Annotated in this window: 49 protein-coding genes and 3 pseudogenes (1 of these 52 running past the window's edge); 28 read left to right on the top strand and 24 right to left on the bottom strand. The window is 40.9% G+C overall.

Translation table 11 applies throughout. The features are described 5' to 3' along the window. The 5 genes from surE to proS all read left to right on the top strand — a co-directional run. Positions 1–661: the 3' portion of a 5'/3'-nucleotidase SurE gene (gene surE, locus HMPREF2732_RS09230; protein WP_049364714.1), read on the top strand. The gene continues 80 nt to the left of window position 1, outside the view; only the last 661 of its 741 coding nucleotides appear in the window; its start codon lies off the left edge, out of view; the stop codon is at positions 659–661. Positions 662–712: 51 nt separating this feature from the next. Then, the gene (locus tag HMPREF2732_RS09225) at positions 713–1,288 is read left to right on the top strand and encodes a YqaA family protein (protein ID WP_070592694.1); all 576 of its coding nucleotides are present in this window, start codon (positions 713–715) and stop codon (positions 1,286–1,288) included. Between the two features lie 16 nt (positions 1,289–1,304). Then, complete coding sequence (locus tag HMPREF2732_RS09220) at positions 1,305–1,493, top strand: hypothetical protein (protein ID WP_049363974.1); 189 nt, start codon at positions 1,305–1,307, stop codon at positions 1,491–1,493. A gap of 23 nt (positions 1,494–1,516) precedes the next feature. After that, positions 1,517–2,749 (top strand): murein hydrolase activator NlpD, encoded by a 1,233-nt coding sequence (gene nlpD, locus HMPREF2732_RS09215; protein WP_070592693.1) that lies wholly within the window; start codon positions 1,517–1,519, stop codon positions 2,747–2,749. A 95-nt stretch (positions 2,750–2,844) separates the two neighbouring features. Further along, the gene (proS, locus tag HMPREF2732_RS09210) at positions 2,845–4,560 is read left to right on the top strand and encodes a proline--tRNA ligase (RefSeq protein WP_070592691.1); all 1,716 of its coding nucleotides are present in this window, start codon (positions 2,845–2,847) and stop codon (positions 4,558–4,560) included. A 64-nt stretch (positions 4,561–4,624) separates the two neighbouring features. Here proS and deoC read toward each other — a convergent pair whose 3' ends face one another. Together deoC and deoR are read right to left on the bottom strand one after the other, a co-directional pair. Continuing rightward, positions 4,625–5,299 carry a deoxyribose-phosphate aldolase gene (gene deoC / locus HMPREF2732_RS09205; RefSeq protein WP_070592689.1) on the bottom strand — a complete coding sequence of 225 codons (675 nt, stop codon included), beginning with the start codon at positions 5,297–5,299 and terminating at the stop codon, positions 4,625–4,627. Positions 5,300–5,329: 30 nt separating this feature from the next. Continuing rightward, positions 5,330–6,073, bottom strand: coding sequence for a DNA-binding transcriptional repressor DeoR (deoR, locus tag HMPREF2732_RS09200; RefSeq protein WP_070592688.1), 744 nt, complete (start codon positions 6,071–6,073; stop codon positions 5,330–5,332). 151 nt (positions 6,074–6,224) lie between these two features. Here deoR and rbsK point away from each other — a divergent pair, with 151 nt between their 5' ends. From rbsK to hslO, 10 genes are all read left to right on the top strand, one after another. Beyond that, positions 6,225–7,142 (top strand): ribokinase, encoded by a 918-nt coding sequence (rbsK, locus tag HMPREF2732_RS09195; protein WP_070592684.1) that lies wholly within the window; start codon positions 6,225–6,227, stop codon positions 7,140–7,142. 10 nt (positions 7,143–7,152) lie between these two features. Next, positions 7,153–8,448 carry an L-fucose:H+ symporter permease gene (gene fucP / locus HMPREF2732_RS09190; RefSeq protein ID WP_070592681.1) on the top strand — a complete coding sequence of 432 codons (1,296 nt, stop codon included), beginning with the start codon at positions 7,153–7,155 and terminating at the stop codon, positions 8,446–8,448. Then, a complete protein-coding gene (locus HMPREF2732_RS09185; RefSeq protein WP_070592679.1) occupies positions 8,448–9,467 on the top strand; it encodes an aldose 1-epimerase family protein in 1,020 nt (339 codons plus the stop codon). The genes fucP and HMPREF2732_RS09185 overlap by 1 nt, the downstream gene beginning before the upstream one ends. 149 nt (positions 9,468–9,616) lie before the next feature. Next, on the top strand, positions 9,617–10,120 hold the full coding sequence (locus HMPREF2732_RS09180; protein ID WP_070592676.1) for a protein disulfide oxidoreductase: 504 nt from the start codon (positions 9,617–9,619) through the stop codon (positions 10,118–10,120). A 52-nt stretch (positions 10,121–10,172) separates the two neighbouring features. Then, positions 10,173–11,096, top strand: coding sequence for an ADP-glyceromanno-heptose 6-epimerase (rfaD, locus tag HMPREF2732_RS09175; RefSeq protein ID WP_070592673.1), 924 nt, complete (start codon positions 10,173–10,175; stop codon positions 11,094–11,096). Positions 11,097–11,194: 98 nt separating this feature from the next. Beyond that, the gene (waaF, locus tag HMPREF2732_RS09170; protein ID WP_070592669.1) at positions 11,195–12,238 is read left to right on the top strand and encodes a lipopolysaccharide heptosyltransferase II; all 1,044 of its coding nucleotides are present in this window, start codon (positions 11,195–11,197) and stop codon (positions 12,236–12,238) included. Further along, a complete protein-coding gene (locus HMPREF2732_RS09165) occupies positions 12,235–13,140 on the top strand; it encodes a DMT family transporter (protein WP_070592666.1) in 906 nt (301 codons plus the stop codon). The genes waaF and HMPREF2732_RS09165 overlap by 4 nt, the downstream gene beginning before the upstream one ends. Then, positions 13,137–14,090, top strand: a complete 954-nt coding sequence (gene rfaC, locus HMPREF2732_RS09160) for a lipopolysaccharide heptosyltransferase RfaC (RefSeq protein ID WP_049368101.1) — start codon at positions 13,137–13,139, stop codon at positions 14,088–14,090. The genes HMPREF2732_RS09165 and rfaC overlap by 4 nt, the downstream gene beginning before the upstream one ends. A 165-nt stretch (positions 14,091–14,255) precedes the next feature. Beyond that, a complete protein-coding gene (locus tag HMPREF2732_RS09155) occupies positions 14,256–15,380 on the top strand; it encodes a porin (RefSeq protein WP_049368102.1) in 1,125 nt (374 codons plus the stop codon). A gap of 198 nt (positions 15,381–15,578) precedes the next feature. After that, positions 15,579–16,445 carry an Hsp33 family molecular chaperone HslO gene (hslO, locus tag HMPREF2732_RS09150; protein ID WP_049368103.1) on the top strand — a complete coding sequence of 289 codons (867 nt, stop codon included), beginning with the start codon at positions 15,579–15,581 and terminating at the stop codon, positions 16,443–16,445. Positions 16,446–16,487: 42 nt separating this feature from the next. Here the strand turns inward: hslO and HMPREF2732_RS09145 are convergent, their stop codons facing one another. Further along, a complete protein-coding gene (locus HMPREF2732_RS09145) occupies positions 16,488–17,312 on the bottom strand; it encodes an alpha/beta hydrolase (RefSeq protein WP_049368169.1) in 825 nt (274 codons plus the stop codon). A gap of 257 nt (positions 17,313–17,569) precedes the next feature. Between HMPREF2732_RS09145 and pckA the strand changes: the two genes are divergently transcribed. Then, the gene (gene pckA, locus HMPREF2732_RS09140) at positions 17,570–19,186 is read left to right on the top strand and encodes a phosphoenolpyruvate carboxykinase (ATP) (RefSeq protein WP_049368104.1); all 1,617 of its coding nucleotides are present in this window, start codon (positions 17,570–17,572) and stop codon (positions 19,184–19,186) included. 95 nt (positions 19,187–19,281) lie between these two features. Here pckA and HMPREF2732_RS09135 read toward each other — a convergent pair whose 3' ends face one another. From HMPREF2732_RS09135 to HMPREF2732_RS09095, 9 genes are all read right to left on the bottom strand, one after another. Next, a complete protein-coding gene (locus HMPREF2732_RS09135; RefSeq protein WP_065420546.1) occupies positions 19,282–19,557 on the bottom strand; it encodes an HmsD in 276 nt (91 codons plus the stop codon). A 3-nt stretch (positions 19,558–19,560) separates the two neighbouring features. Continuing rightward, positions 19,561–20,802: a poly-beta-1,6-N-acetyl-D-glucosamine synthase gene (gene pgaC / locus HMPREF2732_RS09130; protein ID WP_070592664.1), complete on the bottom strand. Its 1,242-nt coding sequence runs from the start codon at positions 20,800–20,802 to the stop codon at positions 19,561–19,563. A gap of 9 nt (positions 20,803–20,811) precedes the next feature. Further along, on the bottom strand, positions 20,812–22,728 hold the full coding sequence (pgaB, locus tag HMPREF2732_RS09125) for a poly-beta-1,6-N-acetyl-D-glucosamine N-deacetylase PgaB (protein WP_070592662.1): 1,917 nt from the start codon (positions 22,726–22,728) through the stop codon (positions 20,812–20,814). Positions 22,729–22,749: 21 nt separating this feature from the next. Continuing rightward, positions 22,750–25,167 (bottom strand): poly-beta-1,6 N-acetyl-D-glucosamine export porin PgaA, encoded by a 2,418-nt coding sequence (gene pgaA / locus HMPREF2732_RS09120; protein WP_070592659.1) that lies wholly within the window; start codon positions 25,165–25,167, stop codon positions 22,750–22,752. Positions 25,168–25,381: 214 nt separating this feature from the next. Continuing rightward, positions 25,382–26,149 (bottom strand): Fe(3+) dicitrate ABC transporter ATP-binding protein FecE, encoded by a 768-nt coding sequence (fecE, locus tag HMPREF2732_RS09115; protein ID WP_049371815.1) that lies wholly within the window; start codon positions 26,147–26,149, stop codon positions 25,382–25,384. Continuing rightward, positions 26,149–27,132, bottom strand: coding sequence for a Fe(3+) dicitrate ABC transporter permease subunit FecD (gene fecD, locus HMPREF2732_RS09110; protein ID WP_070592657.1), 984 nt, complete (start codon positions 27,130–27,132; stop codon positions 26,149–26,151). Before fecD ends, fecE begins: the two co-directional genes overlap by 1 nt. Then, positions 27,132–28,121, bottom strand: coding sequence for an iron-dicitrate ABC transporter permease FecC (fecC, locus tag HMPREF2732_RS09105; protein ID WP_070592655.1), 990 nt, complete (start codon positions 28,119–28,121; stop codon positions 27,132–27,134). The genes fecD and fecC overlap by 1 nt, the downstream gene beginning before the upstream one ends. Next, positions 28,121–29,011: a Fe(3+) dicitrate ABC transporter substrate-binding protein gene (locus HMPREF2732_RS09100; protein ID WP_070592650.1), complete on the bottom strand. Its 891-nt coding sequence runs from the start codon at positions 29,009–29,011 to the stop codon at positions 28,121–28,123. Before HMPREF2732_RS09100 ends, fecC begins: the two co-directional genes overlap by 1 nt. Before the next feature lie 91 nt (positions 29,012–29,102). Then, entirely contained in the window at positions 29,103–29,969 is an 867-nt protein-coding gene (locus tag HMPREF2732_RS09095) for a DMT family transporter (protein ID WP_070592649.1), read from the bottom strand. Between the two features lie 112 nt (positions 29,970–30,081). Here HMPREF2732_RS09095 and msrAB point away from each other — a divergent pair, with 112 nt between their 5' ends. Both msrAB and HMPREF2732_RS09085 read left to right on the top strand, forming a co-directional pair. Beyond that, positions 30,082–31,143, top strand: coding sequence for a bifunctional peptide-methionine (S)-S-oxide reductase MsrA/peptide-methionine (R)-S-oxide reductase MsrB (gene msrAB / locus HMPREF2732_RS09090; protein ID WP_070592645.1), 1,062 nt, complete (start codon positions 30,082–30,084; stop codon positions 31,141–31,143). A 9-nt stretch (positions 31,144–31,152) separates the two neighbouring features. Then, complete coding sequence (locus HMPREF2732_RS09085) at positions 31,153–31,629, top strand: redoxin family protein (RefSeq protein WP_070592643.1); 477 nt, start codon at positions 31,153–31,155, stop codon at positions 31,627–31,629. A gap of 43 nt (positions 31,630–31,672) precedes the next feature. On the opposite strand, the gene HMPREF2732_RS09080 is transcribed toward HMPREF2732_RS09085, so the two are convergent. From HMPREF2732_RS09080 to HMPREF2732_RS09060, 5 genes and pseudogenes are all read right to left on the bottom strand, one after another. After that, positions 31,673–32,218 carry a carboxymuconolactone decarboxylase family protein gene (locus HMPREF2732_RS09080; protein WP_005695174.1) on the bottom strand — a complete coding sequence of 182 codons (546 nt, stop codon included), beginning with the start codon at positions 32,216–32,218 and terminating at the stop codon, positions 31,673–31,675. 121 nt (positions 32,219–32,339) lie between these two features. Then, a pseudogene (locus HMPREF2732_RS09075) lies at positions 32,340–32,708 on the bottom strand (hypothetical protein); the annotation flags it as partial. A gap of 70 nt (positions 32,709–32,778) precedes the next feature. Further along, a complete protein-coding gene (gene manZ, locus HMPREF2732_RS09070; protein WP_049364739.1) occupies positions 32,779–33,612 on the bottom strand; it encodes a PTS mannose transporter subunit IID in 834 nt (277 codons plus the stop codon). A gap of 10 nt (positions 33,613–33,622) precedes the next feature. After that, positions 33,623–34,420, bottom strand: a complete 798-nt coding sequence (locus tag HMPREF2732_RS09065; RefSeq protein ID WP_005695178.1) for a PTS mannose/fructose/sorbose transporter subunit IIC — start codon at positions 34,418–34,420, stop codon at positions 33,623–33,625. Between the two features lie 18 nt (positions 34,421–34,438). Further along, the gene (locus tag HMPREF2732_RS09060; protein ID WP_065420069.1) at positions 34,439–35,407 is read right to left on the bottom strand and encodes a mannose/fructose/sorbose PTS transporter subunit IIB; all 969 of its coding nucleotides are present in this window, start codon (positions 35,405–35,407) and stop codon (positions 34,439–34,441) included. A 300-nt stretch (positions 35,408–35,707) separates the two neighbouring features. Between HMPREF2732_RS09060 and HMPREF2732_RS09055 the strand changes: the two genes are divergently transcribed. The 4 genes from HMPREF2732_RS09055 to HMPREF2732_RS09040 all read left to right on the top strand — a co-directional run bounded on the left by HMPREF2732_RS09055 (position 35,708) and on the right by HMPREF2732_RS09040 (position 39,753). Continuing rightward, a complete protein-coding gene (locus tag HMPREF2732_RS09055; protein WP_070592640.1) occupies positions 35,708–36,184 on the top strand; it encodes a DMT family transporter in 477 nt (158 codons plus the stop codon). 48 nt (positions 36,185–36,232) lie between these two features. Continuing rightward, positions 36,233–38,980: a YdbH family protein gene (locus HMPREF2732_RS09050; RefSeq protein ID WP_070592638.1), complete on the top strand. Its 2,748-nt coding sequence runs from the start codon at positions 36,233–36,235 to the stop codon at positions 38,978–38,980. Then, the gene (locus HMPREF2732_RS09045) at positions 38,964–39,170 is read left to right on the top strand and encodes a YnbE family lipoprotein (RefSeq protein ID WP_070592635.1); all 207 of its coding nucleotides are present in this window, start codon (positions 38,964–38,966) and stop codon (positions 39,168–39,170) included. Before HMPREF2732_RS09050 ends, HMPREF2732_RS09045 begins: the two co-directional genes overlap by 17 nt. Before the next feature lie 214 nt (positions 39,171–39,384). Further along, positions 39,385–39,753 carry a rhodanese-like domain-containing protein gene (locus tag HMPREF2732_RS09040; protein ID WP_014064271.1) on the top strand — a complete coding sequence of 123 codons (369 nt, stop codon included), beginning with the start codon at positions 39,385–39,387 and terminating at the stop codon, positions 39,751–39,753. Between the two features lie 152 nt (positions 39,754–39,905). On the opposite strand, the gene HMPREF2732_RS09035 is transcribed toward HMPREF2732_RS09040, so the two are convergent. Together HMPREF2732_RS09035 and HMPREF2732_RS09030 are read right to left on the bottom strand one after the other, a co-directional pair. Continuing rightward, entirely contained in the window at positions 39,906–40,979 is a 1,074-nt protein-coding gene (locus tag HMPREF2732_RS09035) for a T6SS immunity protein Tli4 family protein (RefSeq protein ID WP_070592633.1), read from the bottom strand. 239 nt (positions 40,980–41,218) lie between these two features. Beyond that, on the bottom strand, positions 41,219–42,013 hold the full coding sequence (locus HMPREF2732_RS09030) for a formate/nitrite transporter family protein (RefSeq protein ID WP_070592631.1): 795 nt from the start codon (positions 42,011–42,013) through the stop codon (positions 41,219–41,221). An 822-nt stretch (positions 42,014–42,835) separates the two neighbouring features. Between HMPREF2732_RS09030 and HMPREF2732_RS09025 the strand changes: the two are divergent. Then, positions 42,836–43,438, top strand: a pseudogene (locus tag HMPREF2732_RS09025) (transposase); the annotation flags it as partial. Positions 43,439–43,492: 54 nt separating this feature from the next. Here HMPREF2732_RS09025 and HMPREF2732_RS09020 read toward each other — a convergent pair. Further along, positions 43,493–44,836, bottom strand: coding sequence for an FAD-dependent oxidoreductase (locus HMPREF2732_RS09020; RefSeq protein WP_070592627.1), 1,344 nt, complete (start codon positions 44,834–44,836; stop codon positions 43,493–43,495). Between the two features lie 128 nt (positions 44,837–44,964). Here HMPREF2732_RS09020 and HMPREF2732_RS09905 point away from each other — a divergent pair. The 3 genes and pseudogenes from HMPREF2732_RS09905 to HMPREF2732_RS09820 all read left to right on the top strand — a co-directional run. Beyond that, a pseudogene (locus HMPREF2732_RS09905) lies at positions 44,965–45,249 on the top strand (transposase); the annotation flags it as partial. A gap of 308 nt (positions 45,250–45,557) precedes the next feature. Beyond that, on the top strand, positions 45,558–47,321 hold the full coding sequence (locus HMPREF2732_RS09010) for a monovalent cation:proton antiporter-2 (CPA2) family protein (RefSeq protein ID WP_070592623.1): 1,764 nt from the start codon (positions 45,558–45,560) through the stop codon (positions 47,319–47,321). A gap of 29 nt (positions 47,322–47,350) precedes the next feature. After that, entirely contained in the window at positions 47,351–47,572 is a 222-nt protein-coding gene (locus tag HMPREF2732_RS09820; RefSeq protein ID WP_148129053.1) for a hypothetical protein, read from the top strand. Positions 47,573–48,002: 430 nt separating this feature from the next. Here HMPREF2732_RS09820 and HMPREF2732_RS09000 read toward each other — a convergent pair whose 3' ends face one another. Beyond that, complete coding sequence (locus HMPREF2732_RS09000; protein ID WP_070592618.1) at positions 48,003–48,593, bottom strand: hypothetical protein; 591 nt, start codon at positions 48,591–48,593, stop codon at positions 48,003–48,005. Between the two features lie 297 nt (positions 48,594–48,890). Then, positions 48,891–49,358 carry a single-stranded DNA-binding protein gene (locus HMPREF2732_RS08995; protein WP_070592615.1) on the bottom strand — a complete coding sequence of 156 codons (468 nt, stop codon included), beginning with the start codon at positions 49,356–49,358 and terminating at the stop codon, positions 48,891–48,893. 162 nt (positions 49,359–49,520) lie between these two features. Between HMPREF2732_RS08995 and uvrA the strand changes: the two genes are divergently transcribed. Continuing rightward, complete coding sequence (gene uvrA / locus HMPREF2732_RS08990; RefSeq protein WP_070592612.1) at positions 49,521–52,352, top strand: excinuclease ABC subunit UvrA; 2,832 nt, start codon at positions 49,521–49,523, stop codon at positions 52,350–52,352. Between the two features lie 55 nt (positions 52,353–52,407). On the opposite strand, the gene HMPREF2732_RS08985 is transcribed toward uvrA, so the two are convergent. Both HMPREF2732_RS08985 and HMPREF2732_RS08980 read right to left on the bottom strand, forming a co-directional pair. After that, positions 52,408–53,934: a DHA2 family efflux MFS transporter permease subunit gene (locus HMPREF2732_RS08985; RefSeq protein ID WP_070592610.1), complete on the bottom strand. Its 1,527-nt coding sequence runs from the start codon at positions 53,932–53,934 to the stop codon at positions 52,408–52,410. 8 nt (positions 53,935–53,942) lie between these two features. Beyond that, complete coding sequence (locus HMPREF2732_RS08980) at positions 53,943–55,112, bottom strand: EmrA/EmrK family multidrug efflux transporter periplasmic adaptor subunit (protein WP_070592607.1); 1,170 nt, start codon at positions 55,110–55,112, stop codon at positions 53,943–53,945. Positions 55,113–55,518: 406 nt separating this feature from the next. On the opposite strand from HMPREF2732_RS08980, the gene HMPREF2732_RS08975 reads away from it, so the two are divergent. Beyond that, positions 55,519–57,671, top strand: a 2,153-nt coding sequence (locus HMPREF2732_RS08975; protein ID WP_148129052.1) for an ESPR-type extended signal peptide-containing protein, incomplete at its 3' end; no start/stop codon positions are given.

Below are 57,671 nucleotides of genomic sequence, written 5' to 3'. Positions count from 1 at the left end.
CGATGTGGTGATCGTTGCGCCCGATCGTAATCGTAGCGCGGCATCAAGCTCATTAACGCTTGTTGAGCCACTTCGCCCGCGTCATTTAGACAGTGGTGATTATTGCGTGAATGGCACACCGGCTGATTGTGTGCATTTGGCACTAAACGGTTTTTTATCTGGACAAGTGGATCTTGTCGTATCAGGCATTAACGCGGGTTGCAATATGGGGGATGATACGATTTATTCAGGTACTTTGGCTGCAGCATTGGAAGGCCGACATTTAGGGTTGCCAGCTATTGCGGTATCTTTAGATGGTCGTTTGCATTATGAAACAGCGGCTCGTGTAGTGTGTGATTTAATTCCGAAATTACATCCTCAATTATTGAATAAACGCGAAGTGATCAATATCAATGTGCCAGATTTGCCTTACGAAGAGCTTAAAGGCATCAAAGTCTGTCATTTAGGTTATCGCTCATCCGCTGCAGAAGTGATTAAACAAGAAGATCCTCGTGGCGAAAATATTTATTGGATTGGCCCGTCAGGCTTGCCAGAATATGATGGTGAAGGTACAGATTTCCATGCGGTAAAAAATGGTTATGTCGCCATTACGCCAATTCAAGCCGATCTTACGGCTCATCAGTCAATTGCTGCTTTACAAGATTGGCTGGAAAGTGAATAATGTGCCGTTTTGAAACGAAATTTCCCTATTGAAGCAATAAAGGATAAGTGAATGAATATTTTTGGTGCGATGTATGATAAAACAATGCAATGGTCAAAACATCGCTTTGCCGTGTTTTGGCTATCCTTTGTGAGTTTTATTGAGGCCATTTTCTTTCCAATTCCACCCGATGTGATGTTGATTCCAATGTCAATGTCAAAACCGAAAAGTGCGTTTCGTTTTGCGCTTTATACAGCGGTCGCTTCTGTAGTGGGGGGAATGATTGGTTATGCTATCGGCTATTATGCCTTTGATTGGGTTCAAGGTTATATTCAACAATGGGGCTACCAAGCTGCTTGGGAACAGGCTATGGCGTGGTTTAAAGAATGGGGCATTTTAGTGGTATTTGTCGCTGGTTTTAGCCCGATTCCTTACAAAGTTTTCACCATTTGCGCGGGCGTGATGCAAATGGCGTTTATCCCCTTTGTGATTACTGCATTTGTGTCGCGTTTTGCTCGTTTTATTTTAGTGGCAAAACTCGCTGCATGGGGCGGAGAAAAATTCGCCGCGAAATTACGTAAATCCATTGAAATCATTGGTTGGAGTGTGGTTGCTCTGGCTGTGATTGCTTATCTTATTTTAAAATAACAGGATGACCTTTTTTATGAATAAATTACTCTTAATTATTTCGAGTGCATTGCTGATCTCAGCTTGTACAGGAGAACCACAAAAACAAGATCCCGATGCATTACCTAATGGTATTATGCAACCCGTAGAAGGAACGGGAGCGGTTGCCGGTGGTAGCTTTATGCCGGAAATTGAAAAAAATTCGATGCCAAATCAAATGAAATAAATTTAATGTTAAAGGAAGAATAAATGAAAAAATCGTTTTTATTGCTCCCTGTGAGTATCGCTATTTTAACGGCTTGTAGTTCAAATAGCCCTGCGCCAATTGAAAATGTAGATGGCACACTTTCTCCGGGGGTAATGCAACCTGTTGATAATAATTCGAGCGGTACATGGCAGCCAGAAATCCAACAAAATACGATGCCAAATACCATGGGCAATAGCGTGCCAACGGGAACTCAAACACCACAACCAAGTTTCCAACCGACTTATCAACCGGTTCAACAACCTGCTGCAGCACAACCTAAACCAACGCCTGCTCCGGCACCAGTTCAACCGCAAACTAAAACGGTAACTAAAACGGTTTCTGATTGCACCAGCTCTGGCGCAATCAACGTGCCGCGTAATCCAAATACTAATGCACCGGATTACAGCCAAATTCAAAAAGGTTCATACAAAGGAAATACCTATAAAGTAAACAAAGGCGATACCATGTTCCTAATCGCTTACTTGACGGGTATGGACGTGAAAGATTTGGCAAGCATGAATAATATGAAAGAGCCTTATAGCTTAAGTGTGGGCCAAACGTTAAAAATTTCAAATTGTTCAACTAAAACGGTTACCACGACTGTACCAGTGAAAACTACAGCACCAGCTGCACCGGCAGTCCCTGCTGAACCAGAAGTGACTTATACACCAGGTGCAAACGGTACTCAAATTGGTTCTGATGGTACGGTAATTGGTCCAATTAGATCAGGTGTTGCAACAGGTGGCGCATCAACACCAGCGTTTACCAACAATACACCTAGCACACCGGTGACAACGACAACTCAAGTGGAAACCACAAACAATACTCCAGTTAATGCAAACGTTGTAGCACCAGTGGCATCGAATGTGGCATGGCAATGGCCAACACAAGGCAACGTGATCCAAGGTTTCTCTAACTCGGATGGTGGTAACAAAGGGATTGATATCAGTGGTTCTCGTGGACAAGCGGTTAAAGCTGCAGCGAGCGGTCGTGTTGTGTATGCGGGTAACGCATTACGTGGCTACGGAAACTTAATCATCATCAAACATAATGATGATTTCTTAAGTGCTTATGCACACAACGACAAAATCCTTGTGAGCGATCAACAAGAAGTGAAAGCGGGTCAAGAAATTGCGAAAATGGGTAGCACAGGAACCAATGCTGTGAAACTTCACTTCGAGATCCGTTATAAAGGTAAATCTGTCGATCCAGTTAGATACTTACCGAGAAGATAATCTTTTCTCTGAAAAAAGTGCGGTTAAAAATGACCGCACTTTTTGTTATACTCTCACCAATTTTTTCTCAATGCTTAGAATCTAAGGTTAATTCAATGCGTACAAGTCAATATTTATTCTCAACATTAAAAGAAACCCCAGCTGAAGCGGCCATTGTGAGCCATCAATTAATGCTTCGTGCGGGGATGATTCGTCCTCTTGCTTCAGGTCTTTATAACTGGATGCCAACTGGCTGGCGTGTGCTTCGTAAAGTAGAAAAAATCATTCGTGAAGAAATGGATAAAAGTGGCGCACTTGAAATCAAAATGCCAGTCGTGCAACCAGCAGAATTATGGGAAGAGTCAGGTCGTTGGGAACAATATGGCCCAGAATTACTACGTTTTGTGGATCGCGGAAACCGTAACTTTGTATTAGGTCCAACACATGAAGAAGTGATTACGGATTTAGTTCGTCGTGAAGTGTCATCATACAAACAACTTCCGATTAACTTATACCAAATTCAAACCAAATTCCGTGATGAAGTGCGTCCTCGTTTCGGTGTCATGCGTTCGCGTGAATTTATCATGAAAGATGCGTATTCTTTCCATGCGGATCATGCGAGCTTGCAACAAACGTATGATGTGATGTACCAAACTTATAGCAATATTTTCAATCGCTTAGGTTTAGATTTCCGTGCCGTACAAGCGGACACTGGTTCTATCGGTGGTAGTGCGTCACATGAATTCCAAGTGCTAGCAAACAGTGGCGAAGATGATGTGATTTTCTCTACGAAATCTGATTACGCTGCAAATATTGAATTAGCGGAAGCGGTGGCAATTGGTGAGCGCGCCGCACCAACGAAAGCCATGGAATTAGTTGATACGCCAAATGCAAAAACGATTGCTGAGTTGGTGGAACAATTCAATTTGCCAATTGAGAAAACGGTTAAAACCTTAATTGTAAAAGGGGCAAGCGAAGAGCAACCGTTGGTGGCATTAGTCATTCGTGGTGACCATGAATTAAATGAAATCAAAGCGGAAAAATTACCAGAAGTAGCTTCACCATTTGAGTTTGCAGACGAAGCGGTTATCAAAGCTAAAATCGGGGCAGGTGTGGGTTCATTAGGTCCTGTTAATCTCAATATTCCAGTGATTATTGACCGTTCAGTGGCGTTAGTGTCTGATTTCAGCGCGGGTGCAAACATTGATGGTAAACATTACTTCAATATCAACTGGGAACGTGATGTAGCCTTACCAAAAGTGGCGGATATTCGTAACGTGGTTGAAGGTGATCCAAGCCCGGATGGTAAAGGTACCTTATTGATCAAACGTGGTATCGAAGTCGGCCATATCTTCCAATTAGGTAAAAAATACTCAGAAGCGATGAACGCGACTGTTCAAGGTGAAGATGGTCGTCCAATGGTCGTAACCATGGGATGTTACGGTATTGGTGTAACGCGTGTGGTCGCTGCGGCGATTGAACAACATTTTGATGATCGCGGTATTGTGTGGCCAACAGATGAAATTGCGCCATTCACCGTAGCTGTCGTTCCAATGAATATGCATAAATCTGAAAGCGTTCAAGAATATGCCGAAGAATTGTACCGCACTTTACAAGCACAAGGCGTTGAGGTGATCTTTGATGACCGTAAAGAGCGTCCAGGTGTCATGTTTGCAGATATGGAACTTATCGGCGTGCCACACATGGTAGTGATTGGTGAGAAAAATCTCGCAAATGGCGAAATCGAATACAAAAATCGCCGCACTGGTGAAAAACAAATGATTGCAAAAGATCAGTTGTTAGATTTCTTGAAAGGACAAATTAAAGCTTAATTGAGTCTTTGATGATGAAAAAAGGAGATTGAAGTGGATGCCTCAATCTCCTTTTTATTATCGATTAGTAATTGCTTGAGGCATTACCAGAAACACCCGTTACGATCGCAATGCCTGCACTTGCACCAATTCGAGTAGCTCCCGCTTCAATCATCGCTAGTGCGGTTTGAGTATCACGAATACCGCCAGAGGCTTTCACGCCAATGTTGCCTACCGTTTTCTTCATTAATGCCACATCTTCTACGGTTGCGCCGCCTTTATTGAAACCCGTTGAGGTTTTAACGAATGCCACACCCAACGCTTTACAGATTTCACAAGCTTTTACGATTTCTTCTTTGGTGAGTAAGCATGTTTCCAAAATCACTTTAAGCGGTACACCATGACAAGCGGTTAATACAGCTTGAATGTCGTCTTTTACGGCATCCCATTTATTTGCTTTTATCAAGCCAACATTAATTACCATATCAATTTCACCCGCACCCGCTTTGATGGCTTCTTGGGTTTCAAACGCTTTGACTGAGGATAAGTTGGCTCCAAGTGGGAAACCAACAACCGTACAAATTTTGACGTTTGAGCCAGCGAGTTTTTCTTTGGCTAAAGGAATATAACCTGAATTAATGCAGACGGAATAAAAGCCGTATTGAATGGCTTCATCGCAGAGCTTAAGAATATCCTGTTCTGTTTTTTCAGCAGTAAGGGCAGTGTGATCAATATATTGTGCTAATTGTTTACTATCCATATTTTTTCTCCTTAACTTAGTCATCGGTTATTATTGATGATTATTCTTTATTATGAAATTTTTAGGTAATTCTTGATCACATATTAATAAGTCGAATTGATTTAAATCATTAATATATGCTTTTCTTACTAGTCCTATTTTCATATGATCAAATACCAATATATTCTTTTTACTTTTTTTCATTGCCATTTTTTTTACTTTTGCTTCATTATAATCAAAGCAGCTAACACCATATTCATCGCTCACACCTGCCGCAGAAATAAAGGCTTTAGTTGTAAGTATTGATTCTATTTCTGAGTTATTAATTGGAGTGAAAAAGGAGTTATGACTAGAGTATGATCCACCTGCTAGTATTACTTCACAATTACTTTTTTCTTGCAAAATTGTAAATGTATTTAGAGAACAACAAAGTGCAGTGAATTTTATATCTGATTTTATTTGTGATGCAATAAAAGGGATTGTTGAACCACAATCAAAAAAAATAACATCCCCATTTTCAACAAGTTCTGCTGCCGCTTTACCTATAGTCATTTTCTCCTTTAAATTCTTATTTTCTTGTTCAAAAATCAGATAGTTAGCCTCATGATGGTTTTGAGGGGCTTTGACTATGTGACCACCTAGTAGAATTAAAGGGCATCCTTCAGTACTTAAATCTCTTCTTAAAGTCATTTCAGATACACTTAGTATATTGGCGGCATCTCTTAATTTTATAGAGCTCATTGTTCTGAGTATAAATTCTAAGCTTTTTATTCTTGAATTGTTTTTTCTGTCCATGGTGATATGTGGTTATAGTTTTATTGCTTCTAATAATATCATAAAAATTTTTTCTAGAACTGTGATCTTTGTCACTTTTTTAACATTTTTTGAGGATTATACTGTGTTTTAAATAAAATGTTACTTTATTAACAATTGAAATGGAGGTCGTATGGATATTGCAGTTATTGGTTCAAATATGGTTGATCTGATTACATATATAGATCGGATGCCTAAGTTGGGTGAGACAATCGAAGCTCCTAGCTTCAAGATAGGATGTGGAGGTAAAGGTGCTAATCAAGCAGTAGCTGCTGCTAAGTTAGGATCGGATGTGATGATGTTAACAAAAGTTGGAGATGACTTGTTCGCTGAGAACACACTAAAAAACTTTCATCTGAATGCTATAAATACTGATTATGTAACAGTAGCAAAAGGTGTTTCCAGTGGTGTCGCACCGATATTTGTAGATAAGTCATCCCAAAATAGCATTCTTATTATTAAAGGTGCAAATAGTCACTTATCAACAAAAGATATAGATGACGCAGAAAATGAACTTAAAAAATGTAAGCTTATTATTTTGCAATTAGAAGTTCCATTATCTGTTGTTTATTACTCAATTGATTTTGCAGTTAAAAATAATATACCTGTAATATTAAATCCAGCTCCTGCTGATCCAAATTTAGATATTAATTATGTGTGTAAGTGTGATTTTTTTATGCCTAATGAGACTGAATTAGAAATTCTTACAGGGTTACCAGTTTCTAATATTGATGAGATTCTGATAGCAGCTAATTTATTGATTTCAAAAGGATTGAAAAATCTTGTTGTTACTTTGGGGGAAAAAGGTGCGATATGGCTAGATGGAAATGTAATTCATCATATTGCTCCTCATAAGGTTAATGCTATTGATACTAGTGGAGCTGGAGATGCATTTATAGGATGTTTTGCACACTATCTTGTTAAAACGCATGATATTTTAGCATCTTTGAACATGGCCTCTGCATTTTCAGCTTATAGTGTGACTGGTCAAGGAACTCAAATATCATATCCAGATAAAAAAGAATTTGAGTGTTTTTTGGGTAAATTATAAGGAGTATGTTATGAAAGGAATACAGCAAATGCCTGATGGATATTTGAATCGAACACCTATATTTCAGTTCATATTATTATCTTGCCTATTTCCATTGTGGGGGGCTGCCGCGAGCTTAAACGATATTCTTATTACTCAATTTAAGAGTGTATTCACATTAAGTGACTTTGCAAGTGCATTAGTTCAAAGTGCCTTTTATGGTGGATATTTCTTAATTGCAATTCCAGCTTCTCTAGTAATAAAGAAAACAAGTTATAAAGTTGCTATTTTGATTGGTTTAACCTTGTATATTATAGGCTGTTCAATGTTTTATCCAGCTTCTCACATGGCTACTTATACTATGTTTTTAGCTGCTATATTTTCTATTGCTATCGGTTTAAGTTTCCTTGAAACATCAGCAAATACTTATAGTTCTATGCTCGGCCATCGAGATTATGCGACATTAAGACTGAATATTAGTCAAACATTTTATCCGATTGGTGCTATTTCTGGCATTTTACTGGGTAAATATTTAATCTTCCAAGAAGGTGCTAGCTTGAAAGAACAATTGCTTACGATGTCCCCAGATCAAGCTCATGAATTTAAATTATCATTGCTTGAGCATACATTACAACCTTATAAATATCTTATTTTTGTATTAATTGCTGTTACTTTGTTGTTCTTATTGACAAAATTCCCTAGATGCAAAGCTGAAAATGAAGTTTTAGCTACTAATGTGAAATTCATTGATACATTGAAATATTTATCAAAGAATAAACAATTTAAGAAAGGAATTATTGCTCAATTTTTATATGTGGGCATGCAGGTTGCAGTATGGTCATTTACAATACGTTTAGCTTTAAATTTAAGTAATATTAATGAGAGGGATGCTTCAAATTTCATGATATATAGTTTTATTGGTTTTTTCATCGGAAAATTTGTAGCAAATTTTTTAATGACTAAGTTTAAATCAGATGCAGTATTGTTTGTGTATTCTATTCTTGGTGTATTTACTCTCTCTTATACTTCTTTTGTTCATGACTTTTCAGCTGTTTATGCTGCAATTTTTGCAAGTGTATTGTTTGGACCATGTTGGGCTACAATTTATACATCTGTATTAGGAACTGTTAAACAAGAACATCGGGAAGTAGCCGGAGCTGTTGTAGTAATGTCAATTATTGGAGCTGCGGTTGTTCCTGCTATTCATGGATATGTTTCTGATACTTTAGGATCTTTACAATTGGCCTTTGTTGTACCAACGCTTTGCTTTATCTATGTTGGATATTACTTCTGGGATAAAATGAAATTAGAAAAAGGAGAGGAATAATGGAAACGAAGTTATTTTTATTCAAAGAGTTATTTTCTAGAGATAAAAAAGTATTGCTTAGTAATAATGATTTTACAGTGTTTGGCTTTAAGTATGAATCAGGAATTGAAGCAATAAAAATTTGTAATAAAAAAGGATTTATTATTGTATTGCCTTTTTATGGTCAAATTATTTGGGATGCTGAATTTGGTAAACATTCATTAAAAATGAAGAATATGTTTTCTGAGCCGAAATTTGGTAATAGTATTGTTGATACTTACGGATGTTTTGCTTTTCATTCGGGGTTAATCAGAAATGGCTGTCCAAGCCCTGAAGATGATCATGTTTTACATGGAGAGATGCCCTGTTCAATTATTAATAATGCCTGGTTAATCATTGATAATAATTCAATAACCCTTACGGGAGAAGTTGAATATGTGAAAGGGTTTGGAAATCATTATTCAGCAAGACCAGCTGTAACACTTTATTCAAATAGTACTTTATTTGATATTCAAATGAGTGTAACTAATTTATCTAGTGTTGATATGCCATTGCAATATATGTGCCACATGAATTATTGTTATGAGCATGGAGCGGAGTTAACTCAGAATATTCCTGATGAGGCTATTGTTTTGAGAGAAACTATACCAGCTCACGTTAGCCCAACAGAAAAGTGGCTTGAGTTTAATGATAAAATTAAAAAAGGGGAATACCATCTTGATAAATTAGATAATGATGTGATGTATGATCCTGAAATAGTATTCTTTATGGATAATCTCAGTAAATATCAAGAGAATTTAGAATATAAAATGAAATCACCTAGTGGGCATAGTTATATAACAAAATTCTCATCTAAAGACTTTAATTATGCAACACGATGGATTTTGTTTAATGAGGATCAACAAGTAGGTGCATTTGTATTACCAGCAACTTGTAGGCCAGAAGGTTTTTTAGCAGCTAAAAAAGCAGGAAGTTTAATTATGCTAAAACCTAAAGAAACGAAAGCATTTAGTGTAACTACAGGAATTGAAAATTTATAGTTATTAAATAATGCTCCTATTTTTATAATAGGAGCATTTTTTATGTGATGCCAAGTTTAGATAATGTATTTATAACAAAATCTCTGCAATTTTGACCGCACTTTTCTGATCGATTACAATCCATTTATCCTAGATCATGAAATTTTATTGTGAAACTTAAAACATTATTAAAAAATGCGATTTCGCTCCTGCTGACGTTGATTATTGTAAGCAGTATTCTCGATTTTATTCGTAAACCTAATATTCCACCTGAAATCAATGCGACGGCACTTTATGATTTACAGGGGAATGCCTTCTTTTTACCCCAATTAGATCAAGCTAAGCCTACGATCATTTATTTCTGGGGAAGTTGGTGCGGTTATTGTCGTTATACTTCGCCAGCAGTTAATTCACTTTCAGAAGAAGGCTATCCTGTAGTGTCTGTCGCGCTACGTTCGGGGACAAATAAGGACGTGGAGGATTATTTACAAACGCATCACTATCAGTTTACAACGGTGAATGATCCTCAAGGTAAGATTGCTGATCAATGGCAGGTGAATGTAACACCGACGATTATTATTTTAAATAAAGGAAAAATGGATTTGGCCACAACGGGCTGGACAAGTTACTGGGGCTTAAAAGTGCGGTTGTTTTTCACAGAGTTTTTTGGCTAAGCGGTACAAAATCTATTACAATACACAGACTTATTTTAAAGAGGACAGAATTATGATTATCGTAACAGGTGGTGCCGGTTTTATCGGCAGTAATATCGTTAAAGCGTTAAACGATATGGGACGCAAAGATATTTTAGTGGTGGATAACTTAAAAGATGGGACTAAATTCATTAACTTAGTGGATCTTGATATTGCAGATTACTGTGACAAAGAAGACTTTATCGCGTCAATTATTGCTGGTGATGATTTAGGTGATATCGATGCCGTATTCCATGAAGGGGCTTGCTCGGCGACCACTGAATGGGACGGTAAATACATCATGCACAATAACTACGAGTATTCAAAAGAGTTATTGCATTACTGCTTAGATCGTCAAATTTCGTTCTTGTATGCATCAAGTGCGGCTACTTATGGCGACAAAACTGAATTCCGTGAAGAGCGTGAATTTGAAGGCCCGTTGAATGTGTACGGTTATTCTAAATTCTTATTCGACCAATATGTGCGTGCAATTTTACCTGAAGCGCAATCACCAGTATGTGGTTTCCGTTATTTCAACGTGTATGGTCCGCGTGAAGGTCACAAAGGTTCAATGGCAAGCGTGGCATTCCACTTAAATAACCAAATCCTGAAAGGTGAAAATCCAAAATTATTTGCTGGCAGTGAGCACTTCCGTCGTGATTTCGTTTATGTAGGCGATGTAGCACAAGTCAACATTTGGTGCTGGCAAAATGGTATTTCAGGTATCTTCAACTGCGGTACTGGCAATGCAGAGTCTTTTGCAGAAGTAGCAAAAGCAGTGATTAAATTCCATGGTAAAGGTGCAGTGGAAACTATTCCATTCCCAGAGCATTTGAAATCTCGCTATCAAGAATATACGCAAGCTAACCTTGAGAAACTTCGTGCTACTGGCTACGACAAACCATTTAAAACCGTAGCGGAAGGTGTGGCCGAGTACATGGCGTGGTTAAATAAATAAAAATATTGAACAAATAATGTCGTTCAATACTAGAAAATGAATAAAGTGCGGTTAAAATTAGTCTTATTTTTAGCCGCACTTTTGTTATAAGGTCAAGCATGAATATTTTAATTATCGGCCCGTCTTGGGTCGGCGATATGATGATGTCGCACAGTTTGTATCAACAACTCAAAATACAATATCCCCATTGCCAAATTGATGTGATGGCACCGAATTGGTGTAAACCGCTTTTAGCCCGCATGCCAGAAGTGCGTCATGCCATTGAAATGCCGCTTGGTCATGGTAAGTTTGCCTTGTGTGAACGTTATCGTTTAGGTAAAGCATTACGTAATCAATATGATATGGCGATTGTGTTACCAAATTCCTTGAAGTCAGCCTTTATTCCCGCCTTTGCAAAAATTACTGTGCGTCGTGGTTGGAAAGGGGAAAGCCGTTATTTCTTGCTTAACGATTTACGTAATAACAAACGTGAGTACCCCATGATGGTGCAGCGTTATGTGGCGTTAGCCTTTGAGCAAAATGCGGTACCGAAAGCGGCTGATATTCCTGTTCTAAAACCTTATTTAACCATTGATCCCACTCAACAAGCGGAAACCTTAAAAAACTTTGAAAAACAGACCGCACTTTTAGGCGAACGTCCGATTATTGGATTTTGTCCGGGGGCGGAATTTGGCCCGGCAAAACGTTGGCCGCATTATCATTATGCTAAATTGGCTGAAATGCTAATTGAAAAAGGCTATGCGGTAGAATTATTTGGTTCACCAAAAGATGTGGAGGCAGGAGAGCAAATCCGCAATGCGTTGCCAGCCGAGCTACAACCGTTTTGTTTGAATTTGGCAGGGCAAACGAATCTTAATCAAGCTGTGGATCTAATCGCTAACTGCACAGCAGTGGTGAGCAATGATAGCGGCTTAATGCATATTGCCGCTGCAACAGATCGTCCATTGGTCGCGCTTTACGGCCCAACGAGCCCAACTTATACGCCACCATTATCTGATAAAGCGGTGATTATTCGTTTAATTGAAGGTGATTTAATTAAAGTGCGTAAAAGTACAGATAGCTCGGAAGGTTATCATCAAAGTTTGATTGATATTACACCAGAAATGGCATTAGAAAAATTAGAGGCATTATTAGCAAAATGAACCCTCTCCGCATACACTTACAATTAATCGGAATGGCGATTTTATGGGGGGCATCTTGGCCTTGGGGGCGAGTGGTTGCCCAAGCTATGCCGACGTTTGTTGCCTCCAGTTTGCGATTTTTCTTTGCGATTATTCCGCTCATGATTTGGTTATATGCGGCAAATCGCTTTAAATATGCGAAACAACTAAGAGCAAACCAATGGATAGGTTTGTTTGTGACTGCCTTTTTCGGTGTTTTTGCCTATTCCACGTTTTTTATCTGGGGACTGAAATATCTTCCTGCGGGGCAAGCAGCCGTGATTGTAGCAACAAACCCTGTTTTCACGACGCTTTTGGCAATTTTTTTATTTAAAGAAAAATGGAATCGATGGGTAATACTCGGAATGATTATTGCCATGAGTGGATCGCTATTGGCTCTCACAAAAGGGAACTTTTTACAGATGATGGATTCCTTTGGCTTTGGGCAAATATTATTAATTGGGGCGCTAATTTGTTGGGTGGTTTACACCTTATTAGCAAGAAAAGTACTCGCGGGAATTGATTCGCTCACCGCAACCACCTTATCTTCTATTTTTGGTTTTTTATTGTTATTTATGAGCGCGTTATGCGTGGAAAGTGCAGACGATTGGCTTACGGTACTGAATTTATCTCAAGACGAATGGATCAGTTTGCTTGGACTCGCATTTGGTGCCACAGTATTAGCCTATGCCTGGTATTTTGATGGGGTGAAATACTTAGGGGCAGGTAATGCCTCAGCTTATATTATTCTTGTGCCGATTTTAGGAATTTTATTCTCAGCGGTTTGGTTGAATGAACAAGTGGATTCATCCTTAATTATTGGGGGTATTTTAGCGGTGTCAGGTCTCGGTATTATGCACTGGGGAAGAAGGTTAATTAAATGAAAGTATGCGTGATCAAAACGTCTTCTATGGGCGATGTAATCCATACTTTGCCGGCATTGACTGATGCGCAGCGTGCTATTCCTAATCTCTCCATTGATTGGGTGGTAGAAGAGAATTTTGCCGAAATTCCACATTGGCATTCTGCAGTGAAGCAAATCATTCCAATTGCCTTAAGACGTTGGCGAAAATCGCCTTTTTCGATTCAGACCAAAAACGAGTGGAAATCTTACCGCACTTTATTGCAAGCCAATCAATATGATGCCGTGATTGATGCACAAGGTCTTTTTAAAAGTGCCTTTTTTGCAACACGCTTAGCTAATGGCATTAAACATGGCTATGATCGCAAAAGTATCCGTGAGCCGATTGCCTCATTTTTCTACGATAAAAAATACACTATTTCCTATCAACAACATGCGGTAGAACGTATTCGTCAACTTTTTGCGCAAGCCTTATCTTATCCATTACCGAAAGAAAAAGGGGATTATGACATTGCTCGACATTTCATTTCCGAAGATTCTATCGAACCTTATGTGATCTTTTTTCATTCTACGACAAGAGATGAGAAGCATTGGCCAGAACGAGAATGGCGAAATTTAATCGAAAAACTGACCGCACTTTCTGTTCAAGTCCATTTACCTTGGGGAAATGAAAAAGAAAAGGCAAGAGCAGAGCGATTAGCCGCAGGTTTATCTCATGTAGTCGTTTTGCCTAAGCTTTCATTGAATGAATTGGCTGGACAAATTGCCAATGCGAAAGCCGTGGTATCGGTAGATACAGGGCTTGCCCATTTGACAGCCGCACTGGATAAACCGAATATAACGCTTTATGGTGCAACTGATCCGACCTTAATTGGCTGTTATGGTCAAAATCAGCATTATTTAACGGCGAATACAATGGAAAATATTACTTCAAGCCAAGTGTTTTCTACGCTAAATTTATTAATTAAATAGGCGATAAAATAATCAAATATGTATTTATCTGGATTGATTTTCGTCAAAATATTGCCTATTTTCTGATAGTTAGCAAAATTTAAGGTTGACCATTTAGGTTGTAGTGTATAAACTGCAAAAAGTTCAATTTTTTAATAAACTTCATTAAATAATAGGGAAAGCGTTATGAAAAAAACACTTCTTGCTTTATCTGTGGCTGCATTAGCAGCAGGTTCTGCACAAGCTTATAATTTCCACATTGACCAAACTGGTACTGATGTTGATTTTTACGGTTCTTTACGTGTTAAATGGGAAAGCACTTCTAACAAAACTAACTATGTAAATGGTGATGTAACTAAAGAACACATCAACCACGCAGTAGATAACAATGGTTCACGTTTTGGTATTAAATTAAAACAAAGCTTAGGTGGGGATTTCTACGCTTTAGGCCGTGCGGAATGGCGTATGCGTGGTGATGCGCCTTCACAACATGATTTTGACCATGTTTATACTCGCCAACTTTATGCTGGTTTTGGCCACAAACAATTCGGTGAGTTAACTTACGGTAATATGACAACTATTACTGATGAAGTAACACAAAGTGATTTAGCAAATACTTATAGCTTGACTGATGGTTTATTAGAGACTTCAGCTCGTCGTGTAACACAATATGTTTATAATGGTGACTATGGTTCAAATAAAGTGAAATTTGGTGCGTACTACGGCGGTTCAAGCAAACGTAACATCAAAAACGTAGATTTAAAAAATAACCGTAAAAACACTTGGGGTACAGGTCTTATCTTTGATCATGAAATTGATAGTATCCAAAATGTAACTGTCGCAGCAGGTTTCACTCGTGAAATCTCTGAAAATGCTAACAAAACAGCATATTACAGCAATGCTTACGCTTTAGGCTTAGCATATAACTTTGTTCACACTACTTATGGTTTAGACTTTGCTCACAAAGATACTAAAAATAAAGATGGTGCAGGTAACAAAGTAAAAAATAATGAAGTGACCGCAGTAATTCGCCAAGGTTTAAATGAAGACTGGAATGTATATGCAATGTATTCTTACAAAACTGAGAAAACTTTACCTGTAGGTTCTGCATATTCAAAATCAACAGATCGCCAATTCTTAGTGGGTACTGAATACTATGTGTATAATCAAGGTTCATTAAAAGTGAAACCATTCTTAGAATGGCAAGCTACTCGTACTAAATACGAGAATACCTTCGATAAAGACTCAGGTAAACAGCTTGATCGTAGCCGTGACTTCAAAACTGTTATCGGTTTACGTGCATACTGGTAATTTATCAGTTTAATCTTATAAAACGAGCGGATAGTGAAAGCTATCCGCTTTTCTTTTTGGCTTGTAATTTTGATTTTCACCCCCATAATACTGCACAGGCACGAAGTGCGGTAACAAAACGACATCTTTTTTGAACGTTTTAGATTTATTCACAAAATTGACCGCACTTTTTACTCAAAGAATAAATAGGAACAAATAATGAATTATACTCAAGATAATGACAAACTTTACCGTTACCTTTTTCAAAACCGTGCAGTGCGTGGTGAATGGGTGCGATTAAACCAAACTTTTACTGATACCTTGAATACCCATCATTATCCAAAAGCAGTACAAAACTTATTGGGTGAGATGATGGTAGCGACTAATTTGTTGACCGCAACATTAAAATTTAACGGTAATATTACTGTTCAAATTCAAGGTGATGGCCCATTAAAATTAGCTTTAGTAAATGGTAATGACCAACAACAGATCCGTGCATTAGCACGTGTACAAGGTGATATTCAAGATGGTATGAGCCTTCATGATATGATCGGTAAAGGTGTGTTAGTGATTACGATTGCTCCAACTGAAGGTGAACGTTATCAAGGCGTTATCGGTTTAGATAAACCAACGATTACGGAATGTTTAGAAGACTATTTTGTCCGTTCAGAACAATTACAAACCCAACTTATTATTCGCACAGGTGAATATGAAGGCAAACCAGTTGCTGCAGGGATGTTGTTGCAAATCATGCCAGATGGTCAAGGTACACCAGAAGATTTTGAGCATTTAACTACTTTAGTTGCAACCGTAAAAGATGATGAGTTATTTGGATTGCCCGCAGAAGAATTGCTTTATCGTTTATATCATGAAGAAGTAGTGGAAGTTTTTGAACCGCAAACTGTTTCTTTCTTCTGCGGTTGCTCACCTGAGCGTTCAGGGGCAGCATTATTACTGATTCCAGAAGCTGAAATTGAGGAAATCTTAGAGGAGCATAAAGGCAGCATTGATATGCAGTGTGAATGTTGTGGCACGCATTACTTCTTCAATAAAGAAGCGATTGATAAACTCAAACAAGCCCAATAAGAAAAATCCCCGTTCATGATAACGGGGATTTTTTTATGGCCTTTATTGTTGAACTTGTTCTAAACAATGTTTGATGGCATCCGGAATCGAGCCACCATGATTTTTATTGGGAATGGAAATAAACTCTACGGAATTACCTTGTTTTTCCAATATTTCCGCCAATTGATGCGCATTGATTGTTCGCATTTGTTTCCGTTGATTAATTCGTTGTAATTGTTCTTCAGTCATATTCGGATCCTCTTCAGGATGCTCTTCATAATAGCCTAATGTAATCAGAATATGTGATGGTTTTTGGCTAATCCATGGTTCATTTTGAGGTAGAAATGAGCCATTTCCCCACCAAAGAGAAGGGCTTGCCAACGTGTAATGTTGAAATAAATCCGGTTGATGGAAGAGTACATACAATCCAAATAATCCACCAAAAGAATGACCGAAGAAATATTGTTTTTCCTTATTGATATCGAAATGCTGTTCAATATAAGGCTTTACGTCTTGTTGAATAAAACGTAGAAAATCAGTAGCTTTTCCGCCTTTGGCGAATTCGGCACCTTCTGCAGGAAAAGTGTAGTCTCTAGTGCGTTCTTCAATGACGTAGGCTTTATCTGATATATAACCGATACCGACAATAAGCGGGAGCGGTTTATTGGGATTGACAGCATTCACCGCTAGTGGAAATTGAGCATTGCCATCTAACGTATAAAGTGCGGTCAGTTTTTGTGATGTTTTTGGCGGTACCGCAATAAACAAACGATAATGTTTGTTTTCAAAGGTAAAATCTTTTTGTTGAATTTGATACATTTTTTTCATGCTTTCTTGAATAGGAGGAATCTTAAAGTCAGGTTCTGCTTGAGTACTTTGTGTAAACATCAGCAGGAAAAATAAAAAGGGTAAACGCAGAAATGAGAACATGGTTATTCGGTCTTAATTTGAGAATGGTTATCACTATATAGTAAAAGTAAAGGTGAAATCAACTGCACTTCATCTTGGCTCCCCAAAACACCCTAAAAATAGGTAGGAATTTTCAATGAATGTTCAAAAATTTGATCTAGTTAACATTTTTTTTCTGGCAATTCCCCTACAATAACCATAGGAAAAATTTTTAAACTTTAATCAAGAGGTGAACTATGACTGACATTAAAAATGTAATTAAAGAACTTGAAGCCATTGGTATTCATGACGTAAAAGAAGTGGTTTATAACCCAAGCTATGAACAACTTTTTGAAGAAGAAACAAAACCAGGCTTAGAAGGCTTTGAAAAAGGTACACTTACCACAACTGGTGCGGTGGCTGTTGATACAGGGATCTTTACCGGTCGTTCACCGAAAGACAAATACATCGTTTTAGATGATACCACAAAAGATACTGTGTGGTGGACTTCTGATGTGGCGAAAAACGATAACAAACCAATGACTCAAGAAACTTGGTCAAGCTTGAAAGGCCTTGTGACTAAACAACTTTCTGGCAAACGTTTGTTCGTGGTTGATGGTTTCTGTGGCGCAAGTGAACAAGACCGTATCGCAGTGCGTATTGTGACTGAAGTAGCATGGCAAGCACACTTTGTGAAAAATATGTTCATTCGTCCGACAGAAGAACAATTAAAAACCTTTAAACCTGATTTCGTGGTAATGAATGGTTCTAAATGCACCAACCCGAACTGGAAAGAACAAGGTTTGAACTCTGAAAACTTCGTTGCATTCAACTTAACTGAGCGTATCCAATTAATCGGTGGTACTTGGTACGGTGGCGAAATGAAGAAAGGTATGTTCTCAATGATGAACTACTTCCTACCACTTAAAGGTGTAGGTGCAATGCACTGTTCTGCTAACGTAGGTAAAGATGGTGATGTAGCAATCTTCTTCGGTTTATCTGGTACAGGTAAAACCACCCTTTCCACCGATCCAAAACGTGAATTAATCGGTGACGATGAGCACGGTTGGGATGATGTAGGTATCTTCAACTTTGAAGGTGGTTGCTACGCGAAAACTATCCATCTTTCTGAAGAAAATGAGCCGGATATCTATCGCGCAATCCGTCGTGATGCGTTATTAGAAAACGTCGTGGTTCGTGCAGATGGTTCAGTTGATTTCGATGATGGTTCTAAAACTGAAAATACTCGTGTGTCTTACCCAATTTATCACATTGATAATATTGTTAAACCAGTCTCTCGTGCTGGTCACGCAACGAAAGTTATTTTCTTAACTGCGGACGCATTCGGTGTGTTACCTCCTGTGTCTAAATTGACACCAGAGCAAACCAAATACTACTTCTTATCTGGTTTTACTGCTAAATTAGCAGGTACAGAGCGTGGTATTACTGAGCCAACGCCAACTTTCTCAGCATGTTTCGGTGCAGCGTTCTTAACTCTCCACCCAACACAATATGCTCAAGTGTTAGTTAAACGTATGCAAGCTGCTGGTGCAGAAGCTTACTTAGTTAATACTGGTTGGAACGGTACAGGTAAACGTATCTCAATCAAAGATACTCGTGGTATTATCGATGCCATCTTAGATGGTTCTATCGAAAAAGCAGAAATGGGCGAGTTACCAATCTTTGATTTAGCGATTCCAAAAGCATTACCAGGTGTAGATCCTGCGATCTTAGACCCTCGTGATACTTATGCAGATAAAGCACAATGGGAAGCGAAAGCGAAAGACCTTGCTGGACGTTTCGTGAAAAACTTCGAAAAATATGCGACTAATGCAGAAGGTAAAGCGCTTATCGCAGCAGGTCCAAAAGCTTAATTAGAGAATATCGTATCTAATTAAACATTTCTAAAAATAACCGCACTTTGATTTACAAATCAAAGTGCGGTTTTTTTATATTAAGTTTTTGCGAGTTATTCTTTTGCTACGGTAAGAATAGACCAAATATAAGCCAATATGACCAGTACCGCAGAGACAGAAAACATGATGCTGACCACATCAACAAAAAAGAAACTTTCCAGAATCGGTTTAGTGAAGATGCGTTCCGCATATCTCGCGACAAAAGTGATGATATAAGCCCATAAAGCCCAGGTAACTAGATCTAGTACAAAGCTTTTGGCTTTAATCAGCAAGGGAAGGCTGCTACCTTTATTAATAACCATCAATTGTTGTAAAGTGGCGGTTGCCATTATTTAAACTCCTCTGTCAGGGCTTGTCCAGACAGCTAGCTTGGACTTGTTTCTAAAAATCGCTTTTGGAATCCCAATGAGTAACGTTACCGTATTGAGTAACCAATAAACGTAGGGATACCAAATGCAGGAAATTCCATATTGGATTAATCCTTTTTCATAACGTGAGTCAATGTATAAGCTTAAGAGGCACTGTAAGAAGAAGGAAAAAAACATGATCGAGATATTTGTTTCAAACAGTTCCATGTTTTGAATGCCTACACCTAAAACAATCTTGCGGTATATTGAAAGAGCAACGAGCGCAACTAATAGGGTTGCCCAAGTTGCGGTAACGAAATATTCTGCATACATTGGCCATAGGCGGCGGTTTTTCCAGCGCCAGACCTGTGGGAAATATTTGATGATGGTTTCGGCGCCACCTTGTGCCCAGCGTAAACGCTGTTTGTATAAACCATAAAGACGTTCAGGCATTAATACCCAACATAAAGCACGGGGTTCATACATGATGTTGTAACCGGCCGTTTGAATTTTCCAACTGACATCAATGTCTTCGGTGATCATATTGGTGCTCCAGCCACCAATTTCTTCCATTACATCTTTTCTAAATAGGCAGCATACTCCAGATACCGTGAAAATGGTTCCCATCAGGCTTTGAGCGCGTTTGATTAAACCGATAATGGAGCTAAATTCAGACACTTGTAAACGTCCCAAGATAGTACTGCGGTTACGTACGCGTGGGTTGCCAGTAACAGCACCATAAGCACGGTTTAATTCGAGGGATTGCACCATGTAGTCGATCGCATCGAAATCTAATACGGCATCACCATCAATACAGGCTACATATTCACCTTTAGCAACTAACAAACCATGATTTAATGCGCTGGCTTTACCTTGGTTTTCTTGGTGAAGCGCCACGATGTGCTCATCAGCTTTTGCCCAACGATCAATAATTTCACCCGTGTTATCTTTACTGCCATCATTGATAAAGATCAGCTCATAGTTTGGGTATCGAAGTTGAAGCAAGTAAGGAATAGCTTCATCTAAGTTGTCCCCTTCGTTGTAGCAAGGCACCATAATGCTGACCATTGGCACGCGTTCTTTGGGCATTTGTTGGAAAGTTGGTTGCCCAAGTTTTCCTTCCATAAAAAGGTAATAACACAAACTTGCCGTCACCCAATATATTGCCATTCCAGCAGGATACATGAATACGAAAATACTCACTGCTTCTAAGAATTGTTGGTTCATGATCAATCCTTATTTTTTTCCTGCATTCGTATTTACAGAAAAATACGGTTTCATTTTGTTCAGATCCGGCTGATTAGTTAAAAAGTTATCTGGATAGTAGCCATAGCTATAAATATGATTTTTTTGTAATAGCATCATCCAATCAATCAATTCGGATTCAGGAATTGGCTTTTGAGTTCGCCAATTCACCGCTTGGAATTCAAATAAGACTTTATCTAATGGTGCTTGGGCTTTCACATTTTCAATGAGAGAGGCAAACCATTGATAGGCTTCTTCTTGTGAAATCGGCTGCTCATTTTCCATGTATGGCATCGCCATAATGGCCGTCGTGTCGTAATTGTCAGTGAGCGTTTTTAAGTTTTGTGCCAACCATTCTTCTGCATTGGGATTGGTGATCACTGATGCATAAAGATTACGAGCCGTTTTAAGAGAATATGAACCACGCAAGAAATAAGGTTTTAACGCATCAGTGAGTTGATGGGTTAATTGGATTAAATCTTGTGTTTTTTGTTTTGCTTGTGGGCTAACTATGCCTTCAGCGTGATTGCCTTCTGCGCCTTCAAAATCGGTTAGGAACGCATCATCATGGAATAAAATGCCATTAAATTTGGCGTAGAATGACAAATCGTTATAAATGGATTTAATGATTTCAACATTCTGTTTGTTATAAGGTGAAAGGCGTAAATAAGCCTTTGTTGAAGGCTTGCCCGTGCGGCTATCAATGACATATTCTGCCTCTTTTACGCTTTTGCGTAAATCAAAGGCGAGTACAGGCATCCAGGCGTAGACTTTTACGCCTGCGCGTGTTTGTAATTGCCAAGCAATTCGGCCAAAAATATCATCTCGTACAGGAAGATATTTATTGGGGAAATACAAGGCATCGGCTACACCATCCCCATCAGGATCGGAGAAAGCTTGAAGATAAACTGTCGTCACACCATAGCGATAGATGCGGTCGATTAACTTATCAAGGTTTTTGGCTTGCTGAGCTTTATCCGCATCATAGACATAATCTAAATCAACATGCAGTACTCGTTGAATTTGTTTGCTTTCATCAATGCCATCAAGATAGTTTTTAACGGTATTTAGATCGGTTTCTGCATTAAGTAATAAGCGTCCAATATGTTTATCGCCAACTTTATTGATGATTTTTTCACCTAATGAGAAATAGTGTGGCATTCCTGCTTGTCGTGCAAGTTGCACAGCAACATCATTAAATTGTCCATAAGGCCACACCATTACACGTGGTTTCTTACCGATATGATTGACTAACGTTTGAACAGAACGAGCAAAATCAGATTTCAATCTGTTTTTGTAGGCATCTTCTGTTTCATATTTTCCATTTTTATATTCAGGCGCAATCACTGAGGGTAATTGGCCACCAGATGGGTTAGCATTAATACCGTTATGAAGATTATGAGTATGTGAGGCTACTTCAACGAGCCCACTTTGTTCCATTTCTTTGACTTGCGACCAAGTGGCAAAAACAGAACGATCTAGCATTTTATCGGCATAAGTGATTTTTTGATTTGCCGGTGTATCCAACCAGCCTGTCACTGGCGCAAAAACAGCAGGGTAGTGATAGGCCTTTAATAGAGGAAAGACCACGTTATACATGGTTTCATAGCCATCATCGAAGCTTAGCAATACCGCATTATCAGGTAATGTGCCTTTACCATTTTCAGCATCGATAACTTGCTGCCAACTGATCACGTTGTATCCGTTTTCTTTTAGCCAATTAAAATGTTTAATTAACATTTGGGCAGAAATCGTTTGAGGAAAATACTGTTTTTGATTTTCAGCCGCACTTTCATCTACCACAGAGTGATAAGCTAATACGCCATAACGATCTTGCGCAAAGGTAAAAGCCGAAAAAAGGGAAAGCGTGCAAATAATTATTCTTGCAAAATGTTTTAGAGATCTCATAAGGTTATACCGCTTAAATATTTAATAATAAATAGAAAAGTTTAAATTTCCAAAATTGTTGAATTCAGCACTGCCGTCGTAAATATTCTTTTTACGCCCGATTTCATAAGACACGCCAAATTTTTTACCAATACGCCATTGGTGTCCGTAACTAATCGACCACATTTTTTCTCGACTGAGTTCTGCCTGTTTATAGGCGCCCACACTGGCTTTCAAATGGTGATTTAAGACTAAGCCATAATTAAGTGGTTGGTAGTAACTTAAATCCGCACCGAATTCCAAGCTTGTCGCTTTTGATGGGTTGTAATATTCAGCAGAATCAATGGTTTTATTTTTGCTGTAATCGATTCTGAAATTGTTGGTTAGCGCCCAACGGTCATGTTTGAATGTATTGAGATTCAACCAGAAATTGGCTTCTTTTCTTAAGTTGCCATCATCAAATTTCATGACGCCACCACCTAGCCCAGCTTGGAAAATATCGGAATAGGAATACGTGGTAGAGAAACCAATATCTTTGGTATACACACCCTTATTGATGGCTTTAACTGGAGTGCCACTACCATTAATATTGGCGTCTAAATTAAATGACCAATGCTGGTTGAGGGTATAATTTGCCTCTGTAGAGAAATAGGCTTTATCATTAAGCTTAATGCCTTTCCCGCCTTCCATTTTCACTTGGAGTGGATAGAAATTGAGCTCTGTTCCCACGCCAATTCGACGCGAAATAAGACTTTCTTTGTTATAAGGGGAGCGAGTTTCTAAGTAATGAACGTAGAGATCGTGACCATTTGCTGTTTTCGGTGTGTAAATCGCATAATCTTGGCTACTTTCATTGCTATAACTTATTGGTGAGGTGCGATGCTGTAAGCTGACACTCCCTACAATTTTGCCAGAACGCGCTTGTTCATAATGCTTAATAAGGGATTGCGCTGACTGACGTTGTTCTTCATTCATTGCATCAATTGTTTTTGAAACTGTTGGTAAATCATTTTGACTTAAGGCAGTTTCAGCCAGGTTATTACGAGCTTCTTGCTGATCATTTTTACTCAAAAAATAACCGGCTTTTTCCGCCCATAATTTGGCATCATCATAATTGCCACGATTTCGCTCAAGTTCTGCTTTTTGCAACATCACCCATGGATCACCAGGCGTTTTGTTAAATAGACGATCATCAATAAGTTGCTGAGCTAATTTGCTGTTACCGCGCCATAACGCTAAACGAGCCAAACCAAAATAGCGAGAATCGTAGCCTGGATTCAGAATTTTTGATGTTCGGGTATAGTCATTGATATAAAGATTTGAATTCATACGCTCTAAATATTGTTGCGCCAATTCAAATTTGCCCGCATCGCTTGCGGTCAGAGAGAGTTTATGAAGTAAACCGTCGCTCACAGCGAGTTTATTGGTTAAGGTTTGTTGTTCAATTGCTTGGTAAATCGCTAATGCTTTGTGTGGTGAGCCTTTTGCTGCCCAATAATCCCCAAAGGCTTCTTCTAAATACGCAGGCACATTAGATTGAGCCTGTAATGTATTGAAGTCGTCTTTTATTTCATCAAATTTATTCAAGCGAACACCCATCACAAAACGATCTTGCAATGCTTGTTGATACAAGGGATGTTCAGGGTTAATTTTACTCAAAAGTGCGGTCAATTCTTCAAATGATTTTTCTTGCTGCGTAGGCGTTGTCGCATTTTTTGAGGAAGTAATCGTCTTACCATGCTCAAACCACATCATGTCTTTTTGATTGAATTGATCAGGATAGGCTTTTTGTAGTTTCTCTTGTAATGGTTGAAGGTTGTATTTTGATGCTAAACGATACAACTCTCTCATTAAGGTGATATTTTTCGGGTTTTGTTCTAACTGACGTTGCCAACGGCCAAGTTTAGCCATGTCGGGTTCGGTGAAATCAAGTAAATAACTTTCTGCATCAAGATAAGCATTATCTTGTCCAAAACGTTTTTTATAAACGTTCAGTGCATTTTTTGCCGCAGTGTAGTTTTTGGTTTCAGTAGAGGCTAATGCGCCACCAAGCCATCCATTTGGATTATCAGGGAATTGCTTTTGCAATTGGGAATAGAATGTAACGGCACGGTCGTATTGTTTTTCATTTCGAGCGGCTTTGCCTAAATTTTCCAGTTCATTTTGGGAAAATTGCGCTGGTGCGCAGCTTTCGCAAAGTGAAAGTGCTTTAGCGGATTGATTCGTCCTCAGATAGAGTGTCATTAAATCATCTCGCACTTTCACATCGTGCGTCCTCTTAAATAAGGCCTCAAGTTTTGGAATGGCTTGATTTAATTGGGCCTCTCCTTGACGAGAGAAAATGATGATATTTTCTCGTTCGGTATCAATAGAGGAATTTTGGGCATAGGCAACCTGTACTACTGAGGTACTGACACCTACTAATAGCACAGCCTTAAAGACATGGGATAGAGACTTCATATTAACTTCTTGTTTAATTATAATTATTTATTGTGGACTCCATATCTATGACAATGTAAAGACGTGTAAGTTTTGTAAAGTGGTCCGACCTTTAATTGAGCTATAAAAAGCATTATTTATGTATAACTATGTATAACAGCGGGGATTTTAGGTAAAAAAATAGGCGTTTTAGTAAAATAAAACGCCTATTTGATATTAGAGAAGTGATTGAAAGTTATTTCAAAATAAACATCGGTGTGTTACTGATAGGATCACGATGAATGATGACATCCAAATCAAACACATCCTTAAGTAACTCTTCGGTCATGACCTCATCAGGTGTGCCTTGTGCCATTAAGGCACCTTTTTTCATGACGATTAAGTAATCGCAATAGCGGCAGGCTTGGTTGAGATCATGCAACACCGTAATCACGGTTTTACCGTTTTGTTGCATTTGTCGCATCATGCCCATGAGTTCTGCTTGGCGGTTTAAATCCAGATAAGTGGTAGGCTCATCGAGTAGCACTAATTCGGCATCTTGCGCAAGAGTCATGGCTAAAAATACCCGTTGTTGCTGGCCACCGGATAAATCGGAAACTAACTGCTCGGCGAGTTCGGTAGTTTGTGTTTGCGCCATCGCCCAATTAACCAATTCTTCATCTTTTTGGCTGAGTTTGCCCCAGAGATTTAAGTAAGGCGAACGCCCGTAGGCGATCAATTCCCGCACTTTAATCCCTTCGGGTACCAGGTGTTGCTGCGGGAGAAAAGCCAATTCTTGGGCATATTCTTTAGGGCTTTTTTGCCAAATATCCTGACCTTTATGGGTGATTGAACCTTGCTTTGGCTTAAGCAAGCGAGCTACCGCTTTTAATGTGGTGGATTTACCGCAACCATTTGGGCCGATTAATGCAATCACTTTATTTCTCGGGAATTTTAGCGACAGATTTTTAACCACGAGTTTATCTTGATAACCTAAAGATAAATTATTGATTTCAATGCTCATTATTTAGTTCTCATCAATAAGTAGAAGAAATATGGCGCACCGATAATCGCGGTCAGAATACCCGCTGGTAGTTCAGTTGGTGGGTCAATCACCCGCGCCAAAATATCCGAAAGTTGTAATAAGAGGGCGCCAATAATCAAGGCTGCCGGTAATAGGGTGCGATGTCTGCCACCGACTAAACGACGGGCAAGATGCGGAGCAACCAAGCCTAAAAAGGCAATCGGACCACAAATTGCCACAGCTGTAGTGGAAAGAGCTACCGCTAACACTAAAACGCTAATTTGCACTTTATTTACGGTTACGCCCAGGGTGGAGGCTTTGTTTTCACCTAAACCAAGGGTATCGAGATCGCGACAGAAAATAAATGGTAAGGGCAGCAATACCACTAACCATGGCAATACCACATTCAAATAAGACCAGCTGCGCCCCCACAGGCTTCCTGTGAGCCATAACATAGCCGTGTTGATCTCGACCGGATTGGTAAGCATCAGATAATGACTAATGGCTGCCCATAATGCGGAAAGTGCGACCCCAATGATTGCCATTTTGATAGGGCGGAAGTTAAAACCGCACACGATCCATAAAATGACAAAAGAGAGCACGCCGCCTAAAAAGGCAAAAATTGGCATCCAGTAAAATGCTAAGTTTGGCAAGAACATCAATACCGAAACAGCAACCAACCCAGCCGCGTTGTTAATCCCTAAAATGTCGGGAGAGGCAAGTGGATTGCGCACCACGCTTTGCACTAACACACCAGAAATTGCTAAGGCTCCGCCTAATAAAATCGCTAACACTGCACGGGGGAGACGATATTCCATCAAGGTAAAATAGTTTTTATCATCAGGCTGAAAGGCCGCCCAAATTTCCTCAAAAGAAAGCGTATAAGTGCCAAGGCGAATACTCAATCCAAAGAGTAGTACCATCATACTGAGCGTGATGACATAAAAGCCGATAGCGCGAAAAGATACATGAGAGGTTCGCATTAGTGTCTTCCTCTGGCAAATAATACAAAGACTGGGGCACCGATTAAGGCAAGCACCGCACCAGCAGGCACTTCGCTAGGGAAGTTCACCGCACGGGCAATGGTATCTGCAGCGAGCATTAAAATTGCACCGAGTAACATCGCCATAGGGAGCGATTTTCGCAAGTCATAACCAATCCAATAGCGGGCAAGGTGGGGCACGAGTAAGCCAATAAAGGCCACGGGACCAGCAACACTTACGCTTGAACCCACAATTAATAATGCCATGATGTTAGCGTACCAACGTAAACGGAAGAGATTGATGCCTAGGGAACGAGCGGATTCATCGCTTAAATTGAGTAAATTCAAACGACTGGCAAAAAGCAAGCAGAAAAGTGCGGTCAAAATAAAGAACGGAAATAACGTCAATAATTCATTCCAACGAGCATGTGCAATGCCGCCAGCTAGCCAACTCATAATACCGAAGGCATGATCTTCCGCGATAATGAGCACCAATTTCGTAAGGGCTGCACAAAGTAGTGATACGGCAATCCCCGCTAAAATCACTCGGCTACGATCCCCACTGTTGTCTTTCCAACCATTGCTGATCAGCATCACAACAAACCAACTTATACCACCACCGATACTGGCCACTAAGGCAATGCTATAACCAGAAAGAATCAAGGGGCTAAACGCACTGGTGGTTACCATCGCAAGACTGGCTCCCGAGTTTACGCTGAGTAGCGTAGGCGAGGCTAGTGGATTACGCGTAATGGTTTGTAACAACGCCCCCGCCACCGCAAGATTGGCACCTAAAATCATGCCAACTAATGCGCGCGGTAGGCGTAAATCGGTTACCGTAATTTTGGCAATTTCATCGCCATCGGGGAGGAACGCTTGTAACGCTGCAAGCGGTCGAATTTCGATGGGATAATACAAAAACAGGCTTCCCCATAATAGGAAAGCCAGAATGATAAGGGGAAGTCCCCAACGGAAAGCAGACTTCATCATTATTTTTGCTTCACGAAATCTTCAATTTGTTTTGCCATAATTTTGCTTGCTTCTAAACCGCGACCACGCGCCCACATGTCGGAGTCAACACTGTAAACATGGTTCGCTTTGACCGCAGGAATGGCTTTCCAAAGTGGCTCAGCTTCCCATTTGCGCGCAATACTTTCATCACGATAATGGGCAATGAACAAGTATTCCGGTTTTTCCATTACTAATTGTTCAAGGTTGATTTCTACGAAAGCTTGATCGCTATTGAGTTTAGTTGGCGCAAAACCTAATGTCGTTAAGAAACTACCCACATAGCCATTGTCATTTTGGATATTAAATTTATCTTCTCGGGAAGTACCAAATGAGGCTTTTTTGCCTTGTACACCTAAATTTTTTGCGATGTTGGCAATGTAATCATTATGTTCATTGATCTTCGCTTTCATTTCAGCGCTTTTACCGACTAAATCACCAATTTTCTGCGCAGTTTCAAGATTTTCTTGGTAGCTTTCATGACGGGAATCAAACATCACCGTTGGCGCAATTTTTTTCAATTCTTCAAATACTGCAGTATGGCGAGATGGATCAGCAATAATTAAATCGGGTTTGAGAGAAGCAATCACTTCAAGACTCGGTTGAGAACGCGTGCCAACGGATTGCCATGCAGCAATTTTTTCGCGCACTTGCGGCAAAATACGATCGATTTTGTTGTCGTCAGCCACACCTACTGGGCTTACACCGACTTGGGCTAAAGCATCCACAAAAGAATATTCCAATACCACAACACGGCTTGGGGTTTTATCAAGGGTAAATTCACCTTTCGCATCTTTAACCGTCACGGCGCTAGCGAATGCGGATACCATTAATAATGCGGAAGCTAAAGTAGTTTTGAATAATTTTTTCATGTTGTGTCCTCAATAATAAAAAGCATTTGGATTATACACTCAAACAATGTTATTGAGAATAGTTATATTCTAGCTATTTGGTCGGATTTCTCTATTTTGCCCGCATTCTGGCAAGTAAACTGACGGCAATAATAATGACTAATGAACCAATCCAGAAATTTAGGCTTGGTACGTTATCCCAGAAGAACCAGTCACAGATGCTGGAGAAAATCACGCCAGTAAAAGCAAAAGGCGTGATGACATTGGCAGGGGCGTATTTAAAGGCGCGAGTGAGTAATAATTGGAAAATAAGACCAAATCCGCCCACTAAAAGCAGTAATGTGAATCCATGTAGTGTTGGTATTTCCCATTGAGTAATAAAAAAGAGTGGCAATAAAATCGAGCCTAATAAGTGGAAGTAAAACACGATATTTTTAGGTGAGTTGTGTTTATTGAGCTCTTGTAAGCTGATAAATGCCATGGCCGCCAATACTGCAGCACCTAACGCATAGCCTACATGGATAGGGTTGATATTCATTGAACCGTTGGTCAGCATAATGATGGATACACCGATAAACCCCATAAAACTGCAAGCTAATACTTTTAATGGCGTTCTGACTTTAAAGAAAAACAGCAATAAAGGCACAAAAAGTGCGGACGTATTCATCAATAAAATCGCAATAGAAATCGGCAAATATTTAATGGCGTAGAAGGTTAGCAACATACTGGCAATGCCGGCTAGATTACGCAAAATGAGAAACTTCCATTGCGACATATCGACTTTGAAATCTCCATCTTTAATTAAAAAGGGCAAGAGAAAAACAAAACCAATAAAGAAGCGGGAAAATAAAATTTCACTGGACGGTAATTCATCAGAGGCGTATTTTACAAATACACCCATTAAGGCAATGCTGATGTAAGCTAACACCATACAAACAACAGCTTTTTGATAATTATTGCGGAGATGTATGTTTGGCATAAAGGTTCCTTGCACAAAGTGCGGTAAAAAATTGCCTTATTTTGTAAGAAAATGGGCTTGTCTTCGTCTAATGAAATGCAAGCTGAAGATTTTTCTATAATAAGGAAAGAAAATGAAATATACAAAAACATTTCTCATATTGACCGCACTTTTTGGCGGTTTGCAAAGTAGTTTAACGTATGCTGATCACACAGAATCATCAAAGGAGCAAAAAATGACAATGGAAAGTAAACAAGAACAACAAATTATTTATCTTGCCGGTGGTTGTTTTTGGGGACTAGAAGCTTATATGGAAAGAATTCAAGGCGTGACTGATGCTGTTTCTGGTTATGCCAATGGAAAAGGTGATACCACTAACTACCAATTATTGCATGCGACAGATCATGCGGAAACGGTGAAAGTCACTTACGATCCAAATAAAATTTCGTTAGATAAATTACTGCAATATTATTTCCGCGTTATCGATCCAACCAGTATTAACAAGCAAGGCAATGATCGAGGCAGACAATATCGCACCGGCATTTATTATCAAAATGAGCAAGATAAAGCCGTTATTGAAGCGGCATTAAAAACCTTACAAAGTAAATATCAAGTGCCGATTCAAATTGAAGTAGAACCGCTGAAAAATTATGTGGAGGCGGAAGAGTATCATCAGGATTATCTCAAGAAAAACCCGAATGGTTATTGCCATATTGACATCAAAAAAGCCGATGAGCCATTAATTGATGATAAAAAATACCCAAAACCAAGTGATGCAGAATTAAAGCAAAAACTGACCGCACTTCAATATGATGTGACGCAAGGCAAACATACCGAACGCTCTTTTAGCAACGAATATTGGGATAATTTTGCGCCTGGAATTTATGTGGATATCACCACGGGAGAACCGTTATTTTCTTCCAAAGATAAGTTTGAATCCGGTTGTGGTTGGCCAAGTTTTACCAAACCGATTGCCGCTGAAGTGGCGGAGTATCAAAGAGATAATAGCTTTAATATGACTCGTATTGAGGTGTTAAGTCGTAGTGGCCATGCCCATTTAGGTCATGTATTTGATGATGGTCCACGCGATAAAGGCGGCTTGCGTTACTGCATCAACAGCGCATCGATTAAGTTTATTCCATTAGATGAAATGGAAAAACAAGGCTATGGCGATTTGATTCCCTTTGTGAAATAAGAGGAAAAAATGAAAAAAATATTGACCGCACTTTTATTGTTTTTGAGTCCATTGAGTTTTGCACAAGAGAAGGTGTCTTTGGCGGATATACCCTTGAAGACGTTGGATAATCAAACCGTCACCTTATCACAATATCAAGGCAAACCGCTTTATATCAAAATGTGGGCATCTTGGTGTCCAATTTGCTTAGCGGGCTTAGCGGAAATTGATGATCTTAGTGCAGAAAAGAATCTTGATTTTAATGTGATTACGATTGCCTCACCTGGACAAAAGAACGAACAAAATAGCCAAAAATTTATTAATTGGTATAAGGGGCTAGATTATAAAAATATCACCGTATTATTGGATGAAAAGGGTGAAATCATTAAACGAGCTAATGTATTAGGCTATCCGTTTAATTTACTCTTGGATAAGGATTTAAATCTTATCAAAGCACAACCTGGACATTTGAATTCAGATCAAATTAAACAATTTGTGAAGGAATAAAAAAGTGCGGTCATTTTGGACCGCACTTTTATTATTGGCTTGATTATGCAAATGCCTGTAATTCAGGGTTGATTGGGGTTTCAGCAATGTTGTTCACATAGTTACATAATGTGGCGAGGCTGACACCTAAAATGACATCAATGGCATTTTCTTGGGTATAACCCGCATCAAAGAACGCTTTAAGCTGCGCTTCCGTTAATTTTGCTTTTTGCAAAATAACAGCAAGGGTGAAACGCGCTAAAGTATCCAGTTTTTTATCACTTTCAATACGAGCTGTCGCACGAATTTGGTTTACAAGCTCTTCTTCAAGTTTTAACACTTTTAACGCGATCTTTGTGTGACCAGCTACACAGAAACCACAGCCATTGACTACAGCAGCAGTAATTTGCACTACTTCGCGTTCTGTTGCGGTTAAGCTGTTACGGCCATTAATACCGCCCACTGTACGATAAGTTTCAAGTGCAGTAGGGGCGTTCGCAAGAACACCAATTAAATTTGGAATAAAACCATTGGCATTTTGTACGGCTTTTAAGGCTTCTTGTGCTGCTTCAGGGGCTGATTCAATAGTGTGAATTTTAAATTGAGACATAAACTACTCCTAAGGGATAAATCATAAATTTCCGCCTGATAATACCTTTCTAACTTAAATAAGAAAAAGAAGAAAAGCTTATTTCATATAGCTAAAAGTTATGATTATTTTGGCGTCGCTATGCTAAATGCGTTTTAACTACAGACAACAATCTCTCCAACTCTTTTTTGCCTTTTTCGGAAAGGACTTTGTTGTCGTGCAACATTTGGGTGGCACGAGCCTCAATAAAGCGGAGGTAATCGCTGTTTTGGGTTTCTTGGAATTGCTTTTCGGCTAACTGCATTTCAGTGAAATCTTTATTGGTTTGAGCAAGCAGCACTTTTTGTCCGATTAATACAATTAATGCGGCAATTAAAGCGATGACGGCGCCATAGCCATTAGTGGGATAATAAAGAATGCCCGCCAGAACAAAAAGTGCGGTCACTAAATTGGATGAATTTTTAATATAGCCTTCAGCCGGTGGTGGCTTGATGAGATCTTTCCAGTTCATAGGATTTATATGTCATGCTAAAAAATTTGCCTTCCCTCAAGAGAAAGAGGGAAGGCAATACCATAATATATTATGCTAACACACCAAAATGATAGCCTAAAATACCCACGCCGAATAAGGCGAAGATGATGTACATAGCGTTGATTTTTTTACGTAATAAATACATACATAAGAAGGTTAAACCTAACGCTGCAAGGCCTGGGAGAAGGTCATTTAACACGCTTTGCACAGTGGTAACCACTTCTTCGCCCATTTGGTTTTTATAGCGGGAAAGTTCTAATGGAATGTTGATACTCGTCCATTTCGATACCAGAGAGCCCATGACAAAGAGACCGAGGATAGATGCCCCCTGCGTCAATTTTTGTAAGCGACCGCCCCCCATATCGTTAACGATTGTGGTACCTTTTTCATAGCCGTATTTGAAACCATACCAACGAGTTACTGCACGGCAAAGGTTGATACCGATGAAGAAAAGCAATGGCCCTAAAAGGCTACCAGTAATGGCTAAACCTGCACCAAGTGCGGCCAATACAGGACGTAATGTTCCCCAGAAAATTGGGTCACCCACACCGGCTAATGGGCCCATTAAACCGACTTTCACCCCGCTGATTGCTGAGTCATCAATATCGTTACCGTTCGCACGTTCTTGTTCCATCGCAGCGGTTACACCGATGATAGATGATGCGACCCAAGGTTGGGTGTTAAAGAATTCTAAATGGCGTTTTAATGCCGCTGCTTGATCTTCTTTTTTGCTGTAAAGACGTTTAATGGCTGGGATCATGGATACACAGAAACCCATTGCTTGCATACGTTCAAAGTTGAAGGATCCAAGCAAGAAAGTTGAACGCCAGTAAGTGCTACGAATATCGCCTTTTGTTAATGATTTTTTAGTTTGTTCAGTCATAATTTCTTCCTTATAGTCCTTCAAGTTCATCGTCAGCTAATTCACGTTTTGCAACTGCTTGTGGTGCAGTAGATTGATGGAAACGTGGGTTCAATTGAATGTAAATCATCGCTAAGCATGTGCCTAAAATACCGAGACCGACAAGGTTGTAATTGGTGAAAGAGGCGATCACGAAGCCTAGGAAGAAGAATGGCATTAATGCGCCTGCACGCATCATATTGATGACCATCGCATAACCGACGACCACGATAAAACCACCAGCGATTTGTAAACCGCGAGTAACCACTTCTGGAATCGCGTTCAATGCTTCGGTTACCGTATCCGTACCTGCTACTAACGCAACGAAGAAGGTTGGAATTGCCACGCGTAACGCTTGTAATGCAAGGCCGCTAAAGTGACAGAATTCAATACCTCGGAAGTTCGCTTTTGCGGCAAAATCATCGGCTTTGTGTTGAAGGAAGATAGTTAAAGTACGAACGAAGATGGTTAATACTTGACCTGCCGCCGCTACCGGAATCGCAATCGCTAATGCGCTCCCTTTATCTTGTCCGCCTTTGATGACAAGGATAGTCGCAATCACACTGGCTAATGCCGCATCTGGTGCCATTGCTGCACCCACGTTCATCCAGCCTAATGCCACTAATTCAAGGGTACCACCGACAATAATACCGGTTTCTAAATCACCTAATACTAAGCCTATTAGGGTACAAGCAACTAAAGGACGATGGGTTTGACGTTCGTCCAATACACTCCCCATTCCGCAAATGGCGGCAACGAGCGTGACTAAAATAATTTCCATTGTTGTCATAATGAATTGTCCTCGTAATTAAAATTGAATCGCATCAAGCTCTTTGTGTGTGAGCATTGATTTCGGGCTGCTCGCCACTTGTTGTAAGCTTAATTCCACGCCTTTATCTAAAAGCTGTTTAAATGCCGCTACATCTGTTGGGTTGACGGCAACGGCTTGAGAAATAAGTTTATCGCCTTCGCGATAGGTCATACCGCCCACATTGACCTTATCAATTTTCACGCCACCCTCGATTAAACGCAGGATGTCCGTTGGGTTGGTCACTAACCAAAGAATATTTTTACCTGCATATTTCGGGTTGTGATACACCTTAATGGCTTTTTCCACAGGAATCACATAAGCTTTCAAATGTTCAGGCGCGATTTGGAGTAATAAATCACGACGAAGCGCATCATTCGCCACATCATCATTTATCGCAAAAATCGCTTCACATTTCACTGCTTTCGCCCAAGAGGTTGCCACTTGACCGTGGATTAAACGACTATCAATACGCAACAAGGAAATGTTCATATTGCCAGAAAGTGCGGTTGGATTTGGAGAGGTTTTTGGTGCTTCAGCTGGTTTAGAGGCTGGCGTTGGAGCAGGCTTGCTTTCTTTAGGTTGACGGAAGGATTTCACGGCAGCGACCCCGACTTCTTTCGCGGTTTCTACCAATTCATCTAAGCTAGCGCCATCTTTAGCATCAAGTACTTCTAGCAACATCGGTAGATTAATGCCGGTGACGATATCGGTATTATCCCTTTCACTGGCAACTCGGCTTGCCGCGTTATAAGGGCTACCACCAAATAAATCGACCAAAAAGAGCACCGGTTCATTTTCAGGCAGCGTGGCAATAATCGCATTGTATTTCTCGATTAAATGCTCACCACCTTCACCCGGTAAGAAAGTCACGACATGGCAGTTTTCATCTTCGCCATACACCATAGCGGCGGAATTGACGATTTCTTCAGAAAACTTACCGTGCGTTGCAACGATAATGTGGGTCATGGATATTCCTCCCATTGAGTTGATAAAATCAGTCTATTTTGCTTTCAATACGCATTACGCAAACGATTGCTCCGAATGGAGTTTAGTGTATGGATTTGAAGATTACCGTCAAATAAAGAATAGTCAAATAGTGATCGAGATCAAATAAACAGGTAAGATGACTTACAACTTTTGAGGTATTTATGAATGAAATGCAAAGTGCGGTTGATTTTTGGACGATTTTTATCGAATGGAAAGCATTTCGCGACAAGACAAATAGGAAAAGGTTAAAATAAGCCAAATTTTCTGTTGGGAGTTTCAATGTTTTTTGTTTATCTCATTATCGCCTTAGCGGCAGGTGTCGCACTCGCGACGCAATCAGCCATTAATACGCAGTTGGCGAAAGCCATGAGTGGCGAAGCAGTGATCGCGACCTTTATTTCTTTTGCAGTGGGAACGATCGTTCTCTTTTTTATTGCTTGGGTAAAAACCGATTTATGGGGCAATTTATCAACCGTCCCTTCACAACCTTGGTGGAAATTAATTGGTGGGATACTTGGTGCAGTTGTCGTGTTCACAACGGTTTTACTTGCACCTAAGCTAGGCATTACCGCGATGTTATTTTTTATCATCGTCGGACAATTAATTACCGCAACCACTATTGATCATTTCGGTCTTATCGGTATGCCGATTCGAGAAGTCAATATCACGAAATTTATTGGCTTAATTATTGTCGCCTTTGGATTAGTATTTTATTTCTTTGGGGATAAGTTAGTTGAGCTATTTGGGACGAGATAAGATAGAATACGTCTCTGTTCATTTATTTATCGCGTAATTGGGGAAACTATGCGAAAGCGTTGCCTGTGGGCTTTGATTATTTTGTTGCTCTTGATCGTAGTAAGCGTTGGCTTAGTGCGCGTTTTTGCGACCCCGAAACGAGTGGAACAACTTGCAAATCATTTTTTAGCACCACATTATCACATTGAATTAGCTGATGACTGGCAATGGAAAGCGACAGGTTTAACGCTACCTGAGCTAAAAGTGAAAACAGATCAATGTACCCTCATAAACCTCAATGATGCGCAACTCACTTGGTGGAATACGCATAGTCTTGATATTGAAAAGGCTAGCTTGAATTATGATTGTTTAACTCATTTGCCAAGCGATAACGCTGAAAAAACACCGCCAAATTTAACCGCACTTTGGGCGGCATTGCCTATTTCTGATGTCAAAGTTAAACACTTTCAATTAACAAATACCGACGCACTAAAACAAGCCGCGCTGCAGCCTTTTTTATCGGCTGATTGGGCGTTAGATGCAAACTATAACGGCAACCAATTAGCACTAGAAGCACAAGCGAATAATGATGGGCTTGAGCTGCATCATCAATCCACTGTTACGCCACGAGATGGGATCTTCCAATGGACAGGCAATACCGATATCAAACAATCAGGCGATAAAACCTATGATCTTCAGTTCACTGCAAATTTTGAGCCCGATCTTTCTCAACTTCCTCAACAAGGAAATGTTTTATTCAATTGGAATAACCCAGAACTAGCCGTCACAAAAGGCGAGGCAAAAGTGTCGTGGCAAGGTGCGGATGGTCAGTTAAATGTTCAAGATTTAACGGCAAATTCTCCGTTGTTGGATGTGCCTTTCGTCTTCACCAAAGACGGTTTGGATATTTCATGGGGGAAATTTTACTGGACTTTCGACAGCTATCAACCGATTAAAGGCTTCCTTGGGTTATCTATCCACCGTGCAGCAGAGGGCTTGTTGCCGTTAAGCATTGATATGAACGTGATCTTGCAAACCTTTGGCGAAATGGGCAAAGGGGAGATCGTGATTTCAGGCAAAAATGGCGAAATCGGTGGTGGCGATGATAATAATGAATTGGATTTTGAGCTGAAAACACGTGGGGATTTACGTTATAACTCGACTGTGGCACTCACCAATTTAACTTATCATCTAGGTGGGATTTTTACGCATCCCGTGGTGTATTTTTATCCGGGGTCGGTCTTTAAAATGGATAACGAACAAGAGGGCACCAAGTTACATGTTCGTTTACCGTTAGATGACATTATTATCGGTCGTTATGGCTTAGAAGGGCGTTTGCAGGCAACGTTGAATGGCACAACCCCGCAGTTTGAAAATCTCAATTTAAAATTAGACGGAAACGCTCACGAGTTTATTGCCGGTATTAAAACCGTGTTTGACTTCCGAGATGAAGAACATAAGTTACAGTCGGTGGAAAAGCAAGCGACAAACCGTTGGGATTGGATTATCAATGGAAGCGCAAACTGGAAATCCTTAAATACGCCAGTCAAAATGGAAGGTAAGGGTTTTTGGGAAGCCGATCATATTGAATTAAATCAACTTTCTGCTCATTCCAAAGAAGTCAAAATGAAAGAGGTAAAAATGGCGCCACTTTCATTGGAACTTAAAGATCGACTCCGCTGGGATTATGAAGAAGAACATATTCGCGGCTTGTTGCAAGCGAAAACTGATTGGATTGAATTTGCTTATGGAGGTCGTTTTGTTTCGCCCATTTTTGGCTTAGGCATTGATGGTAAGAGTATCAGTAACTTCAATTTTGCAGGTGATTTAAAGGCGGGCTCGCTTGGGCCATTAGATGTCTTAGGCGTATATCAGAATAGCGCACTTTCAGGCGAAATCAGCTGGAAAGAACAATCCGCAAAAGTGTTCCAATCACTCTTCCCACAAAAATGGAACTGGTTAATTCATGAGGGTAGCATCAAAGGACAGAGCAAATTCGTGATTAATACCAATGGCGTGAAAATGGGCGGGGAACTGAACCTGAAAAACGGTAAAATCACCATGCCAGATGGTGAAGTTTATGGCTTGAATATTCGCTTCCCAATGAATTATGAAAACGAGGCATTACAAGTGGCTTCGGGCAAACCCATTCATATTTCGACTAAAAATATTCGCTATGGAGCACTTTCTGTTGCAAATGGGGAATTGGATTTATTCGGGCACTATCCGAATACCATGAAAAACCCACTTATCTTAAAAAATGTGAAGGTATCTTTATTTGATGGTGAATTGACGATCCCTCAGCTCACTTTCCCACAAAGTAAAATGGCGACACTTTCTTTTACCAATATCGATTTAGCCCAAGTGTTAGCTTTGGCACAATATAATCAAGTAACCTTAACCGGCCGAGCTAATGCGACCTTGCCATTTTGGCTCGGACATAAGGAATGTTTAATTTGTAATGGCACATTGGAACAAGTGGGAAATGTATCCATCAAATTAACGGATGAAATGGTGAAAGGGCTGAAAAAAGGTGGTTGGACAGAGAATATTTTGGTGGATTTATTAAAAGAAATGGAACTGCAAAATTCTCATGCGGCACTGACGCTCGATCCGAAAGGACAAATGACATTACGTGCGAGCATTAGTGGATTTAATCCAACCAAGCGAACTCATAATCCGATAACGTTAAATTATACGCACCAAGAAAATATGTTTGAATTGTGGAATATGATTGACTATGGCTCGCAATTTGAACAAAATCTGCAATATAAAATTTATAAGCAATTAGACAAGACAAATGATAAAACACCTTAAATTTCAACCGCACTTTTTTATTTTTGCGGCGATGTTTACACTCACAGCTTGCACTCCAACCATTCAATTGGATACGCCAAAGGAAGGCATCACTATTAATATGAATGTGGTGGTTGACCACAATATTAAAGTGGAAATGGATGAAAAATCGCAAAAAGCCGTGAGCGAAGTTGATCCTGAGAAGAAATAATTGAATCAATTAAAAAAGGCCGTCTGAATGTTAGATTTTAGATGGTCTTTTTTCATTTTTAAGTGCGGTTAAATTTTACGAAAATTTTACTTAATTTTTACTTTATTTACAGTTTATTATCTTTATGTTTAGGCGTATGATGACTATTAGTTTTACATAACCCTTAAATTTATTTAGGTAAATATATTATTTCTATTTAATAGGAGATTGAATAATGAAAAAATTATTCACAGCGGTACTTTCTGCGGCAGCCATTGCTGTACCTTTTTTTGCTTCTGCGAATACTGCGCCACAAACAGAACAAAGTGCAGTACAACCGGAAAAAGCAAAAGGCGTTTGGATTGATGTACGTTCAGCCGAGGAATTTAACGCAGGTCATTTACAAGATGCGGTGAATATTCCACATGATAAAATCATTGAAGGTGTGAAAGCGATTGGCTCAGATAAAGATGCACCGATCAACCTTTACTGCCGTAGTGGTCGCCGTGCCGAAGCTGCACTCACTGAGCTGAAAAATGCAGGCTATACCAATGTTACTAACCATGGTGGTTATGAAGATTTGGTAAAAAAAGGTTTGAAATAAACAGCACATTATTTAAAGCAAAAATCCCCTAGAGCAGAGCAGTAGGGGATTTTTACTATAAAGAGCGGTCAAATTTTTAAGTGTTTTGCAAATCGTCTTAAAAACTCGACCGCTTGTTTTTTTACTTCAATTTAACTGCAGTAGTCCCTTGTTTAAAGTCGTTTTTTCAATGTCGGCAATATTGCATCCCAAGCGGTTAAGGCCTCTTTCTCACTGAGTGGCGAACCCTTAGTATTTTTCTCATTGGCACCGAACGTCATCTTAAATCTCACACTGCCATCATCTTTTTCCCAGATAAATAGATATCGATTTCCCTGCCACTTAACCAGTTTTTCACTGCCGGTCATGCCATTGATATTGCGATTTCCTTTGCGGATGGTGCTGTATTTCGCCCATGAGAAGAGTTTATCCAAAGCACTATCTTTAGTGAAAAGATCTCGTTCTAATAGCGGTTTATCATCTTCCTCCAAAGATCCACCCGTCGTTAGCTCGGCATAAACGTCTTTATAGTCTTTGATTTTGATGCCTGCACTGCCAAAAAACGGCTCAGTTCCCTTATCGGCAATAAATCCTTCTGTTAAACAGACACCTTGTTGCTGTGGCATTTCAGTATCTTTACGATCTCTCAGCTTGTCGAAAAAATCATTTCGTATCTGCCCAATAGCTTCGTCAACTTTGCTTTTTTCCAGCTGTTTCAGGTTTGGGGGAGTTTTGCCATTAACAGGCATAATGCGCACAAAAGCTCTAATAGAATAGTCATCGTTCTTACCTAGCTTGAAATAGAAATCGACATAATAGAGCATACCTTTTAGGTGCTTTGACACCGAGTGTTCCCAAGAACCCGGAGCCTGTGTCACCATCGCTATCGCTTTATTAGGAAAGATTGTACGGTTTTCTATAAAAATATCACTTCCATTATATCCTTTTTCTTTAACCTCTAATACGGATTCTACTTCCAGATTCCAATAATCTGGTCGCACTCTTATCTGCCAACCATTATATCGAAGCCAACCAGTCCCACTTATACGGTTAGCTGGTAAGTTAATTTGGTAACGCCCACTACAAAATGGCTGCTCAGTCCAATACGTTGCCGCATTTTGAGCATAATTGCTTGCTGTATTTTCTACTGCTGAGTGGGTTTGGGGATGTTGACTGCAAGAAGACAACATAACACTAGTCAAAACAGTGCTATAAAACATCAGTCTAGAAATTTTCATCTTCGGCATGTGATTTCTTCCTTATTGTAAATTTGAGAATGCTAAATAATATGGCAGTTTTGCTAACGTTTTTCTTTCCATATTGCTCTTAATAGATGAGTTTACATGCTTTTAATGTAAAGTGCAACTTTACACTATTCAAGAGAGGTTAATTAAAAGGGGATTCAATACATTTTAGAGAGAATAAAAGGCCTTTTGACATTTCAAAAGACCTTTTTCACGCCAAAGTGCGGGCAGATTTTCGTTTACTAAATACAATAATCTTCTTTTAATAAGTGACGATAGGCGTAAAGATAAGATGCACCGACAAATGCTGCACCACCGGTAACATTGCCTAAAAAGACAGGAATCATATTGAAGAAGAATTGGCTCCAAGTCACATTAGCACCAGCAAAAATCCCGGCAGGAATAATAAACATATTGGCGACAAAGTGTTGTAATCCGATAAGCACAAAAATCATCACAGGGAACCATATGGCTAGGATACGACCAGAGGTTTGTTTGGCGCCAAAATAGAACCAAATACCCATGCAGACCATCCAGTTACAGGCAATAGCTGAAACAAAGGCACGACCAAAATTCATTTGCACTTTAGCCTCGGCAATCGCGATGGTTTTAGCGGCAGCAGCACCTTCTGATAAACCGACATAATGCCCTAAGAAATAGGCCATAAACAGCGCACCGAGAAGGTTGCCCAAACTCACGACAATCCAGTTACGAAATAATTTTTTAAGGCTTACTCTTTTGGTTAAACGGCCTAATGCCATCATCATCATATTTCCCGTGGCTAATTCACCACCACCGATTAGGATACAAATCAAACAAATAGGAAACACGGCTGCACCAAGTAATGTTGATAGTCCACTCCACTCTGGAGGAATGCCGCTCACGACTTTTAAATAGGCCATATAACCAAAACTCACATAGCCGCCACCTAAAAAACTTAAAATAGAGAGTGTTTTTAAGTGTCCTTGCGACTTAGCATAACTTTTATCAATAACATCTTGTAAGATTTCGTGGGGATAAAGATCGCGATGCTGCATAGTTGTACCTCTAGTGAAAATAAGATAGTAAAAATGTAGCAAAGCACATAGCAAAACCGAAAGAATTGTTAAGTATATGTACTGATTTTTAGTTATAACGAAATTGAATAATAATCCGAACCTAAAATTAGGTGTCTAGGTTCTTTTTTTGAGGGCAAAGTGCGGTCAAAATTTAATGAATTTTTGCAAGAAATTATAAAAATTTGACTGCTTGTATGTATAGAAAAAGCGTTGTTCTAGCGATATAGAACAACGCTTTTGTTTTTAAATTATATGTAACTTAAAAGGGTTGTTTCTATATAAGGAAAGAATGAAAAATAAAACTCTAATTATTTCAACTTGTTGCAATCAAATATTGATAACTTCCTTAAAAATACGTAAAAATAACCCCGATAACAGAGTAATTATATCATTATATTTTACAATATTAACGTAAAATTTTTACACATTGCTTTCAAGAGCCAACCATTTATGTTCTCTGTTTTACTTTTTGAAAATAAAAACAGAGGACTTCTATACTTTGGTGTAAATAATTCTCTTGAATAAATTTCTGTTCTATAGCTATGCTCTATTTTTGAGTTTCAAATGTAGTATGGAGTTATCAAAATTGACAACTCCATAAATAATATTCTTATTCTTTGTTTAATCTAACAAGAAAATGCTTAAATTGTTCTTCGTCGTTATTCAACTTTCCGAAAAATAACTCATCAATTTGCTCAATTAACGGAACAGCTGTTTGTAATATTTTTTCTCCTTTTGAGACCTTTGCAAAATCCCCTCAAAATCCCCTAAATTCCCACCAAGACATTTAGGGGATTTTTCATGAGCACCTTCTTCCAACAAACCGTCCAAGCCATGATTGCCAAACACATCGACCGCTTCCCGCTATTGAAGTTGGATCAAGTGATTGATTGGCAGCCGATCGAACAGTACCTGAATCGTCAAAGAACCCGTTACCTTAGAGACCACCGCGGCCGTCCAGCTTATCCCCTGCTGTCCATGTTCAAAGCCGTCCTGCTCGGACAATGGCACAGCCTCTCCGATCCCGAACTCGAACACAGCCTCATTACCCGCATCGACTTCAACCTGTTTTGCCGTTTCGACGAACTGAGCATCCCCGATTACAGCACCTTATGCCGCTACCGCAACTGGCGGCGCAAGACGACGCCCTGTCCGAATTGCTGCAACTGATTAACCGCCAACTGACTGAAAAAGACCTAAAAGTAGAGAAAGCATCCGCCGCCGTCATTGACGCCACCATTATTCAAACCGCCGGCGGCAAACAGCGTCAGGCCATAGAAGTCGATGACGAAGGACAAGTCAGCGGTCAAACCACACCGAGTAAAGACAAAGATGCCCGTTGGACAAAGAAAAACGGTTTATACAGACTCGGTTACGAAACAACATACCCACATCGATTCTGAAATCGCTTTCAGATGGCATTTCCGTATCAAGTGCGGTCGTTTTACAACCAGTTTTTTAGCAGCCCGCGAACAAATCGTTCAGCCCTTCGGCGATGGTCGGGTGGGTGAAGATTTGGTTTTTGACATAGCGGGCAGGGACGCGGAAATCGATTGCCATTTTAAACAGGTTGATGATTTCGTGCGCTTCGGCGCAGAACAGGGTTACGCCGAGGATTTCGCCGCTGTGCGCGTCCACCACGGCTTTGAGCAGGCCGTCGGTTTGGTTGAGGATTTTGGCTTTCGGAATCGCGTCGGCTTTCAGTTTCAACACTTTCACCTCGCGCCCCGATTGCTGCGCGGCGGTTTCGGTTAAGCCGATATGGGCGAGCGGCGGCTCGGTAAAGGTGGCGGTCGGGAACGGGGTGCGGTCGGCGCGGTTGCGTTTGCCGTCGCCGAAAAGCTGTTCGCGCACGATGCGATAGTCGTCGAGCGAGATGTAGGTGAACATCGGGCTGCCCGCCACGTCGCCCATCGCCCAGATGTGGTTTTTGCCTTGCACGCGCAGATGGTCGTCAACGAGGATGAAGCCGCTCGGGTCGGTTTCGATGCCCGCGTTTGCCAAGCCCAATCCTTGCGTGTTCGGCATGCGGCCTACGCCCACCAGCACCGCGTCGGCGGTAAATTCGCCTTGCGAGGTGATGACGCTGGTGTCCGCCGTATTGTCGCGGAACGCTTCAATTTTCACGCCTTGCAACACCTTGATGCCTTTGCTGTTTAATACGCGCAGCATTTCTTCGGCGATGTCGCGATCTTCACGCGGCAGGAAGCGGTCGCCGCCATCGAGAATGGTGATTTCGCTGCCGAAAGCGTGGAACATAAAGGCAAATTCCAAGCCGATGTAGCCGCCGCCGATGATGACGAGGCGGCGCGGGCGTTCGTTCAGCGCGAGTACACCGGTGCTGTCCAGTACGCGCGGGCTGTCTTCGCCCGCTACGCCCAGGCGGCGCGGGGTGGCACCGGTGTTGATGAAAATGCGTTCGGCGGTAAGGGTTTGCTCGCCGCCGTCTGGGTCAGTCAGTTTGACCGTGCGATCATCGAGAAACTCGGCGCGCGCGTTGAGCACGGTTACGCCGTCCAGATTGTCCAGTTTGGCGAAATTGGCGGCGCGCAATTTCGGAATCAGGGTGTTTTTCGCGTTCATCGCCGCCGCAAACACCGCCGCTTTGTCGGCGTTATGCCCGCGCTGCTCGCTCTCGACAATCAGTTTTTTGCTGGGAATACAGCCGATGTTGATGCAAGTGCCGCCGTACATCTGCGCCGACTGTTCCACCAGCACGACCTGTTGCCCGTGTTTCGCCAAATCCGCCGCCAGCGTTTTGCCCGCTTTGCCAAAGCCGATAATAAGATTTTGTGTGTGCATAATTTGTCTCCGTGAAATGATGGATTGCGCACCAATTATAGACCTTATCGATTTGTTTTTACATAAGACCTTTGCAAAATTCCCCCAAAATCCCCTAAATTCCCACTAAGACATTTAGGGGATTTTTTATGACTACCTTCTTCCAGCAAACCGCCCAAGCCGTGATTGCCAAACACATCAACCGCTTCCCTCTATTGAAGTTGGATCAGGTGATTGATTGGCAACCGATCGAACAGTACCTGAACCGTCAAAGAACCCGTTATCTCCGAGACCACCGCGACTGTCCCGCCTATCCCCTGTTGTCCATGTTCAAAGCCGTCCTGCTCGGACAATGGCACAGACTCTCCGATCCCGAACTCGAACACAGCCTCACACTGCAAATGCTTGATCCCGAAATCGCCATTGAGTTTGACAGCGACCCCAAACAGGCACGCGCCAGCCGCCAAGACGCGCTCAAAGATGCCGCCACACGTAAAATCTAGATAGCTGGCGCACATATGCCCTTCCCCGGCATCGGACACATCCGTGCCGAAAGCAACGGCAGCTACACTTGGCTGCCGGTGGAATATACCCCGATCGAAATCGACGGCAAAGTACAATAATTTAACAAAAACCGACCGCACTTTTCTTAGAGGAAGCCGTCAAATGACGGCTTCCTTGTGTTACGGCGATTTTTCTTTATAATACGAAAAATTTTTATGAATTAACAAAGGCAGGAATTATGGCGGTAGAAGCGGCTGACGGCGATTTATTGCACGTGGTGGTGTTATTGGGGGCGGCGGTAGTTGCCGTGCCGTTATTTAAACGTTTAGGTCTAGGCTCGATTCTGGGTTATTTGGCTGCGGGGCTGGTTATCGGACCCTTCGGATTAAAGCTCATTACCGATTCCCACGCTATTTTGCATATTGCGGAATTCGGCGTGGTGATGTTTCTGTTTTTGATCGGGCTGGAAATGAAGCCGTCGCATTTATGGAAATTGCGTAATCAGATTTTCGGCTTGGGTACCCTGCAGGTGACGCTTTCCAGTCTGTTCCTTACCCTAATCGGGCTAGCTTACGGTTTTTCTTTAGTGATGTCGTTTATTGCGGCGGTAGGTTTTACACTCACCTCCACCGCAATGGTCATGCAGATTATGGACGAACGTCATGAAATCAGCACACCGCAAGGTCAGCGCATTGTCTCCATTTTGCTGTTTGAAGATTTGCTGATTGTGCCCATGCTGGCGATTGTAGCATTTCTAGCACCCGATAATCCCAATGCCGTTGCCGATGCCGTACCGCTATGGCAGAAAATCGGTGTTGCCGCGCTTTCTTTGGCAGCGTTGATTGCGACAGGTATTTGGCTGCTCAATCCGCTGTTTAAAATTCTGGCAAAATCCAAAGCACGCGAGGTGATGACTGCCGCCGCGCTGCTGGTGGTACTCGGTGCGGCTTATTTAATGGAGCTGGGCGGTCTGTCTATGGCGATGGGGGCGTTTCTGGCGGGAGTGCTGCTGTCGGAATCCGACTTCCGTCATCAGCTTGAAGCGGATATCGAACCGTTCCGAGGCCTTTTGCTCGGGCTGTTTTTCTTAGCTGTCGGGATGTCGCTGGATGTGGCAACGGTGCTCAATAACTGGAAGGTAATTCTTTCCGCCACTGTACTGATGATTATCTTGAAATGCTTTGCCATTTATGGAGTGGCGCGTTTTGCCAAAGCAAGCCATTACACCGCGATACACCGCGCCGTACTGATGTCGCAGGGCGGTGAATTCGCCTTCGTATTACTCGCCTCTGCTGCCGCACAACGGGCGATTAATGCGGAAGTGCTAGCGAATATGACGGCAATCGTGGTGCTCTCCATGATTACGACACCCTTCAGCGTTATGCTGTTCGACCGCTGTGTCAAAGAACCCCGCGCAGCTGCGGCAGTGGACGATGTGGAAGAACATGCGGGTGAACTCAACGGCAACGTGCTGATTATCGGATTCGGGCGCATGGGGCAGGTGGTCAGCCAAATGCCGCTAGCCTACGGTGCCACCATTTCCATTCTGGACAACGATCCCGACATCATCAACGTCGCACGCGAATACGGTTTCAAAGTCTATTACGGCGAAGCCACCCGCGCCGACGTGCTGCATGCCAGCGGCGTGGAACACACCGACATCGTAGCGGTATGCGTGGACAACGGAGAAAGTGCGGTCAGAATTGTGGAAAATATTCGTCATATCAACCCGAACGCCAAGGTGTTCGTGCGCGCCTGGGATAGACGCAATGCGCTGGCCCTAGTGAAAGCGGAAGCGGATTTCGTAGTGCGCGAAACCTTCTATTCTTCCATGAAAATGGGTGATGAAATCGTCAAGGCATTGGGTGCTAGCGTGCAGGAATTACGTGCCGTACACGACAAAGTACGCGACGCCGACAAAGAACGCTTCGCTTTGGAAATTGCCGGCAAGGAATTTGAAGGGCGCAGATTACTGTTGGGGAATATAAAGAAAAATTCGTAAAATAGAGCGCACTTTTGTAGCTACAAGCGATGGAATTTAAGCGAAAAATTGCAAAAATTCCACCGCACTTTTTACGCCCGTTCGGAACGCAGGCGGTGTTGGCGGATGTTTTTCAGCAGGCGGAACAGTTCCGCCCACGCGGAGCGTTTCGGCTGCGGGGTGTTGCCTGTGCCGATGAGCTTCATTTGATAAGCATACCAGCCCAGTTCGAGGAAGACGCCATAAGCCTCCAGCGCCAGTATCTGAACTAAACGCAGCTACTGATTTAAGCTCGCCTCCATAGCCTAGTTCCCAGCCTTTCCAGTCTTTTTCAGTAGCATTTGTCATATTAAAGTTAATAGCTTTGGATGTATGATTATAGACTTCAATCGGCAAGCTACTCGTATCTAAATGACTGCTACACGCAGTCAGAAATGAAGATAAGCCTACAAATAATAATGCGATTATTTTTTTTCATAGTTTACCTTTTATATTTATAAAAATAATTAGAGTGAACTCTATCTATTATACATTTGGTGTACCAGCAAGTCATCATGTGATTACTGAATTCTTATTCAGTGATAGTGATCTATTTCTCTAATTTCGCTTTAAAGCTTACCACTGCGTTTTTTTCTTCTAAAGTGCGGTCGGTGGTGGAACAATGTCGTCCAAGTTAGAAACGGTATAAGGAAACATCGTTTGTTACATTTTTCTATAAATCAAAATCCGCGTAAATTCAGTCGGGTAGTCCAATCTGAATGTCGTACCGGGTGAATGGTAGAGACGAAACTCAACGGTAACGTTAGGGTATTTATCGATAGAAAATTCATAGGATGTGAAAAAATATGTGGTCTCATCAAAAGCCGTTTTCAGTGTTTCTGATTTTTCCTCACTTTTTTTAAGATTCAGATGAAAGTATTTTGTCAATTCATCTTTGTCAAATAGGATATTTATTGAACCTTCACTTTCATCCCAATAGAGATTAAGTTTTGTATTCTGTTTTAACTCTTTAGGTACAACCAAATGAACTTTTGATTTTTCCAAAGTGTAGATTGTATAACCGTTTTTCATGTTTGTATGAGTAAGAACCTTGATATTCCTACGTTTATATTGCAATAAATCAGGATCAACAGATTGTTTTTTCTCCATAATTTCAGATGCAATATCAATCATTTCTGCTAAATAGGCTTTTTCCAATTGGATTTCGGTTTGTGTCATGGAAAATATATTTTGCGAATAGAACAATAAAAAAATAACAGATAATTTCGAAAGGATTTGTTTAAAATTTCCCATATATTCTTACTCCTAAAGATGTTCAAAGGAAATAAAGCAAAGATACATCGTTTTCTTTTTCCTGATTCGAGTGATGTTGCCCATCTAAGAAATGTTCTCCTTGATATCTATACTATTTTCCAGTATTCAAATAAAGATATATTAGATTCGGATGCGGTGCAATAAATTGAATATTTATTGCGTTTTAGTGCTTGATCGAGATAAGGCATACGAATAATTGATGTCAAAATGAGAGATAAAAAGAGACCTTTCAATGAAAGGCCTCTCTTCGTATAGATAATCTTGTATCAATACAATTTAGAATGGAATGTTGTCATCAAATGCATCCATTGGTGGCTCAGCTTGTGGAGCTGACGCAGATTGTGTTGGACGAGATTGATAGCTTGGTTGTGGTGCTGATTGTGCAGGTGTATAACCGCCCATATCTTGATTACGACCACCTAACATTTGTAAGTTATCACCTTGGATTTCAGTAGTGTAACGATCTTGGCCATTGTTATCTTGCCATTTACGGGTTTTTAAACGACCTTCAACATAAACTTGCGAACCTTTACGTAAGTATTGACCTGCAATCTCCGCTAAACGACGATATAACACGATGCGGTGCCATTCGGTCACTTCACGACGTTCACCTGTGTTTTTATCTGTCCAGCTTTCACTTGTTGCCACACTGATATTTGCTACCGCTTCGCCATTTGGCATCGTGCGGATTTCAGGATCGTTACCTAAATTACCCACGATGATTACTTTATTAATACCTGCCATAGAATCCTCTATATTTTAGAAATAAGGTGAAAAATTTTGGCTATTTTGCCTTAAAAGAAACAAAAGATCCATAAAAATTAACTGGATATTTGCACAGATATTGAAATATGCGATAATAGTCGCAATTTTTGAATTTATTTTCTTAAGGCAATCGCTTTTTTTATGGATACTATCGACATTCGTGGGGCTAGAACTCACAACCTTAAAAACATCAATTTAACCATTCCGCGCGATAAATTAATTGTCATTACAGGCTTGTCCGGTTCAGGCAAATCTTCTTTAGCATTTGATACGCTTTATGCGGAAGGGCAGCGCCGTTATGTGGAATCGCTCTCTGCCTATGCGCGTCAGTTTCTTTCTTTGATGGAAAAGCCGGATGTAGATTCGATTGAGGGCTTGTCACCAGCGATTTCTATTGAGCAAAAATCCACTTCTCATAACCCGCGTTCAACCGTGGGCACGATCACAGAAATTTATGATTACCTGCGTTTGCTGTTTGCTCGCGTAGGGGAGCCGCGTTGTCCTGAGCATGATGTGCCATTAACGGCGCAAACCATCAGCCAAATGGTGGATAAAGTCTTAAGCTTGCCTGAAGAAAGCAAAATGATGTTGCTTGCGCCTGTGGTGAAAAACCGTAAAGGTGAGCATGTTAAGCTGTTAGATAGTTTAGCGGCACAAGGTTATATTCGCGCAAGAATTGATGGTGAAATCTGTGATTTATCTGATCCGCCAGAACTTGCTTTACAGAAAAAGCATACCATTGAAGTGGTGGTGGACCGTTTTAAAGTGCGGTCAGATTTAGCCACACGTTTAGCAGAATCTTTTGAAACGGCTTTGGAGCTTTCAGGCGGTACGGCAGTTGTGGCTGATATGGATGATCCTAAAGCTGAAGAGTTGGTTTTCTCGGCGAATTTTGCTTGTCCGCATTGTGGCTATTCCGTACCAGAATTAGAGCCTCGCTTGTTCTCATTTAATAACCCGGCAGGGGCGTGTCCGACTTGTGATGGCTTAGGTGTTCAGCAGTTCTTCGATGAAAGCCGTGTGGTGCAAAATGAAAGCATTTCCCTCGCAGGCGGTGCGGTGAAAGGTTGGGATCGTCGTAATTTCTATTACTATCAAATGCTTACTTCGCTAGCAAAACATTATAAATTTGATATTGAAACGCCATACGAAGATTTACCACAGAAAATTAAAGATATTGTGATGCATGGTTCAGGCAAGGAAGAAATTGAATTCCAATACATGAACGACCGTGGTGATGTGGTGATTCGCAAACATCCTTTTGAAGGGATTTTGAATAATATGGCGCGCCGTTACAAAGAAACGGAATCCATGTCTGTACGCGAAGAATTGGCGAAAAATATCAGCAACCGCCCTTGTGCAGATTGTGGTGGCTCGCGTCTTCGTCCAGAAGCTCGTAACGTGTATATCGGTAACATTAACTTGCCACAAATTTCAGAGAAAAGTATTGGTGAAAGCCTTGAGTTTTTCCAAGGACTCACCTTAACAGGTCAAAAAGCGCAAATTGCAGAAAAAATCCTGAAAGAGATCAGAGAGCGGTTAGAATTTTTAGTGAATGTGGGTTTGAATTATCTTTCCCTTTCTCGTTCTGCCGAAACTCTTTCGGGTGGTGAAGCGCAACGTATTCGTCTTGCAAGTCAGATCGGTGCGGGCTTAGTAGGCGTCATGTATGTGTTGGATGAGCCTTCAATCGGTTTACATCAACGCGATAATGAACGCTTGCTAAATACGCTGATTCACTTGCGTAATTTGGGCAACACCGTGATCGTGGTGGAGCACGATGAGGATGCCATTCGAGAAGCCGATCATATTATTGATATTGGCCCTGGGGCGGGTGTACACGGTGGCCAAGTGATTGCACAAGGGACAGCCAAAGAGATTATGGCAAACCCGAATTCGATTACGGGTAAATTTTTATCGGGCGAAGAAAAAATCGAAATTCCGAAAAAACGAACCGCACTTGATAAAAGCAAACTTTTAAAATTAAAAGGTGCGACAGGGAATAATCTCAAAGGTGTGAATTTAGAGATTCCAGTAGGCTTATTTACTTGCATCACAGGGGTATCAGGTTCAGGCAAATCAACGTTAATTAATGATACCTTATTCCCACTGGCTCAAAATGCTTTAAATCGTGCGGAGAAAACGGATTTTGCGCCTTATAAATCCATTGAAGGCTTGGAATATTTCGATAAAGTGATCGATATTAATCAAAGCCCGATCGGTCGTACACCGCGTTCTAACCCAGCGACTTACACGGGATTATTTACCCCAATTCGTGAATTATTTGCTGGCGTGCCAGAAGCGCGTGCGCGTGGTTATAACCCAGGACGTTTTAGCTTTAACGTGCGTGGTGGACGTTGTGAAGCATGCCAAGGTGATGGTGTGCTGAAAGTTGAAATGCACTTCTTGCCGGATGTGTATGTACCTTGTGATCAATGTAAAGGTAAACGCTATAACCGTGAAACCTTGGAGATCCGATACAAAGGCAAAACTATTCACCAAGTATTAGATATGACGGTAGAAGAAGCCCGTGAGTTTTTTGATGCTATCCCAATGATTGCGCGTAAATTGCAAACCCTAATGGATGTTGGCTTGTCTTACATTCGTTTAGGTCAGTCTTCTACCACACTTTCAGGTGGTGAGGCACAACGTGTTAAGTTAGCGACAGAGCTTTCAAAACGTGATACCGGTAAAACCCTTTATATTTTGGATGAGCCGACAACCGGTCTGCATTTTGCCGATATTAAACAACTTCTCGAAGTGTTACATCGCTTACGCGATCAAGGCAATACCATCGTGGTGATCGAACACAACTTAGATGTGATCAAAACCGCAGACTGGATTGTGGATCTTGGTCCTGAAGGGGGCAGTGGCGGTGGCCAAATTATCGCGACTGGCACACCGGAAGACGTGGCTAAAGTCAAAGGTTCGCATACTGCGAGATTCCTGAAAGATATCTTAGCAAAAGGCTAGAAAAAACAACCGCACTTTTGAGCATCATCAAAGTGCGGTTATTTTTTTGAGATTTTTAATGGCGATTTCCAAAAGGTGGTTTGGCGAACCAGACGATAACAAATAATGCTAAGAAAATTATCGCAGATAACCAGAAGATCTCATTAGCGCCAATAATAAAGCCTTGAGCGGTGATTTGTTTCGCGAGATATGATGCCGTTTGTTCTTCGCTTAAACCAAAACTTGCCATCGTTTGGAAGAACTGTTGGGAAATCGGATTATATGGGGTAATCGCTTCCGTGAGTTGAGTATGATGCACGGCTTCGCGGTTATACCACATAAATGTCGTGAGGGATGTTCCCACCGAGCCAGCAAGGGTTCGAAGGAAATTAAATAAGCTTGACGCCGAAGCCATTTTTTCGGGCGGTAAACCTGAAAGCGTAATGGTGGTCAGCGGCATAAAGAAGCAGGCGACCGCTAAACCTTGCACAAATTGTGGCAAGGCAACATCGGCAAAGGTCATGCTAGGCTCAAAGGTCACGGCTCGCCAATAGAAAGTTAGGGCATAAACCATAAAGCTGATCGTGACTAAAATTCGCATATCAATTTTATGCCCAAATTTACCGATGATAGGAGACAGTAAAATCGGTAATAATCCCACTGGGGCAGCTGCGAGCCCTGCCCAGGTGGCGGTGTAGCCATAAACTTGTTGGAGTAGAAGTGGGATAAGCACAACAGACCCTAAATACACCAAAAAGGCGAGACTGGTTGAAAGGCAGCCTACGCTAAAATTGCGTGATTTGAACAGTGAAATATCCACAACGGGATTGTCATCAGTGAGTTCCCAAATCGTGAGTGCGATTAAACACACAATCGCAATCACGGTGAGAACAATAATCTCCGTTGAATTAAACCAATCTTGCTCTCTTCCTTGGTCCAGCATTAATTGTAAACAGCCTACGCCGAGAACCAGTAAAACAAGCCCAACAGTATCAATAGGTTGATGAGAAATTTGGCTTTCTCGATTGCCTAGAATCTTCCAACTCATTAAGACGACGGCTAATCCAATGGGAACATTGATGAAAAAGATCCAACCCCAATGAATGTTATCGCTGATCCAGCCTCCCAGAATTGGCCCGAAGATAGGTGCTACGACCACGGTCATTGACCAAAATGCGAGTGCCATGCCTCGTTTTTTAGGCGGATAGTTATTGAGTAATAAACTTTGAGAAAGCGGTATGATTGGACCGGCAACCGCACCTTGGATGACGCGGCAAATAATCAACATTTCCAAACTATGTGAAATGCCACAAAGCCAAGAGGCAAGGACGAAAAGTAAGGTTGAGATTAAAAATAACCGCACTTCGCCGAAACGTTTCGCTAGCCAGCCGGTGATAGGAATTGAGATCGCATTGGCCACACCGAACGAGGTGATGACCCATGTGCCTTGGCTGGATGAAGCCCCTAAATCACCTGCAATAGTAGGAATGGCAACGTTAGCGATGGTGGAATCTAACACCTGCATAAAAGTCGCAAGTGAGAGCGCTAACGTGAGAATAACCAGTGCACCGCCTTGTACCGGCGTAAAATGAGATTGCGACATCGTGAAACCTAGTAACTATTGTCGCGAATAATGGATTCGATCAAATTATTGACCGCACCTTCATCATATTGCAGCACATTGGTGGAATAAAGTGTTGTGTTTGGTGCCTGGTTACGCAAGGTTTCGCCTTGGCTATCACTCACATTTACTTTCACTGTAGCAGAAAGACCGATACGTAATGGGTTTTCAATAAGCTGTTGCGGATCTAGTTGAATTCGTACAGGCACACGTTGCACCACTTTGATCCAGTTGCCTGTCGCATTTTGGGTTGGTAATAATGAGAATGCACTACCCGTACCCATTTCAATTCCCACGACTTTTCCATTAAAGGTTTTATCTTTGCCGTAAAGGTCGAAATGAATTTCAACCGGCTGACCAATTCGCATATGGGTTAATTGTGTCTCTTTGAAGTTGGCGTCTAACCACATTTGATCGGTAGTCACCACTGCCATTAATGCTCCACCAACAGAAACCGCTTGTCCTACTTGCGCATTGCGACGAGCTACATAGCCTTTAATTGGGCTGCGGATTTTTGTGCGTTCTAAATTCAACCAAGCTTGTTTCAAATTACTGACCGCACTTTGAATTTGCGGTTGTTCACTTAAAGGCCCGTCTAACAACAAGGCTTGATTGGCCTCCAGCTGGTTTTGTGCGGTTGTTAAGTTTGCTTTGGCGAGTTCAACGGCTTCTTTGGCGTGTTGGAAAGATTCTTTATCGATCGCTCCATCTTTCACTAATTGAACGCGACGGTTTAAATTCCCTTGTGCTTGAGCAAGGGTGATTTCATTCGCTCGAACAGCAGATTTCAATTGTTTTACGGTGTAATTCAGTTGAGAAATTTGGCGAACGGCATTGGCTAAATTACTTTTAGCTTGCTCAAAACTTAATTTGGCATTGGTGTCATCTAACTCTAATAACACATCGCCCGCTTGTACGGGATCCATATTATCAACATTAATTTTCGAAATATTTCCCGCAACTTGTGATGAGACCATCACCTGATTGCCGCTGACATAGGCATCTTCCGTTTCTTCAAAGCCTTTAATAAAGAAATACCAATAAGCCGCCGAACCGATTGCAATCAGAAGAAGCAAAAGAATAAAAATGGAAAGCCCTTTTTTACGTTGTTGAGATTTATTATTTGAGGAAGTTGGTGTATCTGTTTGTTGATCGGACATAACGCGAGCCTTATCGGAAAATTCTGAAGTAAAAAAAGCTTCAGTCTATAAAATATGAATGTTTGTTCATTATGAACGTGAATTAGAATTATTTCAAGAATGACCGCGCTTGTTTAGATAAAAGTGCGGTCAATTTTAATGACGTTTTTTCATAACAAACAGGTGTCGGTATTGCTAAAGCAGAGAGTGGGATTTTGTTATAGTATTTGGATATAAAAGCAAAATTAATATGTGTTTGTTTTTTTTTAGGATAATTTATTTACATACATTTACATAAATTATATTGAAAATGCCTAGATTTTATTAAGCGTGTGTTAGATAATGGGGATTGGTTTCTGCTTGGGCGTTTTGAGGCAGGCTCATAGTTTTATAATAGTTAAATTTATGCAAAGGAGTTTTATTTTTTATGAATAAGATTTTTAAAGTGATTTGGAATCGAACTACTCAGTCGTTGGTAGTAACGTCCGAATTAGCGAAAGGCGCGGCTAAGGCGTCATGTGAGAATAAGGCTGTAGAAAGTAAAGCCTCATTTGGAAGAATTTTTAAATTATCGGCATTGTCTTTACTGCTTTTAGATGTCACAAGCACTGCATATGCGGCATCATCAGCACCTGCAGGCGCAGGTGATGGCAAATATGAAGCAATTGCACTCGGTGCAAGAAGTTCTGCTGCACCAGGAGCTGTAGTAATTGGAGCGGGTTCAATCGCAACAGGAAATATCAAAGGTGTTGCAATTGGTCATACTGTTTTGGCTAATGGGCAAGATGCAGTAGCTATTGGTTCTAACTCTCAGTCAGTAACTCAGGGGGTAGCTCTGGGGCGTTTAGCAAATGCGGGTAATAGCGCTACGGCATTGGGTAATCAAGCTACTGCAAGTGGTGAAAAATCAGTAGCTGCGGGTAACCAGGCAACCGCAAGTGGTGGCAGCTCTATAGCTTTAGGTAATAGTGCTAATGCAAAAAATACAGATGATGTGGCGTTAGGTTCTGGCTCAGTAACTGGAGCTCGTAATGCATTAACCTCTATTACAATTAACGGAAATGAAGTCGGTAATAATGGTCAAGAGAGTGGAACGTCTGTTCTCGCAGTAGGTAATAGTACCTCTGCTAGACAGGTTCAATATGTTTCAGCAGGCTTAATTAGCGCAACTTCTACCGATGCGATTAATGGTTCACAGCTTTACAACGTGATTACAGTCGTAAATTCAACAGCAAGTACGGCGACAGCCGCTAAAACGACTGCAGATAATGCACAAACTACCGCAGATAATGCTCAGACTACAGCAACAGCGGCAAAAAGTGTTGCAGATCTCAGTCAGACTATTGCAACAACTGCAAGTATGACTGCAACAACAGCAAAGACTACCGCAAACAATGCATTGGAGTTAGCTAATCAAGCCGCTAATATTTATTTCCATGTAAATGATGGAACAGAAGATATAGATAGACTTCCTTCAGAGGAGAGTTTAAGAACTAATGGCGGCTCAGTTCGTTCGTCTGCTGGTGCACAAGGTATATTTTCTATTACAGCAGGTATGCGAGCAACAACCACCGAAACAGCATATAATGCAATTGCTATGGGTAACGGTGCTTCAGCAGCATCTGAAGATGCAGTGGTAGTGGGGTCTAATAGTGCAGCTCGCACAGGGACAGTAAATGCAACCGTATTAGGTGCTAATTCTGTGGCCGAAGCAAATTCAGTGAATGCGACTGTAGTTGGACAATTCTCTGCAGCGGGTAAAGATTCTGTGAATGCAACCGTTGTAGGTTCAAGAAGTTATGTTCGTCCAAATACAAATGATGGTACAGCATTAGGTCATTACGCTGGTGTGGATAACAGCACAACAAATGGTACATCAGTTGGTGCTCGCACTTGGGTTGGCGAAAATGTGAATAATGGTACAGCTTTAGGGGTATATAACCTCGTTGGTAATAATACTCAAAATACCATTGCTGTAGGTGTTGCAAATAACGTAAAAGATGGTGTTAAAAATAACACGATTATTGGACACGGTAATACTATTGCATCAAACGGTACAGCTGTATTGGGTAATAACTTAAATATCGCTGCGGGTTTAGATGAAGCGGTAGTATTAGGTAATCATTCAACTACGACAGGTTCTCATCCTATTGCAAATGTAACTGAAGCAACTGTGGGTAATTTAACCTATAGTGGCTTCAAAGGAACCGTTGCAGGTGCAGGTAGCTTTGTAAGCGTAGGTGCGGTAGGTGATGAGCGTAAATTGATCAATGTTGCAGCAGGAAATATTTCCGCGACTTCAACAGAAGCGATCAATGGTTCACAACTTTATGCAGTAACTTCACAGCTAGATCAAACAAATGAAACAGCCAAGACAGCCGCTTCAAGTGCAAGTAATGCAGTTTCTTTAGCCTCTACAGCAGCTTCAGCGGCAACATCAGCGGCGGAAGTGGTTACCAGCAACTTAAGTAAAATTGAAAGTGCAGCTTCAGCAGCTGTAAGTGCCGCTTCATCAGCAAATAGCTCAGCGACAGCTGCAAGTACTTCAGCATCTGCGGCAGATTCTTCAGCGAAAGCCGC

This window comes from Haemophilus sp. HMSC061E01 (assembly GCF_001810345.1).
Classification (GTDB): domain Bacteria; phylum Pseudomonadota; class Gammaproteobacteria; order Enterobacterales; family Pasteurellaceae; genus Haemophilus_D.
The sequence above is the reverse complement of the archived record's forward strand: the minus strand, read 5'-3'. Positions and strand labels throughout refer to the sequence as shown.

Bases quoted from the DNA above. Each gene is read 5' to 3' on its own strand.
- HMPREF2732_RS09225 (WP_070592694.1), top strand. From the start codon at position 713: ATGAATATTTTTGGTGCGATGTATGATAAAACAATGCAATGGTCAAAA.
- HMPREF2732_RS09220 (WP_049363974.1), top strand. From the start codon at position 1,305: ATGAATAAATTACTCTTAATTATTTCGAGTGCATTGCTGATCTCAGCT.
- nlpD (WP_070592693.1), top strand. From the start codon at position 1,517: ATGAAAAAATCGTTTTTATTGCTCCCTGTGAGTATCGCTATTTTAACG.
- proS (WP_070592691.1), top strand. From the start codon at position 2,845: ATGCGTACAAGTCAATATTTATTCTCAACATTAAAAGAAACCCCAGCT.
- deoC (WP_070592689.1), bottom strand. From the start codon at position 5,299: ATGGATAGTAAACAATTAGCACAATATATTGATCACACTGCCCTTACT.
- deoR (WP_070592688.1), bottom strand. From the start codon at position 6,073: ATGGACAGAAAAAACAATTCAAGAATAAAAAGCTTAGAATTTATACTC.
- rbsK (WP_070592684.1), top strand. From the start codon at position 6,225: ATGGATATTGCAGTTATTGGTTCAAATATGGTTGATCTGATTACATAT.
- fucP (WP_070592681.1), top strand. From the start codon at position 7,153: ATGAAAGGAATACAGCAAATGCCTGATGGATATTTGAATCGAACACCT.
- HMPREF2732_RS09185 (WP_070592679.1), top strand. From the start codon at position 8,448: ATGGAAACGAAGTTATTTTTATTCAAAGAGTTATTTTCTAGAGATAAA.
- rfaD (WP_070592673.1), top strand. From the start codon at position 10,173: ATGATTATCGTAACAGGTGGTGCCGGTTTTATCGGCAGTAATATCGTT.
- waaF (WP_070592669.1), top strand. From the start codon at position 11,195: ATGAATATTTTAATTATCGGCCCGTCTTGGGTCGGCGATATGATGATG.
- HMPREF2732_RS09165 (WP_070592666.1), top strand. From the start codon at position 12,235: ATGAACCCTCTCCGCATACACTTACAATTAATCGGAATGGCGATTTTA.
- rfaC (WP_049368101.1), top strand. From the start codon at position 13,137: ATGAAAGTATGCGTGATCAAAACGTCTTCTATGGGCGATGTAATCCAT.
- HMPREF2732_RS09155 (WP_049368102.1), top strand. From the start codon at position 14,256: ATGAAAAAAACACTTCTTGCTTTATCTGTGGCTGCATTAGCAGCAGGT.
- hslO (WP_049368103.1), top strand. From the start codon at position 15,579: ATGAATTATACTCAAGATAATGACAAACTTTACCGTTACCTTTTTCAA.
- HMPREF2732_RS09145 (WP_049368169.1), bottom strand. From the start codon at position 17,312: ATGTTTACACAAAGTACTCAAGCAGAACCTGACTTTAAGATTCCTCCT.
- pckA (WP_049368104.1), top strand. From the start codon at position 17,570: ATGACTGACATTAAAAATGTAATTAAAGAACTTGAAGCCATTGGTATT.
- HMPREF2732_RS09135 (WP_065420546.1), bottom strand. From the start codon at position 19,557: ATGGCAACCGCCACTTTACAACAATTGATGGTTATTAATAAAGGTAGC.
- pgaC (WP_070592664.1), bottom strand. From the start codon at position 20,802: ATGAACCAACAATTCTTAGAAGCAGTGAGTATTTTCGTATTCATGTAT.
- pgaB (WP_070592662.1), bottom strand. From the start codon at position 22,728: ATGAGATCTCTAAAACATTTTGCAAGAATAATTATTTGCACGCTTTCC.
- pgaA (WP_070592659.1), bottom strand. From the start codon at position 25,167: ATGAAGTCTCTATCCCATGTCTTTAAGGCTGTGCTATTAGTAGGTGTC.
- fecE (WP_049371815.1), bottom strand. From the start codon at position 26,149: ATGAGCATTGAAATCAATAATTTATCTTTAGGTTATCAAGATAAACTC.
- fecD (WP_070592657.1), bottom strand. From the start codon at position 27,132: ATGCGAACCTCTCATGTATCTTTTCGCGCTATCGGCTTTTATGTCATC.
- fecC (WP_070592655.1), bottom strand. From the start codon at position 28,121: ATGATGAAGTCTGCTTTCCGTTGGGGACTTCCCCTTATCATTCTGGCT.
- HMPREF2732_RS09100 (WP_070592650.1), bottom strand. From the start codon at position 29,011: ATGAAAAAATTATTCAAAACTACTTTAGCTTCCGCATTATTAATGGTA.
- HMPREF2732_RS09095 (WP_070592649.1), bottom strand. From the start codon at position 29,969: ATGCCAAACATACATCTCCGCAATAATTATCAAAAAGCTGTTGTTTGT.
- msrAB (WP_070592645.1), top strand. From the start codon at position 30,082: ATGAAATATACAAAAACATTTCTCATATTGACCGCACTTTTTGGCGGT.
- HMPREF2732_RS09085 (WP_070592643.1), top strand. From the start codon at position 31,153: ATGAAAAAAATATTGACCGCACTTTTATTGTTTTTGAGTCCATTGAGT.
- HMPREF2732_RS09080 (WP_005695174.1), bottom strand. From the start codon at position 32,218: ATGTCTCAATTTAAAATTCACACTATTGAATCAGCCCCTGAAGCAGCA.
- manZ (WP_049364739.1), bottom strand. From the start codon at position 33,612: ATGACTGAACAAACTAAAAAATCATTAACAAAAGGCGATATTCGTAGC.
- HMPREF2732_RS09065 (WP_005695178.1), bottom strand. From the start codon at position 34,420: ATGACAACAATGGAAATTATTTTAGTCACGCTCGTTGCCGCCATTTGC.
- HMPREF2732_RS09060 (WP_065420069.1), bottom strand. From the start codon at position 35,407: ATGACCCACATTATCGTTGCAACGCACGGTAAGTTTTCTGAAGAAATC.
- HMPREF2732_RS09055 (WP_070592640.1), top strand. From the start codon at position 35,708: ATGTTTTTTGTTTATCTCATTATCGCCTTAGCGGCAGGTGTCGCACTC.
- HMPREF2732_RS09050 (WP_070592638.1), top strand. From the start codon at position 36,233: ATGCGAAAGCGTTGCCTGTGGGCTTTGATTATTTTGTTGCTCTTGATC.
- HMPREF2732_RS09045 (WP_070592635.1), top strand. From the start codon at position 38,964: ATGATAAAACACCTTAAATTTCAACCGCACTTTTTTATTTTTGCGGCG.
- HMPREF2732_RS09040 (WP_014064271.1), top strand. From the start codon at position 39,385: ATGAAAAAATTATTCACAGCGGTACTTTCTGCGGCAGCCATTGCTGTA.
- HMPREF2732_RS09035 (WP_070592633.1), bottom strand. From the start codon at position 40,979: ATGCCGAAGATGAAAATTTCTAGACTGATGTTTTATAGCACTGTTTTG.
- HMPREF2732_RS09030 (WP_070592631.1), bottom strand. From the start codon at position 42,013: ATGCAGCATCGCGATCTTTATCCCCACGAAATCTTACAAGATGTTATT.
- HMPREF2732_RS09020 (WP_070592627.1), bottom strand. From the start codon at position 44,836: ATGCACACACAAAATCTTATTATCGGCTTTGGCAAAGCGGGCAAAACG.
- HMPREF2732_RS09010 (WP_070592623.1), top strand. From the start codon at position 45,558: ATGGCGGTAGAAGCGGCTGACGGCGATTTATTGCACGTGGTGGTGTTA.
- HMPREF2732_RS09820 (WP_148129053.1), top strand. From the start codon at position 47,351: ATGGAATTTAAGCGAAAAATTGCAAAAATTCCACCGCACTTTTTACGC.
- HMPREF2732_RS09000 (WP_070592618.1), bottom strand. From the start codon at position 48,593: ATGGGAAATTTTAAACAAATCCTTTCGAAATTATCTGTTATTTTTTTA.
- HMPREF2732_RS08995 (WP_070592615.1), bottom strand. From the start codon at position 49,358: ATGGCAGGTATTAATAAAGTAATCATCGTGGGTAATTTAGGTAACGAT.
- uvrA (WP_070592612.1), top strand. From the start codon at position 49,521: ATGGATACTATCGACATTCGTGGGGCTAGAACTCACAACCTTAAAAAC.
- HMPREF2732_RS08985 (WP_070592610.1), bottom strand. From the start codon at position 53,934: ATGTCGCAATCTCATTTTACGCCGGTACAAGGCGGTGCACTGGTTATT.
- HMPREF2732_RS08980 (WP_070592607.1), bottom strand. From the start codon at position 55,112: ATGTCCGATCAACAAACAGATACACCAACTTCCTCAAATAATAAATCT.